Origin of the sequence: Paenibacillus antarcticus (assembly GCF_001637225.1) — a bacterium.
In the GTDB taxonomy this organism is placed as follows: Bacteria; Bacillota; Bacilli; order Paenibacillales; family Paenibacillaceae; genus Paenibacillus_AQ; species Paenibacillus_AQ antarcticus.
In genome coordinates, this window is sequence record NZ_LVJI01000028.1 from 1 (window position 1) to 57,671 (window position 57,671).

The 57,671-nt window shown below is 41.9% G+C and carries 58 protein-coding genes, 1 rRNA gene and 1 riboswitch (1 of these 60 running past the window's edge); of the genes, 56 read left to right on the forward strand and 3 right to left on the reverse strand.

Going from position 1 to position 57,671, the window contains the following annotated elements; all coding sequences use genetic code 11:
* Positions 1 to 65: 65 nt before the first annotated feature.
* Both rrf and PBAT_RS18120 read left to right on the forward strand, forming a co-directional pair.
* A 5S ribosomal RNA gene (gene rrf, locus PBAT_RS18115) occupies positions 66 to 182 on the forward strand.
* 412 nt (positions 183 to 594) lie between these two features.
* Entirely contained in the window at positions 595 to 1,017 is a 423-nt protein-coding gene (locus PBAT_RS18120; RefSeq protein ID WP_068651569.1) for a hypothetical protein, read from the forward strand.
* 136 nt (positions 1,018 to 1,153) lie between these two features.
* Here PBAT_RS18120 and PBAT_RS18125 read toward each other — a convergent pair whose 3' ends face one another.
* On the reverse strand, positions 1,154 to 1,678 hold the full coding sequence (locus PBAT_RS18125) for a hypothetical protein (protein WP_068651571.1): 525 nt from the start codon (positions 1,676 to 1,678) through the stop codon (positions 1,154 to 1,156).
* Between the two features lie 211 nt (positions 1,679 to 1,889).
* On the opposite strand from PBAT_RS18125, the gene PBAT_RS18130 reads away from it, so the two are divergent.
* Positions 1,890 to 2,075 (forward strand): sigma factor G inhibitor Gin, encoded by a 186-nt coding sequence (locus PBAT_RS18130; RefSeq protein ID WP_068597892.1) that lies wholly within the window; start codon positions 1,890 to 1,892, stop codon positions 2,073 to 2,075.
* 44 nt (positions 2,076 to 2,119) lie between these two features.
* On the opposite strand, the gene PBAT_RS18135 is transcribed toward PBAT_RS18130, so the two are convergent.
* A complete protein-coding gene (locus PBAT_RS18135; RefSeq protein ID WP_068651573.1) occupies positions 2,120 to 2,584 on the reverse strand; it encodes an Rrf2 family transcriptional regulator in 465 nt (154 codons plus the stop codon).
* A gap of 195 nt (positions 2,585 to 2,779) precedes the next feature.
* Between PBAT_RS18135 and PBAT_RS18140 the strand changes: the two genes are divergently transcribed.
* From PBAT_RS18140 to rsmI, 10 genes are all read left to right on the forward strand, one after another.
* Positions 2,780 to 3,409, forward strand: coding sequence for an NAD(P)-dependent oxidoreductase (locus PBAT_RS18140; protein ID WP_068651575.1), 630 nt, complete (start codon positions 2,780 to 2,782; stop codon positions 3,407 to 3,409).
* Positions 3,410 to 3,781: 372 nt separating this feature from the next.
* Positions 3,782 to 5,464, forward strand: coding sequence for an aminotransferase class I/II-fold pyridoxal phosphate-dependent enzyme (locus PBAT_RS18145; RefSeq protein ID WP_246168324.1), 1,683 nt, complete (start codon positions 3,782 to 3,784; stop codon positions 5,462 to 5,464).
* Positions 5,461 to 6,129, forward strand: coding sequence for a dTMP kinase (tmk, locus tag PBAT_RS18150; protein WP_068648124.1), 669 nt, complete (start codon positions 5,461 to 5,463; stop codon positions 6,127 to 6,129). The genes PBAT_RS18145 and tmk overlap by 4 nt, the downstream gene beginning before the upstream one ends.
* Before the next feature lie 146 nt (positions 6,130 to 6,275).
* The gene (locus PBAT_RS18155) at positions 6,276 to 6,605 is read left to right on the forward strand and encodes a cyclic-di-AMP receptor (RefSeq protein WP_068648122.1); all 330 of its coding nucleotides are present in this window, start codon (positions 6,276 to 6,278) and stop codon (positions 6,603 to 6,605) included.
* Positions 6,606 to 6,679: 74 nt separating this feature from the next.
* The gene (locus PBAT_RS18160; RefSeq protein WP_068592380.1) at positions 6,680 to 7,123 is read left to right on the forward strand and encodes a YaaR family protein; all 444 of its coding nucleotides are present in this window, start codon (positions 6,680 to 6,682) and stop codon (positions 7,121 to 7,123) included.
* Positions 7,124 to 7,252: 129 nt separating this feature from the next.
* Positions 7,253 to 8,227 carry a DNA polymerase III subunit delta' gene (gene holB / locus PBAT_RS18165; RefSeq protein ID WP_068651577.1) on the forward strand — a complete coding sequence of 325 codons (975 nt, stop codon included), beginning with the start codon at positions 7,253 to 7,255 and terminating at the stop codon, positions 8,225 to 8,227.
* 61 nt (positions 8,228 to 8,288) lie between these two features.
* A complete protein-coding gene (locus PBAT_RS18170; RefSeq protein ID WP_068597897.1) occupies positions 8,289 to 9,089 on the forward strand; it encodes a PSP1 domain-containing protein in 801 nt (266 codons plus the stop codon).
* Positions 9,090 to 9,119: 30 nt separating this feature from the next.
* A complete protein-coding gene (yabA, locus tag PBAT_RS18175; RefSeq protein WP_068651579.1) occupies positions 9,120 to 9,479 on the forward strand; it encodes a DNA replication initiation control protein YabA in 360 nt (119 codons plus the stop codon).
* 121 nt (positions 9,480 to 9,600) lie between these two features.
* Positions 9,601 to 10,362, forward strand: a complete 762-nt coding sequence (locus PBAT_RS18180; protein ID WP_149466264.1) for a tRNA1(Val) (adenine(37)-N6)-methyltransferase — start codon at positions 9,601 to 9,603, stop codon at positions 10,360 to 10,362.
* A 13-nt stretch (positions 10,363 to 10,375) separates the two neighbouring features.
* A complete protein-coding gene (gene rsmI / locus PBAT_RS18185) occupies positions 10,376 to 11,254 on the forward strand; it encodes a 16S rRNA (cytidine(1402)-2'-O)-methyltransferase (protein ID WP_068651581.1) in 879 nt (292 codons plus the stop codon).
* Positions 11,255 to 11,409: 155 nt separating this feature from the next.
* Here rsmI and PBAT_RS18190 read toward each other — a convergent pair whose 3' ends face one another.
* On the reverse strand, positions 11,410 to 11,664 hold the full coding sequence (locus tag PBAT_RS18190; protein WP_068592370.1) for an AbrB/MazE/SpoVT family DNA-binding domain-containing protein: 255 nt from the start codon (positions 11,662 to 11,664) through the stop codon (positions 11,410 to 11,412).
* A 292-nt stretch (positions 11,665 to 11,956) separates the two neighbouring features.
* Here PBAT_RS18190 and PBAT_RS18195 point away from each other — a divergent pair, with 292 nt between their 5' ends.
* The 43 genes from PBAT_RS18195 to folP all read left to right on the forward strand — a co-directional run.
* Complete coding sequence (locus PBAT_RS18195; RefSeq protein WP_068651583.1) at positions 11,957 to 13,243, forward strand: HD domain-containing protein; 1,287 nt, start codon at positions 11,957 to 11,959, stop codon at positions 13,241 to 13,243.
* A gap of 42 nt (positions 13,244 to 13,285) precedes the next feature.
* Positions 13,286 to 14,056, forward strand: coding sequence for a TatD family hydrolase (locus PBAT_RS18200; RefSeq protein ID WP_188016986.1), 771 nt, complete (start codon positions 13,286 to 13,288; stop codon positions 14,054 to 14,056).
* A 201-nt stretch (positions 14,057 to 14,257) separates the two neighbouring features.
* A riboswitch (cyclic di-AMP (ydaO/yuaA leader) is annotated at positions 14,258 to 14,472 on the forward strand.
* Between the two features lie 276 nt (positions 14,473 to 14,748).
* The gene (locus PBAT_RS18205; protein WP_068651585.1) at positions 14,749 to 15,918 is read left to right on the forward strand and encodes a 3D domain-containing protein; all 1,170 of its coding nucleotides are present in this window, start codon (positions 14,749 to 14,751) and stop codon (positions 15,916 to 15,918) included.
* A 123-nt stretch (positions 15,919 to 16,041) separates the two neighbouring features.
* Complete coding sequence (rnmV, locus tag PBAT_RS18210) at positions 16,042 to 16,584, forward strand: ribonuclease M5 (RefSeq protein WP_068651587.1); 543 nt, start codon at positions 16,042 to 16,044, stop codon at positions 16,582 to 16,584.
* A gap of 6 nt (positions 16,585 to 16,590) precedes the next feature.
* A complete protein-coding gene (gene rsmA, locus PBAT_RS18215) occupies positions 16,591 to 17,475 on the forward strand; it encodes a 16S rRNA (adenine(1518)-N(6)/adenine(1519)-N(6))-dimethyltransferase RsmA (RefSeq protein ID WP_068651589.1) in 885 nt (294 codons plus the stop codon).
* A gap of 77 nt (positions 17,476 to 17,552) precedes the next feature.
* Positions 17,553 to 18,449, forward strand: coding sequence for a sporulation peptidase YabG (gene yabG / locus PBAT_RS18220; RefSeq protein WP_068651591.1), 897 nt, complete (start codon positions 17,553 to 17,555; stop codon positions 18,447 to 18,449).
* A gap of 273 nt (positions 18,450 to 18,722) precedes the next feature.
* The gene (gene veg / locus PBAT_RS18225; RefSeq protein WP_068651593.1) at positions 18,723 to 18,998 is read left to right on the forward strand and encodes a biofilm formation stimulator Veg; all 276 of its coding nucleotides are present in this window, start codon (positions 18,723 to 18,725) and stop codon (positions 18,996 to 18,998) included.
* Between the two features lie 160 nt (positions 18,999 to 19,158).
* Entirely contained in the window at positions 19,159 to 19,335 is a 177-nt protein-coding gene (locus PBAT_RS18230) for a small, acid-soluble spore protein, alpha/beta type (RefSeq protein WP_068651595.1), read from the forward strand.
* A gap of 280 nt (positions 19,336 to 19,615) precedes the next feature.
* Complete coding sequence (gene ispE, locus PBAT_RS18235; RefSeq protein ID WP_068651597.1) at positions 19,616 to 20,470, forward strand: 4-(cytidine 5'-diphospho)-2-C-methyl-D-erythritol kinase; 855 nt, start codon at positions 19,616 to 19,618, stop codon at positions 20,468 to 20,470.
* Positions 20,471 to 20,548: 78 nt separating this feature from the next.
* On the forward strand, positions 20,549 to 21,376 hold the full coding sequence (purR, locus tag PBAT_RS18240; RefSeq protein ID WP_068651599.1) for a pur operon repressor: 828 nt from the start codon (positions 20,549 to 20,551) through the stop codon (positions 21,374 to 21,376).
* Between the two features lie 207 nt (positions 21,377 to 21,583).
* Positions 21,584 to 21,871 (forward strand): septation regulator SpoVG, encoded by a 288-nt coding sequence (gene spoVG / locus PBAT_RS18245; protein WP_068592345.1) that lies wholly within the window; start codon positions 21,584 to 21,586, stop codon positions 21,869 to 21,871.
* A 119-nt stretch (positions 21,872 to 21,990) separates the two neighbouring features.
* Complete coding sequence (gene glmU / locus PBAT_RS18250; RefSeq protein ID WP_169810134.1) at positions 21,991 to 23,373, forward strand: bifunctional UDP-N-acetylglucosamine diphosphorylase/glucosamine-1-phosphate N-acetyltransferase GlmU; 1,383 nt, start codon at positions 21,991 to 21,993, stop codon at positions 23,371 to 23,373.
* Between the two features lie 98 nt (positions 23,374 to 23,471).
* The gene (locus PBAT_RS18255; RefSeq protein ID WP_068532679.1) at positions 23,472 to 24,425 is read left to right on the forward strand and encodes a ribose-phosphate diphosphokinase; all 954 of its coding nucleotides are present in this window, start codon (positions 23,472 to 23,474) and stop codon (positions 24,423 to 24,425) included.
* A 138-nt stretch (positions 24,426 to 24,563) separates the two neighbouring features.
* Positions 24,564 to 25,124 (forward strand): aminoacyl-tRNA hydrolase, encoded by a 561-nt coding sequence (gene pth, locus PBAT_RS18260; RefSeq protein ID WP_068651603.1) that lies wholly within the window; start codon positions 24,564 to 24,566, stop codon positions 25,122 to 25,124.
* A gap of 184 nt (positions 25,125 to 25,308) precedes the next feature.
* Complete coding sequence (locus PBAT_RS18265) at positions 25,309 to 25,539, forward strand: anti-sigma-F factor Fin family protein (protein ID WP_068651605.1); 231 nt, start codon at positions 25,309 to 25,311, stop codon at positions 25,537 to 25,539.
* Between the two features lie 185 nt (positions 25,540 to 25,724).
* Positions 25,725 to 29,249: a transcription-repair coupling factor gene (mfd, locus tag PBAT_RS18270; RefSeq protein WP_068651607.1), complete on the forward strand. Its 3,525-nt coding sequence runs from the start codon at positions 25,725 to 25,727 to the stop codon at positions 29,247 to 29,249.
* Complete coding sequence (locus PBAT_RS18275) at positions 29,236 to 30,294, forward strand: peptidylprolyl isomerase (protein ID WP_068651609.1); 1,059 nt, start codon at positions 29,236 to 29,238, stop codon at positions 30,292 to 30,294. Before mfd ends, PBAT_RS18275 begins: the two co-directional genes overlap by 14 nt.
* A 258-nt stretch (positions 30,295 to 30,552) precedes the next feature.
* Entirely contained in the window at positions 30,553 to 31,095 is a 543-nt protein-coding gene (gene spoVT, locus PBAT_RS18280) for a stage V sporulation protein T (RefSeq protein WP_068592332.1), read from the forward strand.
* A gap of 226 nt (positions 31,096 to 31,321) precedes the next feature.
* Positions 31,322 to 33,022, forward strand: coding sequence for a putative polysaccharide biosynthesis protein (locus PBAT_RS18285; protein WP_068651611.1), 1,701 nt, complete (start codon positions 31,322 to 31,324; stop codon positions 33,020 to 33,022).
* Between the two features lie 92 nt (positions 33,023 to 33,114).
* Positions 33,115 to 34,614, forward strand: a complete 1,500-nt coding sequence (gene yabN, locus PBAT_RS18290) for a bifunctional methyltransferase/pyrophosphohydrolase YabN (RefSeq protein ID WP_068651613.1) — start codon at positions 33,115 to 33,117, stop codon at positions 34,612 to 34,614.
* Positions 34,615 to 34,777: 163 nt separating this feature from the next.
* Positions 34,778 to 35,050 (forward strand): HU family DNA-binding protein, encoded by a 273-nt coding sequence (locus tag PBAT_RS18295; protein WP_068532663.1) that lies wholly within the window; start codon positions 34,778 to 34,780, stop codon positions 35,048 to 35,050.
* Positions 35,051 to 35,052: 2 nt separating this feature from the next.
* Positions 35,053 to 35,325 carry an RNA-binding S4 domain-containing protein gene (locus PBAT_RS18300; RefSeq protein WP_068651614.1) on the forward strand — a complete coding sequence of 91 codons (273 nt, stop codon included), beginning with the start codon at positions 35,053 to 35,055 and terminating at the stop codon, positions 35,323 to 35,325.
* A 165-nt stretch (positions 35,326 to 35,490) separates the two neighbouring features.
* Complete coding sequence (gene yabP / locus PBAT_RS18305; protein ID WP_068651616.1) at positions 35,491 to 35,775, forward strand: sporulation protein YabP; 285 nt, start codon at positions 35,491 to 35,493, stop codon at positions 35,773 to 35,775.
* Positions 35,772 to 36,341: a spore cortex biosynthesis protein YabQ gene (yabQ, locus tag PBAT_RS18310; RefSeq protein ID WP_068651618.1), complete on the forward strand. Its 570-nt coding sequence runs from the start codon at positions 35,772 to 35,774 to the stop codon at positions 36,339 to 36,341. The genes yabP and yabQ overlap by 4 nt, the downstream gene beginning before the upstream one ends.
* Before the next feature lie 13 nt (positions 36,342 to 36,354).
* Positions 36,355 to 36,690, forward strand: coding sequence for an FtsB family cell division protein (locus tag PBAT_RS18315; protein WP_068651620.1), 336 nt, complete (start codon positions 36,355 to 36,357; stop codon positions 36,688 to 36,690).
* A gap of 124 nt (positions 36,691 to 36,814) precedes the next feature.
* On the forward strand, positions 36,815 to 37,351 hold the full coding sequence (locus PBAT_RS18320; protein WP_068592313.1) for a S1 domain-containing RNA-binding protein: 537 nt from the start codon (positions 36,815 to 36,817) through the stop codon (positions 37,349 to 37,351).
* A gap of 437 nt (positions 37,352 to 37,788) precedes the next feature.
* Positions 37,789 to 40,299, forward strand: a complete 2,511-nt coding sequence (spoIIE, locus tag PBAT_RS18325; protein WP_068651622.1) for a stage II sporulation protein E — start codon at positions 37,789 to 37,791, stop codon at positions 40,297 to 40,299.
* Positions 40,300 to 40,421: 122 nt separating this feature from the next.
* Positions 40,422 to 41,162: a vWA domain-containing protein gene (locus PBAT_RS18330; RefSeq protein WP_068651624.1), complete on the forward strand. Its 741-nt coding sequence runs from the start codon at positions 40,422 to 40,424 to the stop codon at positions 41,160 to 41,162.
* On the forward strand, positions 41,146 to 42,096 hold the full coding sequence (locus tag PBAT_RS18335; protein ID WP_068651626.1) for a serine/threonine protein kinase: 951 nt from the start codon (positions 41,146 to 41,148) through the stop codon (positions 42,094 to 42,096). The genes PBAT_RS18330 and PBAT_RS18335 overlap by 17 nt, the downstream gene beginning before the upstream one ends.
* A 39-nt stretch (positions 42,097 to 42,135) precedes the next feature.
* Positions 42,136 to 43,557, forward strand: coding sequence for a tRNA lysidine(34) synthetase TilS (gene tilS, locus PBAT_RS18340; RefSeq protein ID WP_068651628.1), 1,422 nt, complete (start codon positions 42,136 to 42,138; stop codon positions 43,555 to 43,557).
* A 70-nt stretch (positions 43,558 to 43,627) separates the two neighbouring features.
* Entirely contained in the window at positions 43,628 to 44,167 is a 540-nt protein-coding gene (gene hpt / locus PBAT_RS18345; RefSeq protein WP_068592304.1) for a hypoxanthine phosphoribosyltransferase, read from the forward strand.
* Between the two features lie 94 nt (positions 44,168 to 44,261).
* Positions 44,262 to 46,322, forward strand: a complete 2,061-nt coding sequence (ftsH, locus tag PBAT_RS18350; protein WP_068651630.1) for an ATP-dependent zinc metalloprotease FtsH — start codon at positions 44,262 to 44,264, stop codon at positions 46,320 to 46,322.
* Positions 46,323 to 46,560: 238 nt separating this feature from the next.
* Positions 46,561 to 47,499 (forward strand): quinolinate synthase NadA, encoded by a 939-nt coding sequence (gene nadA / locus PBAT_RS18355; RefSeq protein WP_068592297.1) that lies wholly within the window; start codon positions 46,561 to 46,563, stop codon positions 47,497 to 47,499.
* 39 nt (positions 47,500 to 47,538) lie between these two features.
* Positions 47,539 to 49,155 (forward strand): L-aspartate oxidase, encoded by a 1,617-nt coding sequence (gene nadB / locus PBAT_RS18360; RefSeq protein WP_068651632.1) that lies wholly within the window; start codon positions 47,539 to 47,541, stop codon positions 49,153 to 49,155.
* Positions 49,145 to 50,020, forward strand: a complete 876-nt coding sequence (nadC, locus tag PBAT_RS18365) for a carboxylating nicotinate-nucleotide diphosphorylase (protein WP_068651634.1) — start codon at positions 49,145 to 49,147, stop codon at positions 50,018 to 50,020. Before nadB ends, nadC begins: the two co-directional genes overlap by 11 nt.
* Entirely contained in the window at positions 50,017 to 50,784 is a 768-nt protein-coding gene (locus tag PBAT_RS18370) for a type III pantothenate kinase (protein ID WP_068651637.1), read from the forward strand. Before nadC ends, PBAT_RS18370 begins: the two co-directional genes overlap by 4 nt.
* 80 nt (positions 50,785 to 50,864) lie before the next feature.
* Positions 50,865 to 51,746 (forward strand): Hsp33 family molecular chaperone HslO, encoded by an 882-nt coding sequence (gene hslO / locus PBAT_RS18375; protein ID WP_068651639.1) that lies wholly within the window; start codon positions 50,865 to 50,867, stop codon positions 51,744 to 51,746.
* Between the two features lie 13 nt (positions 51,747 to 51,759).
* Positions 51,760 to 52,698: a peptidyl-prolyl cis-trans isomerase gene (locus PBAT_RS18380; RefSeq protein WP_169810133.1), complete on the forward strand. Its 939-nt coding sequence runs from the start codon at positions 51,760 to 51,762 to the stop codon at positions 52,696 to 52,698.
* A 415-nt stretch (positions 52,699 to 53,113) separates the two neighbouring features.
* Entirely contained in the window at positions 53,114 to 54,052 is a 939-nt protein-coding gene (cysK, locus tag PBAT_RS18385) for a cysteine synthase A (protein ID WP_068651641.1), read from the forward strand.
* Positions 54,053 to 54,366: 314 nt separating this feature from the next.
* Complete coding sequence (locus PBAT_RS18390) at positions 54,367 to 55,998, forward strand: anthranilate synthase component I family protein (protein WP_068651643.1); 1,632 nt, start codon at positions 54,367 to 54,369, stop codon at positions 55,996 to 55,998.
* Positions 55,999 to 56,095: 97 nt separating this feature from the next.
* Complete coding sequence (gene pabA, locus PBAT_RS18395) at positions 56,096 to 56,677, forward strand: aminodeoxychorismate/anthranilate synthase component II (RefSeq protein WP_068651645.1); 582 nt, start codon at positions 56,096 to 56,098, stop codon at positions 56,675 to 56,677.
* Positions 56,674 to 57,558 carry an aminotransferase class IV gene (locus PBAT_RS18400; protein ID WP_068651647.1) on the forward strand — a complete coding sequence of 295 codons (885 nt, stop codon included), beginning with the start codon at positions 56,674 to 56,676 and terminating at the stop codon, positions 57,556 to 57,558. The genes pabA and PBAT_RS18400 overlap by 4 nt, the downstream gene beginning before the upstream one ends.
* A protein-coding gene (gene folP, locus PBAT_RS18405) for a dihydropteroate synthase (RefSeq protein WP_068651649.1) crosses the window boundary here: on the forward strand, positions 57,559 to 57,671 show its 5' end (the start). 739 nt of this gene lie beyond the right edge of the window; 113 of the gene's 852 nt are visible here — the first part of the coding sequence; the start codon lies at positions 57,559 to 57,561; the stop codon falls past the right edge of the window. It abuts the gene before it with no gap.

Here is a 57,671-nt window from a genome sequence, read left to right on the forward strand (position 1 = left end):
TGCAAATTCATTCGTATCTAGTTTTCAAGGATTAAACCTTGAATAACAGCATAAAGCTGAAACCGTTTGGTGGCGATAGCGGAGGGGTTCCACACGTACCCATCCCGAACACGACCGTTAAGCCCTCCAGCGCCGATGGTACTTGGACCGCAGGGTCCTGGGAGAGTAGGACGTCGCCAAGCACACATAAGAACTACCGTTGAGTTCGATCAACGGTAGTTCTTTTTTGTTTTATGTTTTTATTGTGAGATGTAAAGTGAATAGCGTAAAGATCATAGTTGCTTGTAATTACATGTAGGTAATTCAGCGGGTGCGGTATAGGCAACTATATATGCCAGCATACAGCCTTCATATGCATTCACAGAATAGGTACAGTGATGAGTAGTAATTATAAAGAGAATAGAATGATAGAGTTTCTTCATGTGATTTTAGTTAAAAGAGTGTAACAGTTTTGTTACCGAAGGTTATAGACTTGCAAGTATAATAATAAAGTATAAATAAGCTAAACAATCGTTAGAGTTAAATTTGATAGTGTCTATAGAGCAGAAAACGATACATTCGTGTAATTAACGAAATGAAGTAAGGAGGACATTCATGCGTGGAAAAACATTGCTGCGTGCTCTCATTCTGTTGTGTAGTATAATGATCGTTCTAGTCGGCTGTGGAAACGCGGATCCTTCATGGATTTCTTTTGAAGGAGCGGCGAATGAAAAGAGCTTTCCAGTACCAAAGGAAGGCAATAAGAAGGATCGTCCTGGTAACAATTCAGAAATTAATGTTGTCCGATATTCTCTACCTGGACTCAAGGAAAAGAATGCTTTTCCCGATGTTTATTTAGAAACCATTCTAGAATGGGGATGGCAAGAAGATGAAGACGAACAAGAACAACGTGATGCAGTTCGAGTATTTAAAAAAGATAAAAAAGTGGTACAAATTACAGTAGAAGATGATTATTTTGTGATTATGGTACCCAAACCTACAGATAAATCAATCATAAGAAGCTTAGAAAATAAATAGAAGAAGACCTTTTTTCCAATTGGAAGAAGGTCTTCTTCTATTATAAGATACTATCACTCCAAAGGGACGCTAACTTATTAAGAGGCAAATACGTTTCTAGATTTTTATCATGTGATATTCGAAAGTTCTTATCGGATCATTGTTTATAGTAGGAGATATCTTCTGTGTTAAATTTGATCATGCCGTCTTTTCGCATACTAGATAGTTTTGAAATGGCATATAGTCGGGGTAACATAAACCAAAGATGCCAGATGAGTAGCCCTATAGTAAAAGATAATGGTGACCAAATCATAAGGACTAGAAATAAGCAAAGTCCGATCCATATGGTATATGTATTTATTTTGAGAAATAGTCGATAGGTAATATGTTGATTAGGCATGTAACCTAACCAAGGAAGTTTCATAGAGAATGCCCAGCGTTTACGGTAATGAAAACCTGCAATCAAGAGTGTAGAACTAGATATAACATAATGTATCCATAGTACAAGAGGAGCGGCTAATACGAAATAAAAGATGCTTGTCCAAGAAATTAATATCATCTCCACAATAACTGCGAAACAGGGAAGTATTAAATAGAACATGTTCATTTTTTTGTGAATAGGAACCTTTTTAATAAGTTTGTATTGATAAAAAGTGGCGCTATTATCGATTTTTTCCGTCATATGATATAACTTTCCTCCTTTGAGGGCCTCTATAACATATATCGGTTCTACTAGAGTATTTATAAAGATGTTTAAGGTACAGACACCAAGAAAGATGTGACTGAATACATATATCAAAAGGAACAAAATCCATATGAAAGATCTATGAAAAGGTTTAAAATAGTAGAAACTGTAACATACTGATAGGAAAAAGGACAAGGTGGGATGGATGATGGAAGATCATACGGAACACGTCTGTATTATTTGCGGGCAGGGTAAAGAGGAAGGGATAAGTATTTTATCTCAATTTATCTGCGAGGCTTGCGAATCAGAAATGGTGCAAACAGATGCGGAAGAAGCGAAGTATCATTATTTTATTCATCAAATGAAGCGAATAAGTCTGCAGGTGAATGTGTAGTTCATACTTTTTTTTCTTAAACAAAGGGTAGCTTATATGATAAGCTACCCTTTGTTTATAGTTGTCGTAGTAGAAGAAATGGAAGAGTCTTGTATTAGAAGGTCAGTAACAATCTGTTCTAATGTAACGTTTGCAAGTTCATTCTCCATAGCACGTTGTGCTTGGGTGAACCGTTGGTCCAGAGTATGTTGAATATTCTTGCCTACAAGGCAATTGGGATTAGCTTTGTCATGGATCGAGAATAAATGGTCTTGGTGATCCACTTCGACTGCTAGATACACATCTAATAGGGTAATTTGTGCAATAGGACGGGAAATCATAGCTCCAGCTACACCAGGGGATGTATTGATGATGCCGGCCTTATTTAACATGCCCATAATACGTCGGACTACGACTGAATTTGTATTTACACTACTAGCGATGAATTCAGAGGTTAAGCGTTCGGGTTTAGAAATTTCTAATAAAGATATAATGTGAACAGCGACAGAGAAGCGGCTGCTGATGGCCATAATTCATTCCTCCACAAACAAAATGGGTAACTACAAAACAAAAGTGGTGTGAATATTAGAGAAGCTAAAGATCTATTACAGTATAGCATAGCGGGGTTCATTAGAAATTACTAAGGTAAAGAGCATTTGACATTTCACACACCTGTAACTATAATGGTTACAGGATCTAATATTTTTTTAAAGGAGATGTTTCTATTGAATATTGCAGTTATTGGAGCAAGTGGTCGTATTGGAATTCGTATTGTAAGAGAAGCATCACGTCGGGGTTATAAAGCAACAGCTATTGTACGAGACTCCAAGAAGGTTGAAGATTTGGGTGAATTGGTTGTTATTGAAAAAGATGTTTTTGAATTAACGACTGAGTTAGAATCCTTTGATGTAGTTGTAAGTGCTTATGGTACGAAACCAGGGGAAGAACATCTGCATATTGAGGCAAATAAGAAATTGATTGAGTTAGCGCTACAAGCGCCAAGTACTCGACTATTAGTGGTTGGAGGTGCAGGAAGCCTATATGTCGATGATCAAGGTACACGTGTTTTAGATACACCAGGTTTTCCTGATATTTATTTACCTACGGCAACTAATCAGAGTGAAGCACTTAAGTTATACTTGGCCGAAGAAGATTGTGATTGGACATTTATTAGTCCTCCGGCAGAGATCGAACCTGGTGAAAGAACGGGCTTATATCAAACTGGAAAAGATCATTTACTCGTGAACAAGGAAGGTAGAAGCTACATCAGTATGGAGGATTATGCTGTAGCCGTATTGGATGAAATTGAACAGCCTAAGCACAGCAAAGAACGGTTCACAGTAGCTTCTGTATAACGTAAGTATTATGTTATACGGTCTAAATAACATTTTTAATAGGTGTGTTACGTTGGGTACATCAAGAAATAATCTGACGTTATTCAAATAGATAGTTATAGTTAAAACTGAAATTCCTAGGGTACCTATGTGTACCTTAGGTTTTTTTGTCTTTAACATGGGTATCATGACATTATAGTAATATTGTAGTTACACTTTATTAAATTATGATTACTAAAGTTAGGCGTTACACGTAAATTACGATAAAATAGAAAGAGATAATATATGGGGCAGAATCGTATGATCATACCACCTATATAACGAAGACAAAAAAAATTGGCGTGCGATACACGATCATGAGCGCTCATATAGAATTAGAAGGTGAGAGGTTACGTGTCTAAGAAACGAATAGTTAGTGGGCAAGCCTTAGGTGAACAACTAATGAGTACTTTAACGCAATCAGTAGCGGAAGAGGCCCAGAAGGAGAGTCAAGAACAGGGATACATAAATAAAGATCGAGTACCTTTGTATGAGGCGTTACTTGACTATAGAGAGCAAAGACGGATTTCCTTTCATGTTCCGGGGCATAAGAATGGTCAAGCTTATGGTTCCCAAGGGGGTGCAGGATTGTTATCTGTGATGATGGAGATTGATGTTACTGAGATTTCAGGAACCGATGATCTTCATCATCCCGAAGGAGTGATCCTTGAGGCACAGCAACTTGCGGCTAGTTGTTTCGGAGCAGAAGAGAGTTTCTTTCTTGTTGGAGGTAGCACGGTTGGGAACTTATCCTTGATTCTAACGGTATGTACCACCCCAGGCGATATACTAATTGTTCAGCGTAATGTACATAAATCGGTTTTGCATGGACTCATGTTAGCAGGTGCACAGGCCGTGTTCCTACAGCCACAGATCGATTCTTTTAGTGGACTGTCAACTGCACCTACAGCAGCACAGATTGATGAAGCGCTAGAAGTATATCCTAATGCTAGGGGCGTCCTGGTTACGATGCCGAATTATTATGGTATGGGTACGGATCTTACACCTTTGGCAGAAGCATGTCATAGATATGGTGTACCTTTATTAGTAGATGAGGCACATGGCGCGCATTACGGTCATCATCCTACGCTACCAGCAAGCGCGCTAGCATGTGGGGCAGATGGCGTCGTACAGTCGACGCACAAGATGTTGTCTGCACTTACGATGGGCGCTATGCTACATGTGCAGGGCGCACTTCTCGATCGCGCGCTGCTGCGCCAGCGGCTAGCGATGGTCCAGAGCTCCAGCCCATCGTATCCGATGATGGCTTCGCTCGATTTAGCCCGCCGCCAGTTACACATTGGCGGCGCGGCTACCTTCACGGCGGGACTCGCCGCCGTGGATGCCTTCAAGCGCGGGCTCGCGGAGCTCCCGCGCTTCGGGCTGCTTGCTCCGCCGCAGCCCGAGAGCCCGCCCGCAGGCTTCGCTTCTGCGGGCAACACCACGCAGCCAAGCGCGGCTATGGCTGCTTATACGACGCAGGACCCCTTCAAAGCCGTCATATATGACGTCACAGGGGCCCTGAGCGGATACGAGCTGCAACGCCAGCTTGAAGTGCATGGCTGCATCCCAGAGATGAGCGACGCACAGTACGTCGTCTTACTCTTTAGCTTAGGGTCCACGTTGGAGGATACGAATCACCTAATACGGGCCCTTGCGCATATATCTATTGCAGGGGAAGGTGATGAACGGAGTCCAAGGAATGTTCCAGTTATGAAGAATGCTGTCGAATTTTCCACGTGGAACATTATGAAGGCGTCCGTTTCGACACCCATTCCCTTTAACTTGAAGCCCGTAGCGACCAAGCATGTCGAATCGGTTCCCTTAGAAGAGTGTGCAGGAAGGGTAGCGGCAGAAATGATTATTCCTTATCCACCAGGTATACCATTGTTATATATGGGCGAGAGTATCTCTAAAGATATGCAAAAACATCTTCTTGTTCTGTCCGCAGCGGGCGCGAAGTGTCATGCGGCCGCGGACCCTGAATTACAGAGTATTATGGTCTTTAAGAAGGACAGAAAGCAGGAAAATTTATGAATGCCAAAGGTAATTTCATTACATTCGAGGGCGGAGAAGGATCAGGTAAAACAACCATTATTAGTCGATTAAGCACCTACTTTGACGATCATTCTATTCCCTACATGCTTACCCGGGAACCCGGGGGTATTACCATAGCAGAGAAAATCCGTGAAGTAATCCTGGATACAAGACACACTGAAATGGATGCTAGAACAGAGGCATTATTGTATGCAGCTGCTCGTCGTCAGCATTTAGTAGAGAAGGTGAGACCCGCTCTCGATGCAGGAACCCTAGTTCTTTGCGACCGCTTTGTTGATAGTAGTCTTGCTTACCAAGGATACGCTAGAGGATTAGGGATGGATGAGGTGTGGAGTATTAATCAATTCGCGATTGATTCTCTTATGCCAGATGTAACATTTTATTTAGATATTAAACCTGAGGTAGGATTATCTCGGATAGCAGCTAGTCAGGAACGGGAAGTGAACCGACTAGACATGGAGAACATTGAGTTTCATCATAAGGTTCGTGAAGGTTACCACATTATTGCTGCGGAGTACCCTGAGCGAGTTATTATGATTAATGCAGATCAGAGTCCATCTCAAGTGATGAATGATATTGTTTGTGAGTTGGAAAAGGGTATATTAAAGGATTTTGGCGCCTCCTTGTCAAATAAGAGTAAGTAAGTAATGACATCAATCATGTTTCGCATTCACATCAAATGGTTCAAGGATGAGATAGGGTATTTCAATCGACCTTTTATATCGAGTTGGTTGGTTCACAAATCATCAGTCCATATCAGGACTCAATTAAAAATGAGGGGGAATGCAAGATGAAATTAATCATTGCGATCGTGCAAGATAAAGATAGTAACCGTTTGTCAGGAGAACTTGTAAAAGCTAACTTTCGAGCAACAAAACTTGCGAGTACAGGAGGATTCTTACGCGCAGGGAATACGACATTTATGATTGGTATTGACGATGACCAAGTTGATGCTGTCATGACTGTTATTAATAAGAGCTGTAAGATTCGTGAGCAATTGGTCACGCCTATCACACCAATGAGCGGTACAACAGATTCTTACTTGCCTCTTCCGGTAGAAGTTCAAGTCGGTGGAGCTACCGTATTTGTAATGCCAGTGGAGCGGTTCGAACACTTCTAAACAAGAAAGATTCATTTGTTAGATCCTATTGTAGTTGAAGCTAACAAAGGCGATCGTGAATGGGGAGATATCCTTTGAAAATAAACCCGGGTTATAGACCCATCAAAAGTGAATTGCCAAACGTGGACAGTGGTGCCAAACCCCTTCTGCAAAAATCATTCTCTGATGTGATTCAACAACAGAGTCAGATCGCTTCACAAGAAGAACTAGGCCGACGCCTTAAAGAAATCCAAATGCAGGGAGATCGTCTTGCACGATCTATGACGATTCGTGAATTGAAAGCGTATCGCACGATGATCAAGCGATTCCTCGAAGACACGGTTCGTCGTGGTGTAAGCATGAAGGAAACAAGAGGCTGGGATCGACGAGGGCGTGGCAAACGTTACAAGTTAATTGATGAGTTGGATTCTGCATTGTTAGCCATGGCTGATGAATTATTAGAAAGTGAAGAGGGTAAAATAGACCTTCTGCAACAAATGGGTGAAATTCGAGGTATGCTAATCAACTTAAGTTTTTAAATAGATAGACTGAACTAAAGTTTATACTTACAAGTTCAATCATTTCTAAAGAGAATCATGGGGGTTCGACTTTAGTTCAATCTATATAGATAACATCCTATGAGTAATTTACCCAGGAAAAGGGGATTTATGTCTTTTAATGATATTCTAGGGCAGGATGAAGCCAAAAAAATTCTTCAGAGTGGACTACGCAAAGACAGCGTAAATCATGCATATTTATTTGATGGGCCTTCGGGAAGCGGTCAGATGAAGACGGCACGCACTTTTGCACAAGCACTATTCTGTACTGAAATAAAGGATGATGCTTGTGGTAAATGTTTAGAATGCCGCAAAGTCGAACACGGTAATCATCCTGATTTAATTCTGATCAATCCAGACGGGGCATCCATCAAAATTGACCAGATCCGTGGATTACAGCGGGTCTTTTCCTATCGATCGGAATCGAAGAATCCGAAAGTATACATTATTGATCATGCTGATACGATGACCAATCAAGCATCTAATAGTTTACTTAGATTTCTTGAAGAACCACCAATTCCTGCAGTTGCTATTTTGATTGCAGAGAATGTACAAGCACTTCTCCCTACGATTCAATCAAGATCGCAGCGTGTATCATTTCATCCGTTAAGTCCTACGATGATGCTTCAAGTTCTCATTAATGAGGGGTATCCCTCACCATTAGTTCGTTGCGCGGTCCATTTATCATCTGGATTGGAAGGATGTAGGGAACTACTTGAGCAGAATTGGTTTGCAGAAATTAGAAACGTAGTGTTACAATTAGGGAAGGAGTCTATGGGCAGAGGGAGCACGTCTCTTATTACTGCGGGATCGAAGCTATTCAAAGCGGGACTCTCAGAACACCTAGATATCCTCTTTAACCTGTTTCATTTGTGGTTTAAAGATATGCTGCATGTTCAATACGAAAGGCACGAAAGTATCGTTTTTATAGATCAGCTAGAGTATTTGACTTCACAGGCTCCTTCACGAACGGATGCGCAGTGGATCTCCTATATGGATCTGGCCGCAGAGGCGAAGAAGAAGTTACGTTATAATGTGAATGGACAACTCTGTCTGGAACAATTTTTGATGGGGTTAGAAGATTGAGGATGGATTGACCCCATAGATTTATAGGGAACACGAAGATGTGATGGTAGGGGGTTAGCTTTTGTACAGTGTAGTGGGTGTCCGGTTTAAAAAGGCCGGTAAGATCTATTATTTCGATCCATTGGACTTCCCTATTATGAAGGATCATAGCGTTATTGTTGAAACAGCGCGAGGGATCGAATACGGAAAAGTCGTCGTTGGAAAAAAAGAGGTGCAAGAATCAGACGTGGTCTTACCACTGAAGAAGGTTATTCGTATCGCGAGTGATTCCGACGCTAGTATTGTGGAAGAGAATCAACTGGCAGCAAAAGATGCGTTTGCTACCTGTTTAAATAAAATTCGGGACCACGAACTCAAAATGAAGCTTGTGGACGTAGAATTTACGTTTGACCGAAACAAAATTATTTTTTATTTTACGGCTGAAGGAAGAGTGGATTTCCGAGAACTTGTCAAAGACCTTGCGAGTATCTTTAGAACAAGAATTGAGCTAAGACAGATTGGTGTTCGCGATGAAGCCAAAATGTTGGGTGGAATCGGTCCGTGTGGACGAATCCTGTGTTGCTCATCTTGGCTGGGTGATTTCGAACCGGTATCTATTAAGATGGCGAAGGATCAACGATTATCGTTGAATCCAACCAAAATTTCCGGATTGTGTGGAAGACTCATGTGTTGCCTTAAGTTTGAGCATGATAACTACGAAAGTGTAAGAGAAGAACTGCCTGCCGTTGGCAAAATGGTTGTAACTGCTTTAGGAGATGGCAAAGTCGTAGGAATCAATGCTGGTAGCCGTAGTGTTCACGTACAATTGTTCGAATTGGGCAAAGTTAAGGAACTTCCAATGGATGACGTTGTCATCAAGTAGACCAATGAGGTTACTGTTCGGGGTGGAAACATGGAAAAGAAAAATGTATTTCTACGCATGCAGGAAATGGAAGAACAAATGGAACACATGCACAGTGATTTAGGTGAGTTGAAGTTACTCGTCAAGGAACTTCTTGAAGAGAATAATCGACTTGTTTTGGAGAATGAGCGACTTCGAATTATTTTGAAAAGAGAAGCTCAACTCATGGAAGAAAGAGTCGCATCTTCTATACCACATCATCCTCATGAAGTTCTAGAAGATGTTGTTGGAGAGGGATATGATAACCTTGCAAGGTTATATCATGAAGGCTTCCATATTTGTAATGTCTATTATGGACATTTACGAACCGAAGGTGACTGTCTATTCTGTCTGTCTTTTCTGAATAAATAGCAAAATCAAGCCGTAGGGGAAATTACCTACGGTTTTTTTGAAATATAAGAAAGTATAAGTTTCATTAGGTACGCTACTTCTTATATTTGATTGAATAATAAAACGTGTAAGGATTGGGTAAATGAATATAGATAATATAATGCTTAAAGATTCAGAACGAGTGGATGATTTATTAACGCATAATCTTCGGATCATTCAGAGCGATGAGGTATTTAGTTTTTCCATGGATGCGGTATTATTAGCAAGGTTCGCTAGCATTCCGCCCAAAGGTCGTGTACTGGATTTATGTACAGGCAATGGAGTTGTACCGTTGTTATTAACATCTCGTACGAAGGCTTCTATTGAAGGTATTGAAATTCAACCGAGACTTGCTGATATGGCACGTCGTAGTGTAGCGCTTAATGGGCTAGAGGAGTCCGTTGTTATTCGAGAAGGAGATCTACGTGAGCTTTATAAGGAAACGGGACATGGTATATATGATGCGATTACGGTCAACCCTCCCTATATGCCGATGAATGGCAGTGATATTAAGCTCAATGAGCATCAAGCGATAGCTCGTCATGAAATCCATTGTACGCTTGAGGAGGTACTACAAGCCTGCACACGATTAGTTCGTACCGGTGGGAAAGTAAATATGGTGCATAGACCTCAACGATTAGGTGAGTTAATGACGTTGATGCGTGAGAATCGTCTAGAGCCAAAGCGAATTCGGTTTGTACATTCGCGTGCAGGCTCAGAAGCTAATATGGTATTGATCGAGGCGTTACGTGACGGCAAGCCAGACGTTCGAATTCTACCTCCACTGATTGTATATAATGAGCACAACGAATACTGCCAAGAATTATTAGATATTTACTATGGGTCCAAAAAAAAAAGAAATTAAAAGAGGGTGCAGTATGAGTATTCAGAAGCAAAGTAGTTTTCAAGGGGAAACAACAAGCGGTTCGTTGTATCTTGTGGGTACACCCATAGGAAATTTAGAAGATATCACCTTCCGTGCAGTAAGAACATTGAAAGAATGTGACATTATTGCTGCCGAAGATACACGTCAGACGCGAAAGTTATTAACTCATTTTGAAATAACACCTCAATTGTTATTTAGTTATCACGAGCACAATAAGGTCGCAAGTGGGCCAGAATTAATTCGATATATAATAGAAGGAAAAAATTTAGCACTTGTGAGTGATGCTGGTCTACCAGCCATATCAGATCCTGGATCAGACCTTGTGAAGTTAGCCATAGCCGCAGGAATTTCTGTGATTCCCATCCCAGGTGCTAACGCAGCCCTATCCGCATTAATTGTGTCAGGGTTATCGACTGAACGGTTTACATTTGCGGGGTTCTTGCCTCGTGACCGAAAAGATATTCAGAGTGTTCTATCCTCCTTGCAGTATGCCCAAGGTACCCTATTATTCTATGAGTCACCTCATCGGATTATTAAAACGTTAAGTTACTTGCTAGAAACACTGGGCAATCGTCAAGTTGTACTTGCACGTGAAATAACGAAGAGATATGAAGAAATGGTACGTGGTAACGTTGAAGAATGTTTGACTTGGTTAGCTGAGCATGCACCGATAGGAGAATATGTCGTTGTTGTGGAGGGGGCAAGTAAGGAAGATGAACAGGCGCAGAGGGATGCCTGGTGGCAGGACTTATCTTTAGAAGAGCATGTTACACACTATGAAAAAGAGGGAGAAACACGTAAAGATGCGATGAAAAGAACAGCAACCGATCGTGGCGTCTCGAAAAGAGATATTTATAATTCCTTACTGTAAATGTGTTGTTTATACAATAAGCAAAAAAAATGCCTTCTCAGCTTTTAATAAAGCTGGGAAGACATCAAGGAGATATTAAAAAGGTTTGAATTAATAAATTTATTATTCCTATTATAACCTATTTCAGAATATAAGAAAATATAAGTTTTTCTTAATTAAATAGTTACAGGTGTAGGAATTTCTGAGATACATTCATTACAAACAATTTTACCTTTGAAATAGATAACATTCTCAGCGTTGCCACAGAAGATACAAGCTGGTTCATATTTCTTAAGTATAATGCGTTCGCCATCAACGTAGATTTCTAGAGCATCTTTCTCTCCGATGCCTAGCGTACGACGCAATTCGATTGGAATAACTACCCGTCCTAGTTCATCTACTTTTCTTACGATTCCTGTTGATTTCATCATATTTATTGTTGCTCCTCTCGAATATCCAATTAAAATGCCACGATTCGACATAATTCTTGCTTTAGTGATATTTATAATACCAACCTTTCCCAAATTAGTCAACCCGTAATTCATATAAAAAATAGGTACTATTATGGAAAAGTGTTGTATTATACGACATTACATATAAAATAAGTGATAAGAATAACTAAAATTAATGTCGTTTTATAAATAAATAATACGACTCAATATGACATTTTTCGACATGGTTTATCATATTGTGTAAATGCAATGACAAAGGAGTGTAAATGATATGATGCGCCCTCTTAATGAAGAGAAGGTTTTCAAAGATCCAGTTCATAATTATATCCATGTACAGGATACAACGATTTGGCGATTGATCAATACAGCTGAATTTCAACGGCTACGTCGTATTCGTCAGTTAGGGACATCTTATTTCACTTTTCATGGTGCTGAACATAGTCGGTTCTCACACTCATTAGGGGTCTATGAGATTACAAGGCAGATCATTTCGTTGTTTGAAAGAAACCAGTACGCTGATTGGCCCAAGGAAGAGAAGTTACTGACACTTTGCGCTGCCTTGCTACATGATCTAGGACATGGACCGTTCTCTCATTCTATAGAAGAAGCTTTTGACATGAATCATGAAGAGTGGACTTGCCGAATCATTCTGGGAGACACCGAAATACATAACATTCTATGTGAGGTGGATCCTGAATTACCAGCAAAGGTTGCTTCTGTTATTGCAAAAACTTATGATAAACCCATTGTTGTCAATCTCGTATCTAGCCCACTGGACGCCGATAGGATGGATTACTTACTCCGAGACGCATATTATACGGGTGTAAATTACGGTACCATCGATATCGATCGTATCATTCGGATGTTAAGACCCCATCATGGACGAATTGTGGTGAAAGAATCGGGAATGCATGCTGTTGAAGATTATCTTATGTCAAGATACCAAATGTACTGGCAAGTGTATTTTCATCCTGTGACAAGAAGTTCAGAAATGTTGTTACGACTTATCTTTAAGCGGGCTAAGGAATTGTATTATAGTGGGTTCCAATTCGAGTTCATGATGAAGCCAATCGTCAGTTTATTTGAAGATCACTTAAGCGTTGAGCAGTATTTGAAATTGGACGAGGCTCTGATTCAGACTGCATTTATGCAATGGGTTATGGAGAAGGATCCTTTACTTAGTCAGCTTTGCGAGCGATTCATGCATCGAAGACTGTATAAATATGTAGAGTTAGAACCGCAGAATCTGAATATGATTAATGAAATCCGTGAAGCATTTGTTCAAGCGGGTTTGGATCCAGATTATGATCTGGTTGTTGATTTCCCAAGCGATCTTCCCTACGATATATTTCATCCAGGAGATGAGGTTAGTCAGAAACAAATTTTATTATTAGACCGACAAGACAGATTACAAGAAATATCCGAAGTGTCAGATATTGTACGATCGATAAGTGGTCTACATCGCGGCAAAGTTCACCTATATTTCCCAGAAGAGAAAATTGAGACAGCATTATCGCTGTTTTCTCCTTCTATTACCCAAATTTTCAAGGATTATTGACATAGAATTTGAAGTTGTTACTCACAAGAAGGGGGTTATTTCATGATGTTGTTCGACACACATACGCATCTTGATGCACCGCAATTCGACGAAGACCGTGAAGAGGTTATTGCACGTTGTATTGAAGGTGGAGTAAGTAAAATGGTCAATGTCGGTTTTAATCGGGAGACCATCCCAACGACCATGGCGTTGGCAGAGAAATACGATTTCATCTATGCGGCAGTTGGGTGGCATCCGCAAGATGCGATTACGATGAAAGAGGGAGACCTAGAATGGATCGCATCTTTATGCCAACATGAGAAAGTTGTCGCTATTGGTGAAATTGGGTTGGACTATTATTGGGATACATCTCCTAAAGATATTCAACACAAAGTGTTTCGCCAGCAAATCGGACTTGCCCGTGAGATCAAGATGCCCATCGTGATCCATAATCGAGATGCACACGAAGATGTGGTAAGAATTTTAAGAGAAGAGAAGGCTCATGAGGTTGGTGGTATTATGCACTCTTACTCGGGGAGTTGGGAAACCGCTAAAATGTGTCTTGATATGGGCTTTCATTTGTCTTTCGGAGGTCCGATCACATTCAAAAATGCAAAGCAACCTAAAGAGGTACTTGCTCAGGTGCCAATGGACCGATTATTGATCGAAACAGACTCACCTTATCTTACGCCACATCCATATCGAGGAAAGCGAAATGAGTCTGCTCATGTTAGGTTGGTGGCAGAGGCTGCGGCCCAGATTAAAGGTGTTGATATCGAAGAAATAGCCCGAATAACGACCCGAAATGCACTGGATTTATTTGGTATATTATAAAAATGGGAGTAAATATGGTGTAAAAGCAAGCATGAGCGACCAATATGTGTCTGAGGGTGACCAAAAGCGAGGATATTACAATTTTTTAACCATTTATTCAGAATTTTGTGGTTGATTGGTGCTTTACAACATGCATAGAAACGCGATATCATCTTTTCAGTGATATGAGCTGATCGGATTTTGATAGCTTATTATTTTCTTGAACCAGTCTCGCTGAATCTCCGAACGTTGGAGAACGGGGGAACCAATACGAAATGGAACTGATGAAGTGTTCAGCATATGTCGTATTTGATTTCTTTTATTGGGTCTTTGGGGTGAATTTAAAGGCATCCGCCATGAGCGGTTGACCTAAGATAGGGCGACTCTCTTTCGTCCAAACCCGACAGCTAACCTCGTAAGCGTTATGAAGAGAGGCAACCTCGTGCATGTATTTCCGTTTATTCAGATATCGGGAAGCCACGAAAGAGTTCCTCTAACTCTTTCTTATGGCTTCTTTTGTTTTTGAATAAAGACAATGTTGTCATCATACTCTTGTTTAACAGGGGGGTGACAAACATGACGAGCAGACTGGTACATGATGCAGGATACTCGTGGTTCTAAAGTATCCTGTAAAAAAATTTATAATAGTCACGTCAATCGCAGATCTCATATATGGTTACTTAGACGGCGAGGCTATGAAGGAGGATCGGAAAGTGGGCATTTTGAAACAAGAAACCCATGATTCATCATCATCCAGCATGACTTACGCAACGCGTTGGAAGTATGAAAATTTACGTAATATCTCTGTTGCAGCTATTGTCTTAATAGCGATTACCCTTTTGGTTCTTTTGTTAATCAGTATTCAAGGTCGTAAACAAGTGTATCTGGTCATGGATGGTCAAGTGAAACCTATTGAAACCCATCATGCGATGTTACGGGATATGTTAGATGAACAAGCGATCGTATTGAGACCGGAAGATAAGGTTTCCATGGCATTGAACAGCTCGATTAAAGACGGAGATAAGGTTCTTATAGAGCGTGCAGTTAAGGTTAATGTCGTTGTTGATGGACAATCTAAAACCCGATTTACTACGCAAGGATCGGTTAAGGGTGTTATTCAAGAATTAGGTGTAACGCTTAAGGAACATGATAAAGTGTTTCCTGAATTGACTAGTAAGGTCACAGATCAGTTAGAGATCAAGATTGTGCGGATTAATAAACAGCTTGTAGAGCGTATTGAGAAAGTTCCGTTCCAGGTGATTAAGACTTCAGATTCAACGCTTCTCAAAGGAAATGTTAAAGTGGCACAGAATGGACAGCCTGGTACAATCGTTCATCATATCGAGAAAATATATCAAGACGGTAAGTTTGTATCGATGAAGATGGTTGGCACGGAAGTGCAAAGTAACAGACAGGATAAAGTTGTTCTGGTAGGCACGAAAGTAGAAGCGAAGAAACCAGTTATTTTAGCATCTACATTAGCAAGCAAAAAAGACACGAGCAAGAAGAGTTCTGTTATCAAAGCAAGCCTAAGCAATAACAAGCTCAGTAAGGCTGGCGTGGACTTCACATATAAGAAGGTTCTTAAGAATGTGTCTATGACCGCTTATTCATCGGAAGAAGCAGGAATAGGTACACGGACGGCTTCAGGTACACGCGTAACAGAGGGGCGTACGATTGCGGTTGATCGCAACATTATCCCTATGGGTTGGTGGGTGTACATTGAAGGCATTGGATTCCGCCGTGCAGAAGATACGGGTGGTGCCATCAAGGGTAATAAAATCGATGTATACTATGACTCCTTACAGAATGCTCGTAATTTTGGACGGAAGTCTGGGAGAACAGTATATGTCATCGGACCGACTAAGCCTCAATTGAACTAAATCGGTTTTACAACAGTCTTGTAATGCTATACTATTAGGGTCATATGGAAGTCATGCTGAAGAAGGGGATTTATCCTCTTCTTTTTGCTGTTGTTATAATGGATTTGAAGGGAAGAAATAGTCATGATCAAAGAAATTATTGTCGTGGAAGGACGCGATGATACAACAGCTATTAAGAGAGCTGTAGATGCGGATACAATCGAAACGGGTGGCTCTGCAATTAATGCACGTATCATCCAGCGAATTGCATTAGCACAAGAGCGAAGAGGCGTTATTATATTTACCGATCCAGATCATGCTGGAGAACGAATTCGCAAAATTATTGCTTCGCGTGTTCCAGGGTGTAAGCATGCCTTCATTCCAGAAGCCGATGCGACACGCAAAGGTGATATTGGTGTGGAGAATGCATCGCCGGAATCCATTCGTCACGCATTAGATCGTGTCCATACCTCCTACGAAGGCGTAGAGAGCCTTATCGACATGGAAGACCTTGTAGACGCTGGGCTTATGGTTCACCCTGATGCAGCCGCTCGTCGTATGGCTATGGGTAACATTCTTGGTATTGGGTATTGTAATGGCAAGCAGTTTCTGAAGCGTCTCGCGATATTTCAAATTACGCGTGATGAATTCGTAAGTGCCCTCGCCCAAATTGAAGAGGGAGGATAATAAACAATGAATGATTTAGATAGCATTGCTACACCAAGACGAACGAAGGATATCATTAGACGACATGGGTTCTCTTTTAAGAAGAGCTTGGGTCAGAATTTTCTTATTGATCAGAATATTCTCAATAAAATTGTTGAAGCAGCAGAGTTGGATTCCACCAAAGGGGCTTTGGAGATTGGTCCCGGCATTGGCGCACTGACGGAGAGATTGGCACAGACAGCAGGTAAGGTGACCGCAGTTGAAATTGACAAGCGCCTTATTCCAATTTTGGAAGAAGTATTGGAACCCTATGAGCATGTGCAGGTGGAACAGGCAGACGTACTTGAAGTAGATTTGAAAGCGTTGTTTGAGAGCCATTTTAAAGATGTTTCTAAGGTTAGCGTGGTGGCGAATCTGCCGTATTACGTTACAACACCTATTTTGATGAAACTTCTGGAGGGGAAACTCCCTCTTGAGCATATTGTTGTCATGATTCAAAAGGAAGTTGCTCAGCGTATGGCTGCTTCACCGGGGAGTAAGGAATACGGTAGTCTTAGTATTGCAGTTCAATACTATAGTGAGCCAAAGTTGATCTGTATCGTGCCAAACACAGTATTTATTCCGCAGCCTAATGTGGATTCTGCTGTTATTCGTTTAACGGTTCGTGATAAACCGCCAGTTGATGCTAAGGATGAAGTACATTTCTTTGACGTGGTACACGCCTCATTCGCTCAACGACGTAAAACCATTTCGAATAACCTCAAGAGCCGGTTCTCACCTGCTGAAGGACGTGAGCTTATTGATGCTTTATTGCTACAGGCAGGAATTGAGCCTTCGAGACGTGGAGAAACACTCAGCCTACAAGAATTTGCTACTCTTAGTAATGTGTTGTTAGAAGCGGGTATTGTGTAGATCGTGAATGATAAATATACCAAAATAAGAACCAATCCGGGTTACTGCCCATAACATGGGGTAGGGGTGATGTTCTGATGAATTTGGGTGATTTAGTCGTCCGCCAATCGTATGGCGGTGATATTGCGTTTCGTATTGAAGATATATACCAGGACTCTGCCATCCTTAAGGGAACTGATTTTCGATTGTTGGCGGATTCTCCCCTTAAGGATTTAACGAAGGTACCCTATTCACCGGTGAGCGAAAAGACCCAGAAGGCACAAGTGAAAGCAAATGAATCTCTGTCGTCTCTTCAGCGCCATCGTGAAGAACAATCTGCCCGGAATCAAATGCAAACGGGTGGAGAGTGGGGTGCTGTCAAGGAGCCTGCTTTTTTCGAAGTGCCTGGTAAAGTGCTACATCTTGATGGAGATCCGAATTATCTAAAGAAGAGTCTTCAGGCCTACGAACAGCTTCGTGTGCCTGCGGAGGGTCATTACGTAAGGGAATCTGGCATGGCAGATGCACTTTATCGACTTTTGCCAAAGGTCCAGCCAGATATTCTGGTCATTACAGGTCACGATGGTGTCTTAAAGTTCAGGAGGAACCACGATCTTTATAGCCTGAATAGCTACAAAAATTCACAAAATTTCGTAAGTGCAATTCAAATAGCTCGTCAGTATGAACGCAACTTGGATGCCCTAACCATTGTAGCGGGGGCCTGTCAGTCTCATTTTGAGGCCTTACTCCAAGCAGGAGCTAATTTCGCGAGTTCACCTGCTCGGATTCTCATTCATGCCCTAGATCCAGTATACGTGGCTGCGAAAGCCTCATTCACATCGATCAAAGAAGTCATTAATATGAACGATGTATTAGGAAATACAATTAGTGGTACTGAAGGTGTAGGTGGTATTGAGTCACGTGGGAGTTACCGTATGGGTCTTCCTCGTCTTTATGATCTATCTACACTTAAAGTGACGCCAGCAGCGATTTAGTAACGACTTCCAAACGTTGGAGGTATTTGGTACTAAATCCCTTGTGTCCGTAGGTGCGAGGAATACAGTAGTTGTCAAAAAAAGAAATAAACCCCGAATTTGCTCCTTGAATTTGGGGTTTATTTGTTGAATTTAGGGATTTATTGAAATGGTTTGTAGGCTCAGAAAAAATTCGTTGACAATATAATTTTAGTGCTGATATAATTAATGTTTTGATTTGACAACCACCTAAAAATTTGTTATACTGGACAAGGAAAGAGGTGGTCGTTAGACATGGCTAAAAACGCACTGTTAGAAATCAAGCACAGTCTCGATGCTCATGTAGGTCAAAAAATTATGTTACGTGCCAACGGCGGTCGCAGAAAGACTGTTGAGCGAACTGGTGTTTTGGAAGAAACGTACCCTTCTGTTTTTATTGTGAAACTAGACGAAGAACAACAGACTTTTAAACGTGTTTCATACAGTTACGCAGATATCCTTACTGCTTCGGTGGAAGTTACGATTTGCGAGAACAATAGTGAAATGCAGCTTGAGTATATCAAAGCATAAATCTTAACTATAAAGACTAGACAGTCCTTCTTGGAGGGCTGTCTTTTTGTATATTCTTTTTGCGGGGTGAAATCGGGAACTTGTTAGTGAATGAGATTAAGTGTACTGCGTCATACTAACAGCGACATTCATTTTCACTTATTGATAAGGGGGACTATTCATGAGCCGTAAAAAAGTGATGTCAGAAGAACTTAAGTATGAGCTTGCGAAAGATTTAGGGTTCTACGATACCGTCCAGAAAGAAGGATGGGGAGGCATTCGAGCTAAGGATGCAGGGAATATGGTCAAAAGAGCGATTGAACTTGCGGAGAAGGCAGCAGCCAGAAACCCAGATTAATGATGATATGAAAGCGGAAGGCCATCCCAAGAGGTGGTCTTTCGTTTTTTTTAAAATATAAGTAAGTGTAAAATTTTTCATACTCTATTCCTTATGATTCCATTAAAATGAGTACCATCCTTGCCAAACGACTGTATAGCCATTTCACCTTGATAGATTATTTATTTGCATCTTGGATAATTAAGGGTATGATCATCATAATCTTAAATGACTTGAATGAGACAGTTTGGTATAATGTGTGAAGTTATAATGAGCGAAAAGTTAAGGGTGGGTGAACGCCTTGAAAATTTATGAAAAAGCACCAGCCAAGATCAACTTAATGCTGGATGTATTACATAAGCGGCCTGATGGTTTTCATGAGGTGGAAATGGTAATGACAATGGTCGATTTAGCAGATCGATTAGAAATGGTGGAGTTACCAAGAGATACGATCATTATCTCTAGCCAAGCAGGTTATATTCCGCTTGATGAGAAGAATTTGGCTTTCCAAGCTGCAAGATTAATTAAGGATCGATATGACGTCAAGAAGGGTGTTCATATTCATCTGGACAAAAAAATTCCCGTTGCTGCAGGACTTGCAGGTGGTAGTAGTGACGCGGCTGCGACACTAAGAGGTCTGAATCGTCTATGGGAGCTTCATATACCAACGCAAGAGTTACAGCAATTAGGGGCAGAGCTTGGCTCAGACGTGCCTTTCTGTGTGACTGGAGGGACGGCGCTTGCAACAGGTAGGGGAGAATTGTTAACACCAATTGAGAATCCTCCCCAGTGTTGGGTTGTACTGGCCAAACCACCGATCAATGTGTCAACGGCAGAAGTATATACACGGTTGAAAAGTCATCAGATTACCAACCATCCATCGGCATCAGGTATGATTGCTGCCATCCAAGCCGGAAACTTCCACGAGGTATGCGGGCAAATGGGTAATGTACTTGAAGATGTTACGCTCAAGCTACATCCAGAAGTTCAACACTTAAAAGAAGCCATGATGAGGTTGGGTGCTGATGGAACGTTGATGTCAGGCAGCGGTCCAACGGTGTTCGGCTTAGTATCCAAGGAATCGAAGGTTCCTAGGATTTATAACGGACTACGAGGGTTTTGTCGTGAAGTTTATGCTGTACGTTTATTGACTTAGGAGTATAGACACTTGTGAAAAGGCGTATAATGATGATATATTTTATATAAAATATTCGGATTTAGCGAGGAGCATTTCGTGAAAAAATTAAAACGAAGCGCACGTTTAGTAGAGTTAACACAATATCTGCTGAACAGACCACATACATTGATACCCCTTACGACATTTGCTGACCGCTATGGTGCGGCAAAATCGTCAATTAGTGAAGACTTAGCCATTATTAAAGAAGTGTTTGAAGATGAAGGTATGGGAGATCTACAAACATTTGCAGGAGCAACGGGTGGCGTAAGATTTATTCCTAAGATGACGAAGAAGCAAGCCCTGCTCTTTGCAGAGGACTTGTGTGCACAGTTGGAACAAAGAGATCGGATTTTACCAGGTGGATATTTATATATGTCCGATTTACTGGGAGAGCCATCACTTATGAACGAAGCAGGTAAAATTTTCGCCACAGCATTCGCAGAAAAAGAAATTGATTGTGTGATGACCGTTGAAACCAAAGGTATTCCATTAGCCTATGCGACAGGTGCACAACTTAATCTACCTGTTGTCCTCGTACGCCGTGACCATCAGGTGACGGAAGGATCTGCGGTAAGTATTAATTACGTCTCAGGCTCTCACAAGAGTATTCACACCATGTCTTTGTCTCGTCGAGCTTTAAAGGAAAAGTCCAGAGTGCTTATTGTGGATGATTTCATGAAAGCAGGAGGCACGATTCAAGGCATGGTCGACTTACTGGCTGAGTTTAATGCCGAAGTCGCTGGCGTTGGTGTATTGGTGGAATCTGGGGCTGTAGAGACGGAAGAGCGTTTGCTCCATGATTATGTATCGCTTGCAAAGTTGACAGCCGTTGATTTCAAGAGTAAACAGATTCTTGTGAGTCCGGGTAATTATTTCGAATCTTAGATTGCTTTCTGACCTCGAAATACTTGTCGATTTAAATGTGTGAAATAGGTAGGTTATCAACGAATAAGCAAGAAGATTGTCGAATAATATTTTTATTTAATAAATTCCTGTTTTTAGGATATTTTATTGAATTAAAAAAAAGGATTTACGTGTGTTGTGTGGAATTATACACCAAGTCTCTGATGGAAAAAGGTGGTGAACACACACATGCAAATTACGGATGTCAGACTTCGTCGGGTAAATTCTGAAGGAAGAATGAAAGCTATCGCATCCATTACCATTGATAACGAATTTGTTGTTCATGACATTCGGGTTATTGATGGAAACAACGGAATGTTTGTTGCTATGCCTAGCAAACGAACTCCTGATGGAGAATTCCGCGATATTGCTCACCCAATCTCTTCCGGTACTCGGGAGAAGATTCAATCTGCTGTATTAGCAGAGTACGAAAGTGCAGCTAATGAAGAAGAAGAAGTGATTGAAGAAGGCGCTTAAGTTCGCCTAATAGGGTTTGAAGAAAAGGGAGCCAGTACATGGCTCTCTTTTCTTTTTTCGTAGAATGAGATATATTCAGTAGTGAGTTCAAGAGCAGGAGGTTAAATCCCTTGAAAAGAATGGCTATAGTTCTTGCCGCAGGTCAGGGCAAACGGATGAAATCCAAATTATACAAAGTACTTCATCCTGTATGTGGGAAACCCATGGTAGGACATGTACTTGACACCGTTAAACAAGTCAACAGTGAGCGAGTAATTGTGATTGTTGGACATGGTGCGGAAGCCGTACAATCTTATCTTGGGGATGCCGCAGAATATGTGCTTCAACCGCAACAGCTAGGAACTGGGCATGCCGTTACACAGGCTGCGCCGTTACTTAGGAATGAGGCTGGCTCTACGATTGTTATCTGTGGAGATACTCCCCTAGTTACGCCAGAGACGCTAGAAGGGCTCATGCAGCTGCATGAGAGCAATAACGCTGCTGCAACGGTCTTAACTGCCCAACTGGATAACCCTAAGGGTTACGGACGTGTTATTCGCGGAGAAGATGGTAGCGTACTTCGGATTGTGGAACAAAAAGATTGCTCACCACAAGAAGATGTCGTACGCGAGATTAATACAGGTACGTATTGTTTTGACAATCTCAAATTGTTCGAAGCACTTGAGAAGGTGACGAACCATAATGCCCAATCGGAATACTATCTGACAGATGTGATTGGTATCCTTGTGAATGCGAGTGAAACGGTTCTCGGGTATATCACAAATGATAGTTCTGAATCTATAGGTGTAAATGATCGTCTAGCGCTTTCTGAAGCCGAACAATTTATGAGAGAACGAATTGCAAAACGTCACATGTTGAATGGTGTAACGATGATTGATCCATCTTCAACGGTCATTGGTGCGGATGTTACCATTGGTTCGGATACGATTCTGTATCCAGGAACGATCATTAAAGGATATACTGTTATAGGTGAAGATTGTATCATAGGTCCTAATAGTGATATTGATTCATCGATTATTGCTAATAACGCAATCATTAGTCATTCAGTTCTCGACCATGCTGAAGTAGGTTTGCGTACAACGGTTGGACCATTTGCATATTTACGTCCCGGAGCTAAGCTTGGAGAGGACGTCAAGATTGGCGACTTCGTAGAAGTGAAGAATTCCGTCATTGATAATGGCTCGAAAGTGTCACATTTGAGTTATATTGGAGATGCTACCGTCGGAAAAAATGTTAATGTAGGTTGCGGTGCGATAACTGTGAACTACGATGGGTATAATAAATCTGTGACAGAGATTGAAGATGACGCCTTTATTGGTAGTAATGTCAATCTTATTGCTCCGGTTAAAGTAGGCAAAGGTGCATTTATCGTAGCAGGTTCAACGATTACACACTCCGTTGGTGAGAATGAGATGGCCATCGCGAGACAACAACAGGTGAACAAACCTGGATATGCAGATAAAATTCGTAACAAGGCTAAAGCAAAGAAGAATAAAGGCTAACAACCCTATTTGATGATAAATTCAATCAGTTATGTGAATGAATCAGTAGGTAATATCAGACATGAATTCAATGAATCCGCACGGAGGGTTTTTATTTTATGACTTATTGTGATTCCAAATTAAAATTATTCACTTGTAACTCAAATCCAAAGCTTGCTAATCAAATTGCTGATTATATCGGCATTCCTATGGGAGATTCTCATACGACGAGCTTTAGTGATGGCGAAATTCAAGTCAAATTGTCCGAAAGTGTTCGGGGATGTCATGTCTATATCGTACAGTCCACTTGTGGTCCCGTTAACGATAATTTGATGGAGTTGTTGGTGATGGTTGACGCATTGAAACGCGCATCTGCGAAAAGTATCAATGTCGTGATTCCCTATTACGGATATGCTCGTCAAGATCGTAAGGCACGATCCCGTGATCCGATTACTGCGAAGCTCGTAGCTAATCTGATCGAAAAGGCTGGTGCACATCGTTTAATCACGATGGATTTACATGCTATGCAGATTCAAGGATTCTTTGATATTCCTGTAGATCATATGCTGGGTGTTCCAATAATAGCCCAATACTTCCGTTCTATGCAGATTGAGAATCCTGTCGTGGTCTCTCCAGATCATGGTGGCGTAGTACGTGCTAGAAAATTGGCTGATTTCCTTAATGCACCGCTTGCTATTATAGATAAGCGTCGTCCTGAGCCTAATGTCAGTGAAGTCATGAACATTATCGGTCATATTGAAGGTAAGACGGCCATATTGATAGATGATATCATTGATACTGCAGGCACAATTGTATTAGGTGCAAATGCGTTGATGGAGGGCGGAGCAAAAGAAGTCTATGCATGCTGTACACACCCTGTATTATCAGGACCAGCTATGGAACGACTTGAGAACTCCCCACTGAAGGAAGTTATCGTAACGGATACAATTCCGATTACACACCCTAATCCGAGTAACAAGATTAAGGTGCTTTCAGTAGCTCCGTTGATGGGTGAAGCCATTATTCGTGTTCACGAAGAATTATCAATCAGTAAACTCTTCGAGATCGAGTAGGATTGTAGATTAAATAAAGGGTTATACCGCCTCGTCATGAGGCGATATAACCCTTATCGTGCATTCTATAACATCTTAGAGTTATTCAACGGCTTAAATACTGTATGAAATAATGGCTGATGGAGGATATATATATCAATGAAATGGATTGTAGGGCTTGGGAACCCAGGTTCCGCTTACGACAAGACACGCCATAATGTAGGATTTATGACGCTAGATGCCTTCGCGGCACGCCATGGGATTGTCTTTGGACCTAGTAAATGTAAAGCACATATTGGAGAAGGCAACATTGGTGGGACCAAGGTTACGCTCATTAAACCGTTGACCTATATGAATCTTTCAGGTGAATCTGTACACGCATTTATGAGTTATTATAAAGCCAATCTGGAAGATCTAATTGTTGTCTACGATGATTTAGACACGGAAGTAGGTAAACTTCGGCTCCGATATCAAGGGAGTGCTGGTGGACATAATGGGATCAAATCTATTATTCAACACACGGGTACACAGACATTTAATCGAATTCGCCTGGGAATATCGCGTCCAGTACCTGGACTTGCGGTAGTGGATTATGTACTATCTCCTTTTGCTAAGAAAGAGAAGGATTATGTACTACAAATGATAGATAATAGTTGCGATGCTATTGAATATAGCCTTGACCATTCGTTTGAACAAACGATGGCGAAGTATAATGGCTAAGACACACGTAGAAATGGATATGCCGTCCCTTTTTCAAGATGGCACATGTTGTACGCGCGGAAATATATGAAGTGAAGTATCAAGCGATCCTTATACTTTCTTATATTTAAAAAAATACTTAAAGGGCTAAACTCTATGGGGTCAGGGCATAATGAGGGTATAAATGACCCTCAGGAGGCATAAAATGGCTATAAAATACATCTGCAGACACTGTAACACGGTATTAGGCACGATTGATTCAAGTCTGATTACCGAGGCACAGCTAGGCTTTCATTCCTTGACCCCTGCAGAACGTCGAGATATAATAGCGTATGATTTGAGCGGGGAAGTGACGGTTAGAGTCACTTGTGAATATTGTAATGAAGCGTTAGCATATCATCCTGAATTAAGCTTGATATCTAATCCACTTCAGTAATAAGAGTGAAGCCTAAGACTAATCTTTGTTTGTCTTTACGACGGGTTCACCGTCGTTACATGGCCTTGGCAGTTTGCTGAGGCTTCTTTTGACGATATTATCATTTATGTTGTGTACGTGAGGTATGGGTAAAAACATGGAGTTAAATCTATTGTTTACTAGTAAGTATAAGAGAGGTGCCACTTTTGCTACAAGCACTTATAGAAGCTTTTTCTAAGGACCCTGATTTAAAATCGATTGCATCTGGAATATCTGTTGGTATGAAGGAACAGCTCATTTCGGGATTATCTGGATCTGCAAGGCAGATCATGATGGCGTCACTGCACGAAGAGGTACAACGTCCGTTGTTAATTGTGACCCATAATATGTTCTCAGCTCAGAAAATGGCGGAAGACTTACAGGAAGCGCTTTCTCCAGATCAAGTGTTGCTCTATTCTGCAAATGAGTTAGTGGCTGCTGAATCGGCTGTTTCTAGTCCTGAAACGCTTGCTCAACGTATTGATGTATTAATGAAATGCGCACAAGGGTTTAATGGGATTGTAGTAGCTCCTGTTGCTGGTGTTAGGAGGCTTCTTCCTGCCCCAGAAGTCATGGCTCATGCACAGATAACAATCCAGTATGGAAGTACATTACAACTGGATTCTTTCCTCATGCGCATGATTGAAATGGGATACGAACGCGTTGAACGGGTAGAAAGCAAAGGTGAGATGAGTATACGTGGAGGCATTATTGACTTTTATCCAATGACATCTTTACTCGCCTATCGGGTAGAGTTGTTTGATGATGAAATAGACTCCATCCGTACATTCGATCCGGCCGATCAACGGTCTATTGATAAAGTTAACAAAGTTGTGATTACACCATGTAAGGAAATTATTGCGGATCACGCAAGATTAGAGAGAGCTGCCGATGCGGCAGGTGTTTTACTACAAGCCCAGCTTGATAAGATGACAGATCGCCAGGCTAAACTTCGACTTCAAGAGGAAATACAGCGAGAGATGGAAATGCTGCGTGAGCATGTGTATTTCCCTGAAATCTACAAATATATTTCTTTACTATATCCAGAACAGTGTCACTTATTTGATTATCTTCCAACAGATACGATTCTGATTCTTGATGAACCTACAAGATTAGTCGAAACGGCGAAGCAGCTCGAACGTGACGAGTCTGAGTGGAATTTGCACCTATTGCAGAATGGCAAAATGTTACCACAAATGCCTTTGTCAGTTGATAACGATTTGGTCTTATATGAACGTCGATTCCAGACGTTATTTCTCTCCATCTTTTTACGTCAAGTTCCTCATACCCAGCCTCAAAACATACTTAATATTACTAGTCGAGGAATGCAAGATTTCCATGGTCAGATGAATGTTCTTAAGTCTGAAATGGAACGTTGGCATAAATCCGGTGTTCGTGTCATGATGCTTGCCAGCAATGATGAACGTATGGAGCGTATGAGACGCGTATTGCTGGATTACGGTATTGATGAGCCGATTATGCTCCAAGGTAATTTGCAGACTGGATTTGAGTTGCCTTCCATTCATTTGGCTGTCATTACAGAGGGTGAGATGTTCTCTCAGAAGCAACGCAAGGTTCGTAAGCTTACCAAAAACATTGATAACGCCGAACGCATCAAAAGTTATACCGAACTTAAGGTCGGTGATTATGTCGTACATGCAAACCATGGAATAGGTAAATATGTGGGGATCGGCACACTAGATATCAACGGTATTCATAAGGATTATTTACATATTCTTTATGCCGGAGGCGACAAGTTATCCGTTCCGATTGAGCAAATAGATCTCATTCAGAAATATGTAGGTTCCGAGGATAAAGAGCCGAAGATTTATAAGCTTGGTGGTAATGATTGGGTACGAGTGAAGAACAAGGTTCGTTCTACCGTTCAGGATATCGCTGATGATCTAATCAAATTGTATGCTGAACGTCAATCGACGACAGGTTATGGATTTGAGAAGGACTCTGCCGAGCAGCAAGAATTTGAAGAGATGTTCCCATACGATGAGACTCGAGATCAGATAAGAGCGATTGAAGAGATCAAGAAGGATATGGAGCAGGGCCGTCCGATGGATCGCCTACTCTGTGGAGATGTGGGTTATGGCAAAACCGAAGTAGCTATTCGTGCTGCCTTCAAGTCTGCTATAGAGGGTAAACAGGTAGCTGTCTTGGTACCAACAACGATCTTAGCTCAACAGCACTTTGAGACGTTCCGTGAACGGTTCTCGGGTTATCCGATTAACATCAAGGTCTTAAGTCGTTTCCGTTCTCGTAAAGAGCAGAACGAATCCATTAAGGGAATTCGGGCAGGAACAGTAGATATTATTATTGGGACACATCGATTGTTATCACAGGACCTCATATTCAAAGATCTGGGTCTTCTGATCGTGGATGAAGAGCAACGATTCGGTGTAACACATAAAGAGAAGTTGAAGAAGCTAAAGACGAATGTTGATGTGCTTACGTTAACAGCGACGCCAATTCCACGTACGCTCCATATGTCCATGTTAGGTGTTAGGGATCTGTCCGTTATTGAGACGCCACCAGAGAATCGGTTCCCAGTGCAGACATATGTTGTCGAACATAGCCAGACCCTTGTCAGAGAAGCTGTGGAACGAGAGCTTGCCCGAGGTGGGCAAGTGTATTACCTGTACAATCGAGTACAAGGAATTCAAGAAATGGCGAGTCAGATTTCTGCACTTGTTCCAGAAGCTAGAGTAGGTATAGGCCATGGCCAAATGAATGAGTCGGAACTTGAGAAGACCATTCTTGATTTCTTAGATGGTGAATATGACGTGTTGGTAAGTACCAGTATTATTGAGACAGGTGTAGATATTCCTAACGTGAATACGCTCATCGTACATGACGCCGATAAAATGGGATTGTCCCAGCTATATCAGTTGCGTGGTCGTGTAGGCCGCTCCAATCGGATTGCTTATGCCTACTTTACGTACCAGAAAGACAAGGTGTTAACTGAAGTAGCAGAGAAACGTCTTCAGTCGATCAAAGAGTTTACCGAACTTGGATCAGGATTCAAGATTGCCATGCGAGACCTTTCTATTCGTGGTGCGGGTAACCTACTGGGAGCCGAGCAACATGGATTTATTGCATCCGTTGGATTCGATCTATATTCACAAATGCTAGCTGAAGAAATTCAAAAACGAAAGGTCACGGTATTGGGCGAAGAGCTTCCTCCACAGAAGGTTTGGAATACACTTATCGATATCGCTATAGATGCCTATTTGCCTTCTGATTATATTTACGATAGTATTCAAAAGATTGAAATTTATAAAAAGGTAGCAGCTACCACTTCATTTGAAGAGGTTTCCGAGATCGAAGACGAGTTAATGGATCGTTTCGGTGAACTACCTGAGGCGGTCGTGAATTTGCTTGCTGTAGCACGTATGAAAGTATATGGCAAAATGTATGGTATTGAGTCGATTGTGAAGCGTGGAGACGATGTCACACTTAAATTTTATGCAGGTCAAGAGAAGGCAGTTGATCATGCTAAATTAGCCTCCATTGGAAATTCGTTTCAAAGACGTGTACAATTTGAACAAGAGCTTGTCATGACTATACGCGTGAAGGGCAAGGGACTTGAGGAAAAGCAGCTGTTGGATCTTCTGGAACAATTTCTTGAAGCCGTCCGAGAGCCGTTCAAATCGAAAGGGGAACTTCAGGATGTTGTTAAATAAGAAATCATGGAAATTAGTATCTATTACGCTAGTGGCGGTATTAACGCTATCTTTGCTATCTGCATGTGGTAAAAGTAATGAAGACGTTGTTGCAACCTACAAGGGCGGCGAACTTACGCTCGAAGAATACAATATCGAGAAAAAAGTGCTTATCTTTTTATCACCACAGTATGAGCAACTAGCAGAAATGGAAGATTTCAAAACATATCTTGTGAACCAACAAGTGGCTTTTGAGTATTTGAGCGATAAAGCAACCGATGAAGCTAAAGAAGCGGGTAAGAAATTAGCGGTTGATCAATTGGATCAAATGAAGAAGCAGGTTACTGCAGATCAATTCAAAACCATGTTGGAAAAAGCAGAACTGAAGGAATCCGATTTGTTGGGCTACTTGGAACAAGTCATGATCTCAATGGAGGATATGACTCGTAAGGTAACAGATGAAGAAGTGAAGAAACAATATGATGCTACGAAACAAGACTTCACGATCGTCTCGCTTAGACATGTTCTTATTTCTTTAACTGATGCTAATCAGAAAGAACGTACCAAGGAAGAAGCTTTGAAGATTGCCAAAGAAGTGAAGTCTAAGTTGGATAAGGGTGAAGACTTCGCGACCATTGCGAAGAAATATTCCGAGGATCCAGGTTCTGTAGAAAATGGCGGTTTGTATGCAGATACACCTGCTGGTAATTGGGTAGAAGCATTCAAGCAAAGCGCAGTGACCCTTCCACTGAACACGATTAGTGATCCTGTGGAGACCGATTATGGATATCACATTTTGAAGGTGGAGTCACGTACAGAGACACCTTTTGATAAATTAACACAAGTACAAAAAGATGCGATTAAGAATTCGATAGGTTCAAGTAAAATCGATGAATTTATGAGTAATGACTTGAAAGATATTATCAAAAAGGTTAACTTGCCGAAATCTCCAGAAGTGAAGACGGATGAGAAAACGACGACTCCTGAAACAGGACAAGACTCCACAGGAACAGATACTGACGCTACAAAAAATGATGAAACAAAGACTGAAGTCACAACACCTTAATATCACGAATAGTGCTATTAGTGGGACAAGCAAGGGTAAGGGACAAGTAAGATTTGTTGAATTGTTAATGAAAAGCGGAAATGAAAGATTGGTTATGATCAATTATCATAACTATTATGTGTATTGTATGTATAAGGAAGTGGATAGAGTTAAATACTATGGTCAGATATCACACTTATAACTGATCTGGGGGCTCTCCATTTCCCTTTTGAAACAGTAGTTGAAAAATCTTCTTTAGAAAGTGGGGCAACATGTGAAATGAAAGCTACTGGAATTGTACGCCGTATTGATGACTTAGGCAGAGTTGTTATCCCGAAAGAAATTAGACGAACATTGCGAATCCGCGAAGGAGACCCGCTTGAGATTTTCGTAGACCGTGATGGTGAAGTGATATTGAAGAAATACTCACCAATCGGAGAGCTTGGTGATTTCGCTAAGGAATACGCTGAATCATTATTTGAGGGAACAGGACATATTACAATCATCTCGGATAGAGATACCTTCATAACTGTAGCTGGAGGCTCTAAAAAGGAGTATCTAGATAAACAAGTGGGGATACTTATTGAGAATTGTATGGATAGTCGTAAATCGTTGTTGGAAACGAACAGCGGAAGTTATGAACTCAGTAAAGACCATCAGGAGACACTTTCATCCTATGTCGTAGCACCGATCATTTCGGGTGGAGATCCGATTGGATCTGTCATTCTTATGAACAAAGATGAATCAGTGAAAATGGGCCAGATGGAAGTGAAGATGGCTGAGACAGCTGCTTCATTCCTAGGCAAACAAATGGAACAATAAGAAATCCAAGACCATTCCCGTTATTCTTTCGTTCCTTATACACGGAGCAAAAGAAGCGGGAGTTTTTTTGTGACACTGATCGCGGTTATAATGGATATAGATTGAACTAAAGTTTGCGCTCACCAATTCAATCACTTCTATAAATGATCATGAATAGGGGATTTCGCCTTTAGTCAATCTATAGAGTAAACCATCTTAATTACCGCGAAAAGTAGGGAAGTAACTCATGAAGGATAACGTGAGCGTAGCCTCAAGAATGCTACATGGTGCATTCATATTAACGCTAGCCACTGTGCTCTCCAAGTTAATTGGCACATTGCAAAAAATCCCTTTGCAAAATATGGGTGGGGATGTCGTGTTTGGCATTTATAATACTGTTTATCCATTTTATTCATTGGTAATCACGTTGGCTATTGCAGGGTTCCCTATCGCGATCTCTAAGTTCGTGGCAGAAAACGATGTTACTAGTAACGACGAGGAGAATAGACGGATTATACGGCTATCTTCTTGGTTTATTGGATTGTTGGGTGTCATTCTTGGGCTCTGCACCTATTTGGGTGCACCATTAATTGCAAGGTGGATTGATAATACTCATGTGGCGTCAGCCATTCGTTACGTCTCCGTCGCTTTTTTGTTTGTTCCCTTGATGTCTTTGCTTCGAGGGTTCTTTCAAGGACATCAGAATATGGTTCCTACGGCGATCTCTCAGATTGTGGAACAGAGTGTTCGCGTTACCGTTATGATTGTGCTTCTACTCTATTTAACCTCAAGAGAGGCGGGACCAGAGGATATTGCTGCAGGTGCGCTTTTTGGTTCTGCTGCTGGCGGGGCTGCAGGGTTACTGGTGATGCTGTTCTATTGGCGTAGGTATCGCACAAGGGTAAACAAGAGGTTGATTCCTGTCGATGCAAAGACAAGACGTGAGAGAGTAAGCAATGTAGAGGTAGCAGTTGCAGTGAATAGGTTGGGTGACCCTATACGATCAGAGAGTTCATGGATGCTGTTGAGGAAAATAGCGGTGTATGCTATTCCTATTTGTCTTGCTTCTTTGGCTCTGCCTTTAATGAATTTGGTCGATACGTTTACGGTTCCTAAACTACTGAAGGCAGGTGGAATTGGCGATTCTGGTGCGATGATTCAGTTCGGCATTTATAATCGCGGCATGCCACTTGTCCAACTGATAACGATGTTGGCGACATCGCTATCCGTGCTGTTCATTCCGGCGTTAGCTGAGGCGAGATTTAAGAGTGATACCCTATTGATGCAGAATCAATGTCGTTTAGCGCTTCGTTGGTTTTGGATGATGGGACTTGCAGCATCTGTAGGTCTTTGTGTATTGGCAGAACCGATTAATGTGATGTTGTATCAGGATACAGCAGGTACAGACACGATGCGTTGGATTGCCTTTACAGCTGCGTTCAGTTCGATTAGCTTGGTTTCTGCCGCGCTACTGCAAGGTATTGGCATTGTGAAAGCACCGGCTGTGAACTTGCTCGTCGGCGCGTTAGCAAAGACGCTGCTCAACTTGTGGTTAGTACCCAAATTTGGCATCACTGGTGCGGCCATCGCTTTCGTGGTCGCGCAACTGTTGGCCGCAGCACTGAATGTAGCCCTGCTCGTCCGTAGCGCCGGCCTGCGCCTTGGTGTTGGCGCTCTACTGCTTAAGCCGGCAATTATTCTAGTCGGCCTGGGTAGTGCCGCAGTCGGCGCCCAGTGGGCGGCTACGACTGTGTTCTCTGCGCTAGGGCTGCGCGCAGGGCGAATGGTTGCTGTAGTGGAGAGTCTTAGCGGTGTAACCGCAGGTGCCATTGTATTTGTCATCCTAGTGGTGCTTACGAAGCTGATCCGTGAGGAAGAGCTACGTATGTTACCTAAGGTTGGAAGTGGACTTACGAAATTACTGCAAAGGCTACGCGTGCTACGCTAAGATTTGTGCGCTACAATAGTCCATATGGTACTGTAGTATTCTATTCATGGTCCCTTCGTCATCATGGGCGAATAAAGAGTGGAGGTAGGCGTATGAGCTCAACATTAACTGTCGTAGGTCTAGGATCGGGAAATCCCGACCAGCTCACGGTTGGTATTGTGAAGACATTACAAAAGGCTACAAGTATATACGTTAGAACAAAAGAACATCCGGTCATGTCCTCAATTGATGAATGGAACTTGTCTATTGAGTCATTTGACGGAATATATGAGACGCATGATTCTTTTCCAGAGGTATATAATACGATTGCTAATCAACTAATGGATAAGGCTCGCGCAGGTGAAATGGGCGCAGAGATTGTGTATGCTGTTCCAGGTCACCCTATGGTAGCGGAATCAACAGTCCAGTTACTACGAGAGCGTTGTCCAGAACAAGGCATTACATTACGTGTGCTTGGCGGAGAGAGCTTTCTAGATGAAGCTTTCACAAGACTTGGCTTTGATCCGATTGAAGGCTTTCAGTTGTTGGATGCAGCGGGACTGAATAGTACACTTATACAGCCGCAGTTACATACTTTAATAGGACAAGTGTATGATGTGTATACTGCTTCAGAGGTGAAGTTAAGTCTGATGGAAGTTTATCCAGATGACTATACGGTGATCGTGGGTCACGCTTTGGGTGTAGAGGGACAAGAGGATATTGTGCGCGTACCATTATACGAGTTGGATCGTGTAGAGGGATTTGGAAATCTATCCTTGGTATATGTACCTAGAAGTAATGAAGATCATTTGCGTCAACGGACATTTGCCCGGTTACATGAAATAGTAGGTATACTTCGTAGTCCAGAAGGATGTCCTTGGGACCGAGAACAAACCCATGTTTCGATACGCAAAAACCTCATTGAAGAGACCTACGAAGTGATAGAGACCATCGATGAGGACGATCCAGAGCATATGCAGGAGGAACTAGGCGATTTGTTGCTACAAATACTGCTTCACTCCCAAATGGAGGAGGAGAACGGTTCCTTTAACATATATGACGTCATTAAAGGTCTTAATGATAAGTTGATCTTCCGCCATCCCCATGTATTTGGCGATGCGTCTGCAAAGGATTCGGAAGCGGCTCTTCAAAACTGGGATCAGATGAAGGTAGAGGAGAAACGTCTTAAAGGGCTGAGTATGGACACGACTTCTGTATTAGATGGTGTTCCACGCGAATTCCCGGCGCTGATGAAGGCCTACAAATTGCAGAAAAAGGCTGCTAAAGTCGGTTTTGATTGGGATGATATCGAGGGTGTATTTGCCAAGATAGAAGAAGAATTGCTTGAGTTGCGTGAAGCTATTGAACAAGAACTGAGTCACGAGGAACAGGTGTTAGAACTTGGTGATTTACTGTTTGCTGTTTCTAATATTGCTCGTTTTATTCATGCTGATCCAGAAGAAGCATTGTCGAAGACAAATCACAAATTCGTATCGCGGTTCCATTTTATTGAGGAACACTTAAGGTCACAAGGGCGATCCATTATGGACAGTAAGTTAGAAGAAATGGATGAGATATGGAACCTCGCCAAAACACAAAGCGTCAATAAATAACAAATTTCGAACAAAAAATTAAAAATTACATCGGAAAAGCAGGATTTTGCATCTAAATCAAGAATACCCATATAGTGCAATTCCGGTGTGATGTCGGATTTGTTAGCCGAAGTCCCATACCGATGGTAATAACAACTTATATATATATTAGGAGGAACTAATGATGAACAAGACAGACCTTATTAACAATATTTCCGAAAAAAGTGGATTGACTAAGAAAGATGTTGAATCCGTTTTGAATGGTTTTCTAGGCGAAGTAACAGATGCATTGGCAGGCGGAGATAAAGTACAATTGATCGGTTTCGGTACATTCGAAACTCGCAAACGTGCAGGACGTACAGGTCGTAATCCACAAACAGGAAATACGATTGAAATCCCTGAATCTACAGTTCCAGCTTTCAAAGCGGGCAACAAACTTAAAGAAGCTGTAAAATAGTTATGAGAATTGATAAATTCCTTAAAGTATCAAGGTTAATCAAGCGGCGTACCGTAGCGAAGGATATTTCGGATCAAGGTCGGGTACTTATCAACGGTCGAGAGTCAAAACCTAGCAGTGCGGTAAAAGTGGGCGATGAAATTACCGTTCAATTTGGCCAGAAGCTGGTTACGGTTCGGGTTGAGAGACTTGCTGAGAGCACCCGTAAGGAAGAGGCCACAAGCCTTTACACCTTGGTTAAGGAAGAACCTATTGCTAGAGAGACAGGTCTCTAAATAGTAATAGGTGAAAGATTTATCATAGAGCGTTCTCTTCTTAAATGAAGAGGACGCTCTTTCTTTTGCGCTATTTTGAGATCAGAGATTATATTTGTCAGGGTTATGAAGTTCTAATGGATCAATGCCCGCCATAAGCTATTTGTAGAAGGAGGGGTACATGCTATGATTGAGCAAGGAAAACCGAAGGTGCATGATCTTCATATGCAAAACCGTAGACAGATTCATATGACAGGCGTTATCAATGTTGAAAGCTTCGACAGCGAGGAGTTTCTGTTGCAGACAGAACTCGGACATTTGACCATTAAAGGTCAGAACTTACATATTAAAAACCTCAGTTTGGAGGATGGTCTCCTCTCCATCGATGGGCTTGTGCATTCGCTTGTATATTTGGATCCCGGATCCCACCATAGTAAAAATAAAGGAATGTTGGGCAAGCTATTTAAATGAGTCCCTACGTTCAGTGGATTACGCTGTTTTGGATGATATTCTCAGGGGCAGCGATGGGACTGGCTTATGACAGCTACCGGGTGCTGTCCAATCAGTTCCATTTTCCCAAGTGGACAATCCATGTGCTCGATTTATTGTACTGGTGTGGAATGGCCCTTTTTATATTTAGGATGCTTTATATTAGCAATCAGGGGCAGTTGCGGTTTTATGCATTTGTTGGGTTGTTTATAGGCGTGTGGGGCTATTTTTTAATCTTAAGTGTTACAACACAGCGATTTGTGGTAATGTTAATAAAGGTAGTACAATATGTATTATATTTGTTGAAGAGGTTATTCATAGTCGTCATTTGGTTGCCCATTAGAACTCTATATCGGTTAATAGTGAGTATATTAGGTATCATGTGGACATTGATTACGTTCATTTTTGGCGTTGTGTTACGATGCTTACATCCTTTTTGGAGACTGTTGAAATGGATGCTTCATCCGTTAACAACCAAGCTGAGAATGAAAGAGCGGATCAAGAGGGTTAAACAGATTTGTATGAAGTTGTGGAATCGCTGGTCATAGGGAGGTTTCATTCATGGGCAAGTATGCCTCGCAGACAACAGTTAATCAAGGCTCAACAAAATATGCAGGCGGGCGCAGACGATTGTCGTTATGGATGTGCTTTATGGTTCTCTTTATGGGTTGGGCAGGATATACTATATTGAGTCAGAATTCACAAATCGCCGTGACGAACGCTGAATTAATCGAGAAGCAAGCGGCTAAGGCTGCAACGGACAAATCTGTATTAGAACTGAATTATGATGTTAACCGATTACAGGATCCTGAATATATCGGGCAATTGGCACGTAAGGATTACGGTCTATATAGACCAGAAGAAATTCCAATTCGTCCGGACGTCTCAAGCCCGTAATATAGGCGCAGGTGCAGGTCATTCGTTTGTTGACCTTACTTTGCGCATTATGTATAATCAAATCACCACAGCCAAGATTTATAAATTTTGCTGTATATTTTTTAGGGGAGGATCATTTTATTCTATGGCAATCGAAGTAGGCACCAAGTTAGAAGGCAAAGTGACAGGCATAACCCATTTTGGAGCATTCGTGGATCTGTCAGGAGGTGTCACGGGTCTCGTTCACATCTCAGAAATCGCTGATAATTACGTTAAGGATGTTAATGATCATTTGAAGATCAATGATGTCGTAACGGTTAAGGTGATCAATGTCGACAAGGACGGCAAGATCGGACTATCCATCAAACAAACTGTTGACAAGCCACCAGAAGCAGCAAGACCACCAAGAAGTCCAAGACCTGAACGTAGCGGTAGTACTGGAGGCAGTGCTGGCGGTAGAGAAGGCGGCGGAGAACGATTTAGTGGCGGTAGAGAAGGTGGCGGCGGTGGCGGCGGTGGTAGTTACAATCGTGAACGAGGCGGGCGTTCGTTTAAGCCTGCTGTCAAAGCTACATTCGAGGATAAAGTGTCACGCTTCCTAAAAGATAGCGAAGAACGGGCATCGTCCATCAAGAAAAATACGGAATCCAAACGTGGCGGCCGTGGCGCTAAGCGCATGTAATAGTCAATATCTCAAGTAGAAACGGCTATACCGCCTAAAGGTGGTACCCGTTTCACGCGGAAATATAAGGACTAGAGTATCAAGTAAAACATATAGTTTCTTATATTTTAAGATAACCGTAGTAGGCAGATGCCTCTACGGTTTTTTTGTCGCCTATCTTAAGTTACCGACAACTTCCAACTGATTTCCAGATATCTCATGGACAATCGCTAGATAAAAAAGAACATGCGTCTTCCAATTTTAGCAAAGTGAAAATCATGATGGTAGTTTTAAAACGTTGCGTGTAGAGCGATTGAGGCTCATTCCCGACATTCCGCAACGGAGGCTTTTTTGTCGGAAATTTCTTAAGAGCCTGTCCGCTGTTATGACAAACTTTCTCGCACACCCCACTCTATAATGGGTACCAACAAACATTATTAAGGGCGGTGCTTAAAATTATGGAAAAGAGAAATGTAATTAACTTCCCTGGGGTACATATGGCAGAAAGAGAAAAATCTGCTTACCCATCAGGTTCATGGATTGCACGTATGACACAGGGGAGTGTCGTTCGGCGGATAGTACATCTTGTTGCAGCTAAGAAATGGATGATCGTACTGACGTTTATGGGTTTCCTGTTAGGAAAGGCAATGATATTAGATCAGTTATCCCCTTTTGCATTAGCATTTTTTGCTGTTATTTTATTCATGCGTCGAGACTATCTTCCGGTCGTCACAGTCGCCATCATTGCAGGTAGTCTTTTTGCACCTTTTCCGATTGCCATCATTATATCCTCAGAATTGTTGATCTTCTTTCTCATTCATAAGGGGTTACAGGCTTTTGAACACGCAGAGTTATCCTATGCTCCTATCATGGTATTTGTCTCCACGTTCTGTGTGAATCTATTCCATATTCTCTTAGGGACATCGTTAACGTGGTATTCTCTACTCATGATGACTTTGGATGCCGTACTAAGCTTTGTGCTTACGATGGTATTTATTCAAGCAATTCCGGTATTTACATATCGCAAAAAGAACTATCAACTAAAAAATGAAGAGGTCCTTTGTTTAATTATATTGTTAGCTTCTGTCATGACGGGAGCTGTAGGTTGGAGTATTTATTCATTATCGATTGAGCATATTTTATCTCGTTACTTGATTCTGTTGTTCGCTTTCGTAGGTGGAGCATCTTTAGGCGCTTCAGTTGGCGTGGTAACAGGATTAATTCTAAGTTTGGCCGATATCACAGCCATCTATCAAATGAGTCTTCTTGCCTTTTCCGGGATGCTTGCTGGTATGTTGCGAGAAGGGAATCGAGCGACGGTAGCCGTGGGGATGCTTATAGGTTCGTCTATACTTTCAATCTATTTCATTGGTCCGGGTAATGTATTAACGTCTACTTGGGAGACTTGTGCTGCTGTTGTTCTCTTTATGCTTACACCTAAGACGGTGATTGGCATGATATCGAAATATGTACCGGGTACGCAGGACCATACGAAATCCCAGCATGAATATGCGAAGAGGGTACGTGATTTGACTGCAGATCGGGTGACGCAGTTCTCGCATGTGTTTAGACAATTATCCCAAAGTTTTGGTCAAGTTTCAGGTGCTGGTGAAGTTAGTAAGCGTACCGAAGAAATGGATCATTTCATGAATTCTGTTACACAAGGTACTTGTTCGGGATGCTTCAAGAATGAACACTGCTGGGATACGAAGTTCTACCAAACATATAAATATATGACGGACATGATGAGTGCAGTAGAAGAGAATCCAGATCTATCTCCTGATAAAGTTCCACATGAATGGAATAGAGTGTGTCACAAGACCGGAGATGTGCTTGCGGTCATGAAGAAACAATACCATCTCTATCAACATGATATGCAGTGGAAGCGGCAAATATACGATAGTCGTCATTTAGTGGCCGAACAATTGTCAGGTGTATCGCAAGTGATGGATGATCTAGCACGTGAGATCAAAAGAGAAGGACAAGCAATGTACCAACAAGAAGAGGAGATTCGAGAAGCATTGGAGAAGATGGGACTTTCTGTTCATGGGATTGATATTATCAATCTAGATTCTGGACAAGTTGAGATCGAGATTGTTCATGCGTATACGCGGGGGTATGATGAGTGCCGTAAAATCATTGCTCCACTTCTATCAAACATTCTAGATGAACACATTGCTGTGATGCAGGAAACGGTCTCTGGTGCACGGGACGGACTAGCAACAGTCGTATTTGGATCAGCCAAAACATTTGAAATCACAACAGGGGTTGCTGGAGCTGCCAAAGGAGGAGATGTATTCTCGGGCGATAGTTTCAGTACAGTGGAGTTAGGCAATGGAACATTTGCAGTTGCTTTGAGTGATGGCATGGGTAATGGTGAACGCGCACGTCAAGAGAGCAGTACTGCACTTAATATATTGGAGCAACTACTGCAATCCGGTATGGATGAGAAATTAGCCATCAAGTCGGTTAATTCAATTCTCTTACTCCGTTCGCCAGATGAAATATATGCAACGGTAGATATGGCATTGATCGACCAATATACGGCTGAGACGACATTTATGAAGATAGGATCTACCCCGAGCTTTATCAAACGGGGGCAAGAGGTCATTGTTGTCTCCGCAAGTAATCTTCCGATTGGGATCATCCAAGAAATCGAAGTGGATTTGGTCACCATTCAGCTTCAAGCAGGTGACATTCTCATCATGATGACAGACGGTTTATATGATGCTCCAGGTTATGCGACGAACAAAGAATTGTGGATGAAACGAATTATTCAAGAGATTCAGAGTGATGATCCGCAATATATTGCAGATTGTCTGTTGGAAAAGGTTATTCGTTATCAGCAGAATCAGATCCATGATGACATGACGGTCGTTGTAGGAAAGGTGGAACGTTTTCAGCCGAAATGGGCTACACTACACGTGCCTGGAATAACACGTATAGATCGGCCTCGCACGGTTAGCTAGTTTGTGAATGAAATGAGTCCCTTAAAAAAGTATGGATCACTTAGAAACTCCTTGTTTGAATTCTCTCAATTGTGGAAATGATAGAGAGAATAAAACTTTTGCCATTGGGAGGGTGATCGGACATGAAGCAAATTTTGTTGATAACAGATGGATGTTCAAATATGGGAGTCAGCCCAATTCTAGCCGCAACACATGCACTAGAAGACGGTATAACCGTGAATGTGGTAGGTGTCGTAGATTACGGTACCATTGGTGAGCTTGGTAGTATAGAAATTGCTGATATTGCCAAAGCAGGCGGGGGAATTAGTCGAATAGTTGGAACTCAGAAGTTAGCACAAACAATGCAAATGATGACTCGGAAGACGGTTGTGCAGACCATACAACAAGCCGTTAATAAAGAGTTGAAACATATATTAGGAGGATCAACGTTAGAGGATTTGCCTCCAAATCGCCGTTCACAGGTCGTTGAGGTGGTGGACGAATTAACGGAGACAACACCACTTCAAGTTGCGTTGATCATTGATGCTAGTGCGAGCATGAAGCCAAAACTATTCGCTGTCGAGGAAGCTATACGCGATTTGATGCTAAGCTTACAGGCTCGGGAAGGTTTTAGTGAATTAGCTGTATTTCATTATCCAGGGCGACATAGTGGAGAAGATGCCATTATGAATGTGAATTGGACTTCTGATCTTGGGAAGCTAAAGTCGTTGTTCAATCGCATTAGCATGAAAGGAGCGACTCCAACAGGACCAGCGATCATGAAGGTGATTGATTTCTTCCGTTATGGTACACTAGATGAACATCAAGCATGGCGGGGGAATTCCGATGAGGGAGAAGGAAAACGCGGTGATTACGTCGTCTAATCCCGAATACTCAGCGGGTACGGTGATCACGGGGAAATGGCGAAATAGTCGTTTTGTGATCCAACGTATACTCGGAAGAGGGGCTAATGGAACTGTTTATCTGGTCCAAAAGGCAGGTTACAGGGAGCGTTATGCGCTGAAGATGGGAAATGATACGTTGGAGTTACAGTCGGAGATTAATGTTCTGACTTCACTACAGATACAGCGGAAACAAAAAGATAAGCAAGAAGGGATTGTGCATAGGCCCTATTTACTCGAAGTAGACGATTATTCAGAACGCCATCGGGAGATCCCTTTTTATGTAATGCGATACGTGGAGGGAAGCCCACTACACCGTTTCATACGCAAACGCGGACAAGAGTGGATTAGCATAGTAGGTTTACGTCTATTAGAGAAACTTCGTGAATTACATCAGTTAGGGTTCGTGTTTGGAGATTTGAAACCTGAGAATGTATTGGTATCTGAGTATGGTGAAGTGGAGCTCATCGACTATGGCGGCGTAAGTTCAATAGGCCGTAGTGTGAAACAATTTACAGAATGGTATGACAGGGGTTATTGGAATGCCGGTACTCGTGGAAGCGACGAAGGGTATGACCTGTTTGCCTTTGCTATTCTTTGTATTCATCTAATTCATGGAGAAGGTCTGCGTGCTATCGCTACACAGCATCTTCCTCAGACGCGTAGCGTGTCGGATCTACTCTTTCTTGTTCAGCGAAGTCAAAAGCTGAAGCCTTACGCGGGTTGGTTGACCAAAGCGATTCGTGGAGAATTTGAAGGGTCAGATCAAGCTTGGAATCTATGGAAGCAACAAATAAATAAACCTGTATTCGCTAAAAACAAGCCCTCACATAAGACACCTCGTTGGTTAAGATATGCCTTTACTTTTTCATTCTTACTGTTATGTGGTGTCGTATGCTTGGCGGTTTGGTTATAAGGGAGTATACGAGTTTAAGGTAAAAGGAGCATACGAAACATGAGAATGCACCTCTTGGTAGAGCATGTTCTTCGCACTGCGGAAGAACAGGGCCTATGGCTCCCTCACGATACCATTATAGTCGCAGTCTCCGGCGGACCGGATTCTGTGGCTCTTTTGCATATTATGCATGAAATATCACAACGCCATATGCCATTGAAGCTCATATGCGCTCATGTCCATCATGGTTTTCGAGTGGAATCGGATGAAGAGGCTCTGATGGTGGAGCATATGGCAGCTAAGCTCGATATTCCATTTGTAATGGAGGCTGTTGATGTTCCTGCTTATATGATAAAAAGTGGAAAAGGTACTCAGGAGGCCGCAAGGGATAAAAGATATGAGTTTCTTATTAAAACAGCTATGAAATATGGTGCCCGTTCTATCGCAACGGCCCATCATGCGGACGATCAAGCAGAAACGGTTCTTCTTCATCTATTACGAGGAAGTGGTCCATCTGGTCTTATTGGCATGAAGTTTAATAGAATGATAAAAAATGTGGAACTTATCCGTCCTCTTTTACGTATATACAAAACAGCCTTGGTTGATGTATGTGAAAACGAAGGTCTAGTGTACGCCATTGATGAGAGTAACTTGCAAACGAAGTATCGACGTAATGAGATCCGTCTGGATATACTCCCTTTTTTAGGGCAATATAATGGACAGATTACACAGGCTTTGAATCAATTATCCAATGTAATGACCGCTGAGGACGATTATATGGAGCAGGCAGCTGCGAAGTTGTACCATGAATTGGTGCGTAAAGTCGGTGAAAGGTTCACCTTTAGCGTATCTTCCTTTTCAGACCTACATGTCGCTTTACAACGGAGGTTGATTAAACTAATATTAAATTACATGTCAGTGGACTCTGAGCTCACTGATTATAACAAGATCGAGACCCTTCGCGATGCCATAACACAGAAAGCTCCTTCGACGTGGAGCCGAGACCTAGGTGGGGGATTCGTCTGTATACAGGAATATGATGTCGTTACATTTCAGCCTAAGTCATTTATGCAGAGAGTAAGGTATACATATCAACTTAATGCAGTTGTACCCGAACTTAAGGTAAGCGAAATTGGGAAGATCTTGAGAATGGTAGTCTATTCGAGAGAACAGAAGTCATGGTCACGAGCTGAATTACAAGGTCACGAAGCGGTGTTTGACGCAGATCAATTATCTTTGCCCTTGACCTTGCGATGTAGGCAGGATGGCGATACCATGAAAGTGATGGGATTAAACGGTAGCAAAAAGGTGAAGGATATCCTTATGGATGATAAAGTGCCTCCATCCATACGTGCTCAAATTCCTATGATCGTTGATGGTAATAACCAAATGGTTTGGATACCAGGAATACGACGATCTATCCATGCACCTGTCAATCAGCATACGACTTCTATTCTTCATATGTCTCTTGAAGATGCATAAGCGCAACAAATTGGTTAATAGTAATGGTTGGTGTAATACTTTCATAGTTTAACGTAGGGGGTTCAGTCAGTTGCAGAATGATATACTAGAAGTACTCATCAGTGAAGAAGACATCCGGGAGAAGGTTGCAGAACTCGGACGTAAGTTAAGTGCCGAATATGCAGGTCGTAATCCTCTTGTGATATGCGTTCTAAAAGGTGCCTTTATTTTTATGGCAGATTTGGTTAAGACGATAACAGTGCCGATTGAACTTGATTTTATGGCAGTGTCTAGTTATGGGGCAGCCACTAAATCAACGGGCATTGTCAAAATCATTAAAGATCTAGACGTTCCTGTTGAAGGACGGGATGTATTGATCGTAGAAGATATTATCGATAGTGGACTTACACTAAGTTACCTCATTGAAATGCTAAATAATCGTAATGCAAAATCTACACGAGTCGTTACGTTATTTGACAAACCAGTTGGCCGTACGGTAGATTTACAAGCAGATTATACAGGATTTATACTACCTGATGCTTTCGTAGTCGGTTATGGTTTAGATTTTGCAGAGAAGTACCGGAACCTACCTTATGTAGGTGTACTTAAACCGGAAATTTACACAACTTAATACAGTTTATTTATAACTTCTTGTCAGATGCCTCTATTGAGACATACTGGCAGGTTATGGTAAAATAACTTAGTGTCTTGAGAGGAGGTAGGGGATGAATCGGTTCATCCGTAATTCTGGTTTTTATTTGATTCTATTTTTAGTCGTGGTGGGTATTGTACAATTCCTCAGCAATAGTAATGAAGCCGCTGATGCCCCTAAATATAACCAGTTACGCCAGCAGATTCAGGCTGATAACATCGCTGAGATGGAAGCGCAATTTGATAATTACGCCTATCTAGTGACTGGTAAATATAAGAAGGCACCAGAAGGTAAGTCTGATAGTTTCATGACTTATATTCCTGGAACTGAGTTTGCAGTGAATGAAATGACTGAAGCGAGTGCTAAGAACGGTTTCAGCTTTGCAGTGAAGCCGATGGAAGGTCAGAGTATTTGGTTAACATTACTGTCCTCCTTTGTTCCATTGATTCTTATGTTCGTTCTCTTCTTCTTCATATTCAATCAATCGCAAGGCGGCGGCGGCAAAGTGATGAACTTTGGCAAGAGCAAAGCCCGGTTATATAATGAAGAGAAGAAGAAAGTCTCATTTGAGGACGTTGCAGGTGCTGATGAAGAGAAACAAGAGCTCGTTGAAATTGTTGACTTCTTGAAAGATCCTCGTAAATTTGCAGCTGTAGGTGCTCGTATTCCTAAAGGGGTACTACTAGTAGGACCTCCGGGAACAGGTAAAACGTTGTTAGCTCGTGCAGTCGCAGGGGAAGCGGGAGTACCTTTCTTTAGTATTTCAGGTTCTGACTTTGTAGAAATGTTCGTTGGGGTAGGAGCTTCACGTGTTCGCGATTTGTTCGAGAATGCGAAGAAGAATGCACCATGTATTATCTTTATTGATGAAATTGATGCTGTAGGACGTCAACGTGGCGCTGGTCTAGGTGGCGGACATGATGAACGTGAACAGACACTCAATCAGTTACTTGTAGAAATGGACGGTTTTGGTGGTAATGAAGGTATTATTATCGTTGCTGCAACCAACCGTGCTGACATATTAGATCCGGCATTGCTACGTCCCGGACGTTTCGACCGTCAAATTACGGTAGATCGCCCAGATGTTAAGGGTCGCGAAGCAGTATTGAAAGTACATGCACGTAATAAACCAATGACAGAAGATGTAAGAATGGATGTCATTGCTAAGCGTACGACTGGATTCAGCGGTGCAGATTTGGAGAATTTACTTAATGAATCTGCCTTGATTGCTGCACGTCGTAATCGTAAAGATATCTCGATGGATGAAGTAGATGAAGCCATTGATCGTATCATTGTAGGAACACAGAAACGTAGTCGTGTCATCAGTGATCGCGAGAAACGAATTGTTGCCTATCATGAAGCAGGTCATACGATTGCAGGTTATTTCTTAGAACATGCCGATACGGTTCACAAGGTTACAATCATCCCGCGCGGACGCGCAGGCGGATATGTGATCATGCTTCCGAAGGAAGATCGTATGCTTGTTACGAAGAACGAATTGCTGGATAGAGTTACAGGGCTCCTTGCTGGACGTGTAGCAGAAGAAATTTTCATCGGAGAAATTGGTACAGGTGCTTACAGTGACTTCCAACAAGCCACAGGCATTGTACGTAGCATGATCATGGAATACGGGATGAGCGAAAAGCTCGGACCAATGCAGTTCGGTTCTTCTCAGGGTCAAGTATTCCTTGGAAGAGATATTGGACACGAGCAGAATTATAGTGATTCTATCGCATATGAAATTGATCAGGAAATGCAGTATTTCACCAACTACTGTTACAACCGTTGTAAGGACTTGTTGATCAAACATTCAAAAGAAATGCATCTTATTGCAAATACCCTATTGGAAGTAGAAACCTTGGAAATTGATCAGATTAAACAACTGATTGAAACCGGATCTATTTCAGATAAGGTTGCTAAGTCTACTGAGACTACACCAACCGAAGTGGGTACGCCAATAGTAGAAACTGTGGGTGATGTTACGGTTCGCATTCTTCCTAAGAGTGATGAAACAGACGTAACTCCGACAGGAGATATTCCAAACACGACTTCGATACCGAATTCAGTTGATCGTGATTCTAACGATCCTAGCGATTCAGGCAATGAAGGCGGAACACCACCAGAAATTAAATAGTGATTAGTGTATTTTCTAATCATGTGAGAACCCCGTATAACATGAACGTGTTATACGGGGTTCTTTTTTTTGTAGGGGTGGTTGAGTTGATTGACAGAGTGGTGAACGTTGTGTAAATTAGTTGTTAAACAACAAAGACCTTCTTGGTTGGACTTGATTGGTAAGTAAGAGAATATATTAGATTAGCATGACATATGTGATTGATAAATGATGGGTACATATAGAGGGGGAAATACGTATGGAAGCTCTCGCACTAGAGCGTAAGGCGGAACAGAATAGAGAACTGCGCGAACGACTCATGGAATTAAAGAAAGAACGGAATGCCATTATTTTAGCTCATTATTATCAACGTGACGAAATACAAGAAGTAGCAGATTTTCGCGGCGATTCATTTCTACTTGCACAAAAGGCTGCTCAGACGGATGCAGAGGTTATTGTATTCTGTGGTGTACATTTCATGGGGGAAAGTGCCAAGATTCTTGCGCCCAATAAGACAGTATTAATACCTGATGAACGCGCAGGGTGTCCTATGGCCGACATGGTCAATGTAGATGGACTTCGGAAGCTGAAAGCACAACATCCTAACGCTAAGGTTGTCACGTATATAAATTCTTCTGCAGAAATCAAGGCGGAGACAGATATTTGCTGTACGTCAGCTAATGCGGTTAGAGTAATTCAGTCTGTTGATTCGGACGAAATCATCTGGGTACCTGATAAAAACTTAGGTCATTATGTGCAGCAACACACTGACAAGAAGTTAATTATCTGGGAAGGTTATTGTAATACGCATGATATGCTAACTGTCAAAGATGTATATGAAATGAAGGCTAAGTATCCAGATGCTCCATTTGTTGTTCATCCGGAGTGCAGACCTGAAGTGGTTGAATTAGGAGATTTCGTAGGAAGTACTACAGCTATTCTAGAATATTGTAAGAAATCAGATGTGAAACAATTTATTGTAGGCACTGAGGATGGAACAGGGTTCCAGCTTCGTCTAGATAGTCCTGATAAGACCTTCCACTTCGCAACTAAGTTTTTAGTATGTCCTAATATGAAGGTTAATAATCTTAAGAAATTGGTGAAGTGTCTAGAGACGATGAAGCCACAGATCTATGTACCACCGGCTATTGCCGATAAAGCACGGATTTCCCTAGAGCGCATGTTACAGGTTAAGTAGCATGCGCTACTCTTTCTCTTAAGACAGGTGAACAAAGTTATGATTCCACGGTATTTGGTAGATTTCGATCTAGCGTCTCTTCCAAAAGTTAAGACAGACGTTATCGTGATTGGATCGGGTATAGCCGGTTTATTCACAGCCATTAAGGCGGGTAAGGATCGTCAAGTATTAATGATTACTAAGAATGCTTTGCTTGAGAGTAATACTCGTTATGCACAAGGGGGAATAGCCGCTGTTATATCAGAGGATGATTCACCAGCCTTCCATCGAGCCGATACACTGCTCGCGGGGGCTGGTCTTTGTTCTTCTGATGCTGTTGATATCCTTGTGAATGAGGGACCGTTAGGGGTTAAAGAACTCATTGCATTAGGAACGACATTTGATGAGGATAATGGAGAGTTAGCACTCACACAGGAAGGTGCACATAGTCACCGGCGGATTTTGCATGCCAATGGAGATGCGACTGGGTTTGAGATTGTTAGGGCCTTATCTGAGCAAGTCATCAAAAAGGACAATATTGAAGTGTGGGACAACCATTTCGTCTTGGATATTATTACAGATGATGGCGTATGTATTGGTGTGCTTGTTCAGGGGCCCGGTGGAAAGCGTATCTTCGTTCAGGGAGATGCGACAATTCTGTGTTCCGGAGGGACCGGTCAGTTGTACCGGTATACAACGAATCCTGAAGTTGCAACAGCTGATGGCATAGCGATGGCCTATCGTGCTGGAGCTAAAATACGTGATATGGAGTTCCTTCAATTTCATCCAACATCACTCTGTTACCCAGGAGCTCCGCGGTTTCTAATATCGGAGGCTGTGCGTGGTGAAGGGGCCATTCTGCGTAATATTAAAGGTGAGCGTTTCATGAGCAAATACCATGAAATGCTTGAACTTGCACCAAGAGATATCGTAGCTCGGGCGATTGTAAGCGAAATGGAGGAAACGAAGTCTACTTTCATTTATTTAGATATAACGCATGAGACAGCGGATATGATCAAGCACCGGTTTCCAACGATTCTTGAGACGTGTATGGTATATGGATTAGATATGACAACAGACTGGATTCCCGTAGCACCTGCTGCACATTATATGATGGGTGGCGTGCAGACAGATTTGAGTGGTGAAAGTAACATTTCACGCTTGTTTGCATGTGGGGAAGCATCATCGACTGGAGTTCATGGTGCTAATCGATTAGCAAGTAATTCTTTGTCAGAAGCGATTGTGTTTGGAAGCCGAATAGTGCATCGAATTAGGGAACTTTCGCCCCTGAATTGGTCAGGAGGCTCACTCGTGGTAGACTGTAATCGGGTAGATGTTCCAATGCAGGCGATGGTAGAGAAACGCTTGAAGCTACAAAAAGTCATGGTACGTTATGCGGGTCTTCGTCGCGATGAAGAGTCATTATCGAAGGGGCTTGAGGAACTACGTCGTCAGCTACCTATTTTTCAATCGGCGTTGTTTAAGAAAGAAGAATTCGAATTTGCTAATATGTTGACGTGCTCATTGCTTATTACGCAGGCTGCCCTGGCACGTAAAGAAAGTCGAGGTGCACATTATCGGTCTGATTATCCTGAACGGGATGACTTGAATTGGCGTAAGCATCTGTTACAGCAACGTGAGCACGAGATCGTGGGGGAATTCAGTGATGATGTTTAATGGATACAATGAAAATTTGGTAGAATCGATACGTCTTTGGTTGAGAGAAGATGTTGGATCAGGCGATATCTCGTCTCTTGCAACGATATCTGTAGATCATGAGTCTAAAGGGATTATTCATGCCAAAGAAGACGGTATTATCGCCGGAATTCCGGTATCAAAGTTGGTGTTTGAAATCGTGGATCCATCACTTTCCTTTGTGTCCCATGTGGAAGAGGGTCAATCCGTCACCAAAGGAACTATTATTGCAGAGGTTGAGGGAAGTACACATAGCATTCTGACAGGTGAACGATTGGCACTGAATTTGTTACAGCGGTTGTCTGGTATTGCTACAAAGACGAGTCAGTTCATGGATGTGATAGAAGGGTTACCTACGCGACTTGTGGACACACGTAAGACGACACCAGGGCACCGTATGCTTGAGAAGTATGCTGTGAGAGTTGGTGGCGGAGCGAATCATAGATTCGGCTTATATGATGCTGTCATGATTAAGGACAATCATATCAAGGGTGCGGGTGGTATTACACAAGCAGTGAGTCGTGCTCGGGATTATATTCCACATACGATGACAATTGAAGTAGAGGCTGAGAATTTAGAGCAGGTAAAAGAAGCGATTTCCGCTGGGGCTGATATTATTATGTTAGATAATATGAGCCATAGTCTTATGAAGCAGGCTGTTGCAATTATCCGTTCACAGGTGCCGCATGTCAAAATAGAGGCATCAGGTAACGTATCTTTACATACGATTCGGGGAATTGCTGAGTGTGGAGTAGATATTATCTCGGTTGGACAGCTGACATATTCTTTTAATAGTTTAGATATCAGTTTGGATCTTAATGCGAAGAAGGAGGGTCAGACTTCATGATTCTTGTAGTAGACATAGGCAATACAAATATCGTATTAGGGATCTATAACAATCGGGAGTTGGTCCATCATTTCCGACTGGGTACGACTCGTCAATCTACAGTAGATGAGTACGGCGTTATGATCTTTAATCTTTTTCGGATGTCCGATATTTCAGTTAAGGATATCGAAGGTGTGATCATATCTTCGGTAGTTCCACCTTTAGTCAATGTCTTTGAAGAAATGTGTCAGAAATTCATTTATAAAATACCATTGGTGGTTGGACCCGGGATTAAAACAGGTTTAAATTTGCGTTACGAAAATCCGCGTGAAGTGGGTGCAGATCGTATTGTAAATGCTGTTGCTGCGGTGAATCAATATAAAGGACCTCTGGTAGTTGTTGATTTCGGTACAGCTACTACATTTGATTGTATTGATGCGAAGGGTAACTATCTTGGTGGGGCCATTGTACCTGGGATAGGAATAGCCACAGAAGCGTTATATCAACGCGCATCGAAGCTTCCTCGAATTGAGTTGGAGAAGCCTAAGAAGGTTATTGGTCGCAATACGATTCACGCTATGCAGGCGGGTATTATTTTTGGATATGCCGGGCAGGTCGATGGTATTGTCGAACGTATAAAGGTTGAGATGGAAGCACCAAATCTGAAGGTAGTTGCTACAGGGGGATTGGCTGAACTGATTGCAAGTGAGACGAAATGCATACAAGAGGTCAATTCCATGCTTACACTTGAGGGGCTACGTTTAATATACGAACGTAACCAATAGGCTAAGCAATGTAATATGTACAAATAATAATGGAATACACATGATGATATAAACAAATAGGCAGAGGAGGCCATATGAACATGGTCCACAAAAAAGATCGATTAATCCGAGGAACAGCTATGAATGGTCATGTTCGTGCCTTAGTGGTGCGTACGACAACTTTAGTAGAAGATCTTCGCCAACGACATGACACTTGGCCAACGGCTACAGCAGCTATGGGACGTACCTTGACTGCGGCAGCGATGATGGGTGCCATGCTTAAAGGGAAAGAGAAATTAAACATTCAGATAAAAGGTGATGGACCGATAGGGCAAGTCGTAGCAGAGGCGAATGCAAATGGAGAAATCAGTGGGTATGTAGCCAATCCTCATGTTCATCTGCCAAGTAACAGTCTAGGAAAGCTCGATGTGGCAGGAGCCGTAGGGCGCAGTGGTTTCGTATATGTGACTAAAGATCAAGGGTTAAAAGATGTGTATACAGGTAGCACTCCAATCATTTCAGGTGAGATCGCTGAAGATATGACCTATTATTTCGCAGTTTCAGAACAGACGCCGTCTGCAGTTGGATTAGGTGTGTTGGTAGGAACAGATAATGAGGTTTTGGAGGCAGGAGGTTTCATTATTCAGCTGTTGCCAGGATTGAGTGATGATGAAATTAATGCGATTGAGCACGCGGTTAGTGGGCTTCCACCAATCACGACTTTAATGGAGCAAGGTTTGGATTTGGAAGATATGCTTCAAAAGTTACTACCTGATGCGGTAGTTCTAGAAGAAATGGATCTTCAATTCAAGTGTCAATGCTCTAAGGAACGAGTGGAGAATACACTTATTAGTCTAGGACAAACCGATCTTGAAGAAATCATTGAAGAAGACGGCAAGGCAGAGGTTGTGTGCCATTTCTGTAATGAAAAGTACTCTTTTGATAAAGCAGAACTTCAACAAATTTTAGAACAAGCCAAGTAATGGCATTCATATGATGAAGATCAAGAGAGAGAAGAGGGCGCTGTGGGTCGTCAATATCATCTTAACGATAGGGCTCCTTTTCATGGGCTGCTTGATTATATTTCGTGGTCTAGGACCAGTAGGTGAGGAACACAAGCTTCCAAATGGGGAATTTTCGGTAGCTTACTTCAATGAAGAAGCGATCACCAATAGTGAATGGGAGCAGGAGCTAAAGCGTAAGTATGGGCAGGAAGTATTAATTCATATGTTGAACCGCAAAGCGGTATTTGAGGAAGCAAATGTACGGGATATTCATATCTCTCCTGATGAAGTCACTAGACAATTGAAGAAGGATATGATGGGTTATGATTCGGAAAAAGCATACTATGATGAGATGGAGACACAATTGGGTCTTTCACCTGAAGATGTTGCGGATGAGATGAGTTACAGGTTAACGCTAGAACAATTAGCCATAGCAGATATTCATGTTTCAGATGAGGACATTGACAATTATCGTGAGGAGAATGGAGATCAATTCGAGGCGCGTAAACAGTTTCAACTCTCGGTCATTAAAATAGCGAGCCAAGAGGAAGCTGAGGATGTACTAGATCAACTCGAAAAGGGTGCTGACTTCACGGAAATGGTTAAGGAATATTCAACAGACGTAAGTAGTCGTGACCAAGAGGGAAAGATTGCCCCAGTAGAGTCGAATGATCCATTCTTACCTAAGGAAATGTTAGATGCGGCGGGTTTGTTACAACTCAACGACATCTCCGGACCTTTTCAGTGGGGTGAGGATTATGTTGTTATTCAACTGACGGGTATCCTTATAGAAGAACAGGAAGATACAGAACATATTCGTGAATCTATTCGTAAACGTCTTGCGCTTAATGAAGCGATGCCACTTACTGATTTAGAAAAGCTACTTAGGGATAAATACAAAGTTAGAATAGTTGCCATTAATGGGCTATAATTCTTTTAAATAAATACTTTTGGGCACCTATGTTGAATATACATTGAATATGTTAATGAAGGCTAATGATATGTAGTGGGATACATTGATGAACAGTGGATGTTAGCTGTTAGCAATGTATAAGGATACTTTGACTTAACAGCAGTTGATGGCTGTTAGCAATGTATCAGGATACTTTGATTGAACAGCAAATAGTGGCTGTGCTCAAAGTATCCTTTTTTTGTATGTGCTCTGTTGACAAGGTACGTTGAGGTTTGATAATATGAAGATACAAAAACCAACTGAAATACTCGGATATATCAGGGGACATAGACACTATTTAAACTGTCGAAGGTTTGTTTCCTTATCATACAACTAGATGAAATGACTCTGGCATGCTCGTAATTATAACCATTATTCTAGGGAGGCTTTATTTATGGCAAAGGTCGTTAATAATGTAACTGAATTAATCGGAGGAACACCGCTTGTCCGCTTGAACCGTCTATCAACTGAAGATAGCGCAGAAATTTACCTTAAACTTGAATATCAGAATCCAGGTTCAAGTGTTAAAGACCGTATTGCGATAAGTATTGTTGAAGAAGCTGAGAAAGATGGTAGTCTTAAGCCAGGCGGAACTATCGTTGAAGCCACGAGTGGTAACACTGGAATTGGGTTGGCAATGGTAGCTGCTGCAAAAGGTTATAAAGCTGTTATCGTAATGCCTGAGACGATGAGCTTAGAGCGTCGCAACTTGTTACGTGCTTATGGTGCTGAGCTTGTTCTGACTCCAGGGTCGGAAGGTATGAATGGGGCCGTTACTAAGGCGGAAGCCATTGTAAAAGAAAACCCTAGCTACTTCATGGCAGAGCAATTTAAGAACCAAGCCAATGTGAAGATTCACCGCGAAACAACAGGACCAGAAATTGTAGAGGCAATTGACTCTATCGGTGGAACACTAGATGCCTTCGTAGCTGGAATTGGTACAGGCGGAACGATCTCTGGTGCTGGTGAAGTGTTGAAGAAACAATATCCGGACATTAAGATTTATGCAGTAGAACCTGCTGCTTCACCAATTTTGGCAGGTGGTAAACCAGGTCCTCATAAGATTCAAGGATTAGGTGCTAACTTTATTCCTGAGATTCTGAACCAAGATATATACGATGAAATCATTCACGTAGAGAATGAGGAAGCTTTTGAAGTTGCGCGTCGTATAGCGACAGAAGAAGGTATTCTATCGGGTATTTCTTCAGGTGCTGCAGTATCTGCTGCGCTTAAAGTAGCTAAACAGTTAGGTAAGGGCAAACGTGTTGTCGTTATTATTCCTAGTAACGGAGAACGTTACCTCAGCACGCCATTATACAATTTCGAAGGTTAATATCTGTTTTTAATATAATTATGAGTCTGACCCCTATTGCCATTAATATTGGTAATAGGGGTTTTTATATAATGAAATCACTCGGGTCTTTTCAAAATAGCTATAACTAAAGTATACTGACAAGCAGTTTAACAATCCTTTTATGAATTGAAGCATGAGTAATACTTACTAATACGAAATAACTATCCAAGTGAGTTTATATGAATCTAATCAAGAAGTAACGCTATAAAAAGACTAAAGTATATGCTTCCGATGTAAGTTTTTTCGGAAGTATATTAAGAAGTAATGCTAAAAAAAATTTAGGAGGCCACAACATGAATACAAATGTGTTAACTTCACTTGCACAATGGGAACAGTGGGCGATTGATGGGTGGAGCGTACTGCCATATCTTGTACGGATGAAGGGAAAGGGCTTACCGCAAACATGGACACGAGCGTGGGAAGCCTCATCTCCTTATGCCGTAGTATTGGAGAGTGGTAAGAGTGGTCGATATACGTATCTGGGTCTTAATCCTACTTCTGTTATATCGGGAAAAGGAAACGAAGCGAGCTTACGTAATCCTCAAACAGGTGAAATTGAAATTGTGAAGGGGGCACCTCTACAGGTTTTGGAGCAATGGATGGCTCCTTATCACAGTCCTCAAATGGCTAATGAGGACTATCCTCCTTTTCTAGGGGGATGCGTTGGATTTATGGGGTATGATGTCGTCCGTTCTTTAGAGAGGCTTCCTTCATGGGCAGAAGATGAGCCGGCATTTCCTGATTATATGTGGATGAGAATGGAAGAGGTATGGATTTATGATAATAAGGATCAGGTTGTTTACTGTGCAGTTCATATGCCTTTAAATAACGTAGATACATCGTTAGCGGAGGGTGCGTTACCTTTGAATGGCAGTATCGACTTCACGTTGAAAACATTGTTTGAGGAAGCTCAAGATAGAGCTGTTGGCATGATGACATTATGGGCTTCTTTTAGTGAGGTTGGACCGGATGGTGTTCCAATTGGGGAGGCAGAGAGGAATCATCGCTTGAAACAATTGGACAAGTTGGAGGAGCAAGAGCGAATCCCACAAGGGAGTAACTCCCCAAATGAGACATGGCCAGGAATGACAGCCCAATTTTCCCAGGACTCTTTTGAGAAAGCGGTGGTGCGTATTCAGGAATACATTCGCCAAGGAGACGTCTTTCAAGTTAATCTGTCGTTGCGCCAGGAGAAAGAATTACACTCATCTCCAGAACAAATTTATGAATGGCTTCGTTTATTGAATCCTTCTCCATATATGGGTTTGCTAAGATCACCTGGGTTCTCCCTCGTTAGTGGTTCCCCGGAATTGTTAGTGAAGGTACATGGGAATAAGGTGAGTGCTCGTCCTATTGCGGGTACAAGACGAAGAGGGATCACAACAGAAGAAGACGCTGTAATGGCAGAAGAACTATATATGAACGAAAAAGAACGCGCTGAACATATCATGTTAGTTGATCTAGAACGTAACGATATTGGTCGTATAGCAGCTTATGGTTCTGTGCATGTACCTGAGCTTATGACGATCGAATATTATTCTCATGTTATGCATCTCGTCTCTCAAATAGAAGGTAGCTTGGCATCTGGGAAAGATGTTTATGAGGTCATTGCAGCACTTTTCCCAGGAGGAACTATAACGGGTGCACCAAAAATTCGAACGATGGAAATTATAGAGGAACTTGAGCCGGTCCGTCGTGGACCGTATACCGGGTCTATGGGGTGGATTGACTATAATGGTAATATGGAATTAAATATTATTATTAGAACATTAGCCGTACAAGACGGAAAAGGATACATTCAAGCTGGAGCAGGTATTGTGGTAGACTCTGATCCTTATCGTGAATACCGTGAGTGCCATAATAAAGCTAAGGCGATGATTAAGGCAGTGTTATGTAGTGAAGAGGAAATAGCCGTAAGTAGATAAATCGAACGAAAGAATGTGTTGCCTACATGTTACTATAGGGTGTTAAGCATGTACTTTCGTTTCAATTTATTTAGCGGCGTATAAGGGGGATATACACATGATATTAGTACTCGATAACTATGATTCTTTTACTTACAATTTGGTTCAGTACTTGGGTGAATTAGGTCAGGAGGTAAAAGTATATCGCAATGATGAGATTGATATCGAGGGTATTAAGAAACTTGCACCTGATCATATCTTGATCTCACCAGGACCGTGTACACCTAACGAAGCAGGTATTAGTCTTGAAGTGATTCAGGAGTTCAAGGGAATTATTCCAATCTTCGGCGTATGTTTGGGTCATCAAGCGATTGGCCAAGCTTTTGGAGGGAAGGTTATTCGTGCAGAGCGATTAATGCACGGCAAGACTTCACCAATGCATCATAAGGGCACCTCTGTATTCGAAGGACTACCGTCACCTTTCACAGCTACAAGATATCATTCATTACTGGTGGAGCGGGAGAGCTTGCCAGATTGTCTGGAGATTACAGCTGAGACGGAAGAAGGCGAGATTATGGGTCTACGCCACAAGGAATATCCAATCGAGGGTGTACAATTCCATCCTGAGTCTATCATTACCGACCACGGACATCAGATGCTTCGTAATTTTCTTCAGCATTCTCAAGTAAAGAAAGCATGACCTTTATCGGAGTCAATTACGATATTGTAGATGCTAAGGATGCAAAGGTGTCTGTGATGGATCACGGATTTCTCTATGGGATGGGACTGTTCGAGACGTTTCGTACCTATAATGGTGTACCCTTTTTGTTAGATAAACATCTAAAGAGGCTCTCAGAAGATTGTCGTTATTTGGGGATTCCCTATGAAATTGATCTGGAGTCTACAGCTGCATGGATTGCTACTGTGATGAAAGCCAATAGCTTGGAAGAGGCGTATATCCGATATACAGTTAGTGCGGGTGAGGATGTACTGGGATTGCCTACAGAAGACTACAACTGCCCTAACCACTTCCTTATCGTTAAAGAGCTCCCTAAGATGCCTTCTGAACTTTACCGTGATGGAAAAGGTCTACAAAGACTGCATACCCGTCGGAATACGCCTGAGGGGCCAATCCGCTTTAAATCGTTGCACTATATGAATAATATATTAGCGAAGCGGGAGTTGATGACCTATCCTGCGACAATACGATATTCATCTGAAGGAATCATGCTGAATGGACAGGGTTTCGTGGCGGAGGGGGTCGTCAGTAACTTGTTTTTTGTTCGACAAGGTTCTCTGTACACCCCCCATTTGGATACTGGTATATTACCGGGAATCACTAGAGAAATTGTGATGGAGCTGTCCTTGGACATTGGCCTACGATGTGAAGAAGGTTGGTATACATGGGACGATTTGACGAATGCCGAAGAAATATGGATGACTAGCTCTATTCAGGAGTTAGTACCTGTGACTACACTTCTGTTGGAAGACGGCTCCCATATCGTGATAGGTAATGGCACTGCTGGACCTACAACAACTAGACTTCTACAATTATATCGAGAGAAAGCGGGCAGTGTCTAAATGAAGACGAAGATCTATGAACGAACTTATGAGTGCGGAGAAACGGAATTAAAATTGGGCCAATCCACCCTTATTATGGGGATATTAAATGTTACGCCGGATTCTTTTTCTGA

What these genes read in the sequence shown, in the direction of transcription:
- PBAT_RS18120 (WP_068651569.1), top strand. Translation starts at nt 595, where the DNA reads ATGCGTGGAAAAACATTGCTGCGTGCTCTCATTCTGTTGTGTAGTATA.
- PBAT_RS18125 (WP_068651571.1), bottom strand. Translation starts at nt 1,678, where the DNA reads ATGACGGAAAAAATCGATAATAGCGCCACTTTTTATCAATACAAACTT.
- PBAT_RS18130 (WP_068597892.1), top strand. Translation starts at nt 1,890, where the DNA reads ATGGAAGATCATACGGAACACGTCTGTATTATTTGCGGGCAGGGTAAA.
- PBAT_RS18135 (WP_068651573.1), bottom strand. Translation starts at nt 2,584, where the DNA reads ATGGCCATCAGCAGCCGCTTCTCTGTCGCTGTTCACATTATATCTTTA.
- tmk (WP_068648124.1), top strand. Translation starts at nt 5,461, where the DNA reads ATGAATGCCAAAGGTAATTTCATTACATTCGAGGGCGGAGAAGGATCA.
- PBAT_RS18155 (WP_068648122.1), top strand. Translation starts at nt 6,276, where the DNA reads ATGAAATTAATCATTGCGATCGTGCAAGATAAAGATAGTAACCGTTTG.
- holB (WP_068651577.1), top strand. Translation starts at nt 7,253, where the DNA reads ATGTCTTTTAATGATATTCTAGGGCAGGATGAAGCCAAAAAAATTCTT.
- yabA (WP_068651579.1), top strand. Translation starts at nt 9,120, where the DNA reads ATGGAAAAGAAAAATGTATTTCTACGCATGCAGGAAATGGAAGAACAA.
- PBAT_RS18180 (WP_149466264.1), top strand. Translation starts at nt 9,601, where the DNA reads ATGAATATAGATAATATAATGCTTAAAGATTCAGAACGAGTGGATGAT.
- rsmI (WP_068651581.1), top strand. Translation starts at nt 10,376, where the DNA reads ATGAGTATTCAGAAGCAAAGTAGTTTTCAAGGGGAAACAACAAGCGGT.
- PBAT_RS18190 (WP_068592370.1), bottom strand. Translation starts at nt 11,664, where the DNA reads ATGATGAAATCAACAGGAATCGTAAGAAAAGTAGATGAACTAGGACGG.
- PBAT_RS18195 (WP_068651583.1), top strand. Translation starts at nt 11,957, where the DNA reads ATGATGCGCCCTCTTAATGAAGAGAAGGTTTTCAAAGATCCAGTTCAT.
- PBAT_RS18200 (WP_188016986.1), top strand. Translation starts at nt 13,286, where the DNA reads ATGATGTTGTTCGACACACATACGCATCTTGATGCACCGCAATTCGAC.
- rnmV (WP_068651587.1), top strand. Translation starts at nt 16,042, where the DNA reads ATGATCAAAGAAATTATTGTCGTGGAAGGACGCGATGATACAACAGCT.
- rsmA (WP_068651589.1), top strand. Translation starts at nt 16,591, where the DNA reads ATGAATGATTTAGATAGCATTGCTACACCAAGACGAACGAAGGATATC.
- yabG (WP_068651591.1), top strand. Translation starts at nt 17,553, where the DNA reads ATGAATTTGGGTGATTTAGTCGTCCGCCAATCGTATGGCGGTGATATT.
- veg (WP_068651593.1), top strand. Translation starts at nt 18,723, where the DNA reads ATGGCTAAAAACGCACTGTTAGAAATCAAGCACAGTCTCGATGCTCAT.
- PBAT_RS18230 (WP_068651595.1), top strand. Translation starts at nt 19,159, where the DNA reads ATGAGCCGTAAAAAAGTGATGTCAGAAGAACTTAAGTATGAGCTTGCG.
- spoVG (WP_068592345.1), top strand. Translation starts at nt 21,584, where the DNA reads ATGCAAATTACGGATGTCAGACTTCGTCGGGTAAATTCTGAAGGAAGA.
- glmU (WP_169810134.1), top strand. Translation starts at nt 21,991, where the DNA reads ATGGCTATAGTTCTTGCCGCAGGTCAGGGCAAACGGATGAAATCCAAA.
- PBAT_RS18255 (WP_068532679.1), top strand. Translation starts at nt 23,472, where the DNA reads ATGACTTATTGTGATTCCAAATTAAAATTATTCACTTGTAACTCAAAT.
- pth (WP_068651603.1), top strand. Translation starts at nt 24,564, where the DNA reads ATGAAATGGATTGTAGGGCTTGGGAACCCAGGTTCCGCTTACGACAAG.
- PBAT_RS18265 (WP_068651605.1), top strand. Translation starts at nt 25,309, where the DNA reads ATGGCTATAAAATACATCTGCAGACACTGTAACACGGTATTAGGCACG.
- PBAT_RS18275 (WP_068651609.1), top strand. Translation starts at nt 29,236, where the DNA reads ATGTTGTTAAATAAGAAATCATGGAAATTAGTATCTATTACGCTAGTG.
- spoVT (WP_068592332.1), top strand. Translation starts at nt 30,553, where the DNA reads ATGAAAGCTACTGGAATTGTACGCCGTATTGATGACTTAGGCAGAGTT.
- PBAT_RS18285 (WP_068651611.1), top strand. Translation starts at nt 31,322, where the DNA reads ATGAAGGATAACGTGAGCGTAGCCTCAAGAATGCTACATGGTGCATTC.
- yabN (WP_068651613.1), top strand. Translation starts at nt 33,115, where the DNA reads ATGAGCTCAACATTAACTGTCGTAGGTCTAGGATCGGGAAATCCCGAC.
- PBAT_RS18295 (WP_068532663.1), top strand. Translation starts at nt 34,778, where the DNA reads ATGAACAAGACAGACCTTATTAACAATATTTCCGAAAAAAGTGGATTG.
- PBAT_RS18300 (WP_068651614.1), top strand. Translation starts at nt 35,053, where the DNA reads ATGAGAATTGATAAATTCCTTAAAGTATCAAGGTTAATCAAGCGGCGT.
- yabP (WP_068651616.1), top strand. Translation starts at nt 35,491, where the DNA reads ATGATTGAGCAAGGAAAACCGAAGGTGCATGATCTTCATATGCAAAAC.
- yabQ (WP_068651618.1), top strand. Translation starts at nt 35,772, where the DNA reads ATGAGTCCCTACGTTCAGTGGATTACGCTGTTTTGGATGATATTCTCA.
- PBAT_RS18315 (WP_068651620.1), top strand. Translation starts at nt 36,355, where the DNA reads ATGGGCAAGTATGCCTCGCAGACAACAGTTAATCAAGGCTCAACAAAA.
- PBAT_RS18320 (WP_068592313.1), top strand. Translation starts at nt 36,815, where the DNA reads ATGGCAATCGAAGTAGGCACCAAGTTAGAAGGCAAAGTGACAGGCATA.
- spoIIE (WP_068651622.1), top strand. Translation starts at nt 37,789, where the DNA reads ATGGAAAAGAGAAATGTAATTAACTTCCCTGGGGTACATATGGCAGAA.
- PBAT_RS18330 (WP_068651624.1), top strand. Translation starts at nt 40,422, where the DNA reads ATGAAGCAAATTTTGTTGATAACAGATGGATGTTCAAATATGGGAGTC.
- tilS (WP_068651628.1), top strand. Translation starts at nt 42,136, where the DNA reads ATGAGAATGCACCTCTTGGTAGAGCATGTTCTTCGCACTGCGGAAGAA.
- ftsH (WP_068651630.1), top strand. Translation starts at nt 44,262, where the DNA reads ATGAATCGGTTCATCCGTAATTCTGGTTTTTATTTGATTCTATTTTTA.
- nadA (WP_068592297.1), top strand. Translation starts at nt 46,561, where the DNA reads ATGGAAGCTCTCGCACTAGAGCGTAAGGCGGAACAGAATAGAGAACTG.
- nadB (WP_068651632.1), top strand. Translation starts at nt 47,539, where the DNA reads ATGATTCCACGGTATTTGGTAGATTTCGATCTAGCGTCTCTTCCAAAA.
- nadC (WP_068651634.1), top strand. Translation starts at nt 49,145, where the DNA reads ATGATGTTTAATGGATACAATGAAAATTTGGTAGAATCGATACGTCTT.
- PBAT_RS18370 (WP_068651637.1), top strand. Translation starts at nt 50,017, where the DNA reads ATGATTCTTGTAGTAGACATAGGCAATACAAATATCGTATTAGGGATC.
- hslO (WP_068651639.1), top strand. Translation starts at nt 50,865, where the DNA reads ATGGTCCACAAAAAAGATCGATTAATCCGAGGAACAGCTATGAATGGT.
- PBAT_RS18380 (WP_169810133.1), top strand. Translation starts at nt 51,760, where the DNA reads ATGAAGATCAAGAGAGAGAAGAGGGCGCTGTGGGTCGTCAATATCATC.
- cysK (WP_068651641.1), top strand. Translation starts at nt 53,114, where the DNA reads ATGGCAAAGGTCGTTAATAATGTAACTGAATTAATCGGAGGAACACCG.
- PBAT_RS18390 (WP_068651643.1), top strand. Translation starts at nt 54,367, where the DNA reads ATGAATACAAATGTGTTAACTTCACTTGCACAATGGGAACAGTGGGCG.
- pabA (WP_068651645.1), top strand. Translation starts at nt 56,096, where the DNA reads ATGATATTAGTACTCGATAACTATGATTCTTTTACTTACAATTTGGTT.
- PBAT_RS18400 (WP_068651647.1), top strand. Translation starts at nt 56,674, where the DNA reads ATGACCTTTATCGGAGTCAATTACGATATTGTAGATGCTAAGGATGCA.